We start from the raw sequence: 57,671 nt of genomic DNA on the forward strand, positions 1-57,671 counted from the left end.
CGGGGGGGGGGGAGGGGCGGGGGGGGGGGCGCCCCCCCCCCGCGCCCCCCCCCCCCACTTCGGAGCTTCCGTCAGGTCCCCTCAAGGGCTACCCGACGACCGGGGCCACGCCCCTGCCCGGCGTCAGCTGCAGCCGCTGGTCGAGCCGCAGCCCTCGCAGATGTAGCAGGAGCCGGCGCGCTGCATCTTCGTACCGCAGGAGAAGCACAGCGGGGCGTCGGCCTGGATGCCCAACTGCATCTCCACCAGCTCGGCGCTGGTGTGGGCCTGCTGCGGGACCGCCTTGGCCGCCCCGGCGTCGGCCTTCGGGGTGGCGACGGCCTTCAGCTCCTGGGCGCGCGGCGCCGACTGGGCCAGGCCCTCGACGTCGACCTCGTCCTCGTTGGGCTCGTACGAACCCGTCTCCAGGTGACGCTGACGCTCCTCGGCGGAGTGGATGCCGAGCGCGGAACGCGTCTCGAAGGGCAGGAAGTCCAGCGCCAGGCGACGGAAGATGTAGTCGACGATCGACTGCGCCATCCGCACGTCCGGGTCGTCCGTCATACCGGCCGGCTCGAAGCGCATGTTCGTGAACTTCGAGACGTACGTCTCCAGCGGCACGCCGTACTGCAGGCCGACGGAGACCGCGATGGAGAAGGCGTCCATCATGCCGGCGAGGGTCGAACCCTGCTTGGACATCTTCAGGAAGACCTCGCCGAGACCGTCGTCCGGGTAGGAGTTGGCGGTCATGTAGCCCTCGGCGCCACCGACGGTGAAGGACGTCGTGATGCCGGGACGGCCCTTGGGGAGACGCTTGCGGACCGGGCGGTACTCGACGACCTTCTCGACCGTCTCACGGATGGTGGCCTCGGCCTTCTCCGTGATCTCGGTCTTCTCCTTCTCCTTGGTCTTGGCGGAGAGGGGCTGGCCGACCTTGCAGTTGTCGCGGTAGATGGCGAGCGCCTTGACGCCCAGCTTCCAGGCCTCGAAGTAGATCTCCTCGACCTCCTCGACGGTCGCCGACTCCGGCATGTTGACCGTCTTGGAGAGCGCGCCGGAGATCCAGGGCTGGATCGCGGCCATCATGCGGACGTGGCCCATCGCCGAGATGGAGCGCTCGCCCATGGCGCAGTCGAACACCTCGTAGTGCTCGTGCTTGAGGCCCGGGGCATCGACGACATTGCCGTGCTCGGCGATGTGGGCGACGATCGCCTCGATCTGCTCCTCCTGGTAGCCCAGGCGGCGCAGGGCCTGCGGAACGGTGCCGTTGACGATCTGCATCGAGCCGCCGCCGACCAGCTTCTTGAACTTGACCAGCGCGAGGTCGGGCTCAAGACCGGTGGTGTCGCAGGACATCGCGAGACCGATGGTGCCGGTCGGGGCGATGACAGACGCCTGAGAGTTACGGAAACCGTTCTTCTCACCGAGGCGCAGCACGTCCTGCCAGGCCTCCGTGGCGGCGGCCCACACCGGCGTGTCCAGGTCGTCCATGCGGACGGCCACGGCGTTGGCGTCGGAGTGCTGCTTCATGACGCGCTGGTGCGGCTGGGCGTTGCGGGCGTAACCGTCGTACGGGCCGACGACCGCGGCGAGTTCGGCGGAGCGCTTGTACGACGTGCCGGTCATCAGGGAGGTGATGGCCCCGGCGAGGGCGCGGCCGCCGTCGGAGTCGTAGGCGTGGCCGGTCGCCATCAGCAGGGCGCCGAGGTTGGCGTAGCCGATGCCGAGTTGGCGGAACGCGCGCGTGTTCTCACCGATCTTCTGCGTCGGGAAGTCCGCGAAGCAGATGGAGATGTCCATCGCGGTGATGACGAGCTCGACGACCTTGGCGAAGCGCTCGACCTCGAAGGACTGGTTGCCCTTGCCGTCGTCCTTCAGGAACTTCATCAGGTTCAGCGAGGCGAGGTTGCAGGACGTGTTGTCCAGGTGCATGTACTCGCTGCAGGGGTTCGAGCCGTTGATACGGCCGGACTCCGGGCAGGTGTGCCAGTGGTTGATGGTGTCGTCGTACTGGATGCCGGGGTCGGCGCAGGCCCAGGCGGCCTCGGCCATCTTGCGGAACAGGGCCTTGGCGTCGACCTCTTCGATGACCTCGCCGGTCATCCGCGCGCGGAGGCCGAACTTGCCGCCCGCCTCGACCGCCTTCATGAACTCGTCGTTCACGCGGACCGAGTTGTTGGCGTTCTGGTACTGGACGGACGTGATGTCGTCGCCGCCCAGGTCCATGTCGAAGCCCGCGTCACGCAGGGCGCGGATCTTCTCCTCTTCCTTCACCTTGGTCTCGATGAAGTCCTCGATGTCGGGGTGGTCGACGTCGAGGATGACCATCTTGGCGGCGCGGCGGGTCGCGCCGCCCGACTTGATCGTTCCTGCGGAGGCGTCGGCGCCGCGCATGAAGGAGACCGGACCGGAGGCGTTGCCGCCCGAGGACAGAAGCTCCTTGGAGGAGCGGATGCGGGAGAGGTTCAGGCCGGCGCCGGAGCCGCCCTTGAAGATCATGCCCTCTTCCTTGTACCAGTCGAGGATCGACTCCATGGAGTCGTCGACGGCCAGGATGAAGCAGGCGGAGACCTGCTGGGGCTGGGGCGTACCGACGTTGAACCAGACAGGGCTGTTGAAGCTGAAGACCTGGTGCAGGAGGGCGTACGCCAGCTCGTGCTCGAAGATCTCGGCGTCGGCGGGCGAGGCGAAGTACTTGTGGTCCTCGCCGGCCTTCCGATACGTCTTCACGATGCGGTCGATCAGCTGCTTGAGGCCGGTCTCGCGCTGCGGGGTGCCGACGGCACCACGGAAGTACTTGCTGGTGACGATGTTGACCGCGTTCACCGACCAGAAGTCGGGGAACTCGACGCCACGCTGCTCGAAGTTCACAGAGCCGTCGCGCCAGTTGGTCATGACGACGTCACGGCGCTCCCAGGCCACCTCGTCGTACGGGTGCACGCCGGGGGTGGTGTGGATGCGCTCGATACGCAGTCCCTTGGCCGCCTTGGGGCCCTTGGCGCGGGAACTCCGTGCCGGACCGCTCGCCGTCTCTGTCATGCCGCCTCCCTGTACGGGCTAAAACGCCCTGAAGTGCCCCGATGTTCCCCGTGGCACGGTGTTCTGTCTGGTGCTGCGGGCACCCTCTGATCGCCACCCGCAGCAGGTCTTCTGTAGCCGCCTCACGGCCGGATCCGGAGTACGAGGACCGGATCCGGCCCGCCTCAGTCGGCGGCGCCGGCGGGAACGGGGACTTGTCCAGCCCCTCCGGACCCGCGATCGTCTTCTCGGCCCCCCGTGACAGGTCCTGCGTCGTCTTCGCGGTCGTCGTCGTCCGCGGCGGGGCTCCCCGTCACCACCCTCAGTTCCGCGATCGCGGCCTCGAAGTCCTCAAGCGAGTCGAACGCCCGGTAGACAGAGGCGAATCGCAGATAGGCGACGAGGTCGAGCTCCTGCAACGGGCCGAGTATGGCCAGCCCCACGTCATGGGTGGTCAGCTCGGCACTTCCAGTGGCCCGCACGGCCTCCTCGACCCGCTGGCCGAGCTGGGCGAGAGCATCCTCGGTGACAGGTCGTCCCTGGCATGCCTTGCGCACACCGTTGATGACCTTGGTACGGCTGAACGGCTCGGTGACTCCGGATCGCTTGATCACCATCAGTGAGCACGTCTCCACGGTCGTGAAACGACGGGAGCAGTCCGGACACTGACGGCGCCTGCGGATCGACGTGCCGTCGTCGGTCGTACGACTGTCGACGACACGGCTGTCGGGGTGCCTGCAGAAGGGGCAATGCATAACTCCAACCCTCCTCACAGCAGACTCAATAGCCTCGCTGGGCCTCATGGGCCCCTCGAAGCAGCCCCAAGCATAGGCGATCTCCGAGCGTCCAAAGACCCGGGGGACCACAACTTCTGGGCCGCTGCTGCAATCCAACCACTACATGTGGGGATTGGCTCATACATGCACACCCTGCGCGCGTGTCGCGTACGCACGGTCACGCGCTGTATGGCCACAGGGCCACGACACACACGTGGGCGCACAGCCGTATCGCCGCGACACATACGGAGATAGCGTGAGCGCCACACGGAGGGGACGTGCGACTCCCGCACAGATGGGGGTCACTCCACGGTTGATCCGATGTCGGATGGCAGACTGGGGCAACAACCCACGAGGTCGCACACCGACGGTGAAGAGTACAACAATGAGCCCTTTTTTCCGCCGGGAAGCGCGTTAGCCATACACCCAGACACATGATCGCGTCAGGCGATTCGCGATTTTTCACTCGAACGTGTGTTTGGCGCAACCTTTCGAAAGCAACTACCGTTGTGCAGCAGGGAGACCATCGAGAGGGGCCGACGTGACCACCACCGCAGACAGTGCCACCATCACTGCCCAGGACCGCTCCCAGGGCCGACTCGAGCCGGTGCATGCAATGAACGAAGCCATGAATCCCGAGGGACACAAGCGTTCCCTACCGGGCCGACCTCCTGGCATCCGGGCGGACAGCTCAGGGCTCACGGACCGGCAGCGCCGGGTGATCGAGGTCATCAGGGATTCGGTGCAGCGGCGTGGCTACCCGCCGTCCATGCGGGAGATCGGCCAGGCGGTCGGCCTGTCGAGCACGTCCTCGGTCGCACACCAGCTGATGGCACTGGAGCGCAAGGGCTTCCTCCGTCGCGACCCGCACCGCCCGCGAGCGTACGAGGTGCGCGGCTCCGACCAGGCCGCCTCCGTGCAGCCCACGGACACCGCAGGCAAGCCCGCCGCGTCCTACGTCCCGCTGGTCGGCCGCATCGCCGCCGGCGGACCGATCCTCGCGGAGGAGTCGGTCGAGGACGTCTTCCCCCTGCCCCGGCAGCTGGTCGGCGACGGCGAACTCTTCGTACTGAAGGTCGTCGGTGACTCGATGATCGAGGCCGCGATCTGCGACGGCGACTGGGTCACCGTCCGGCGCCAGCCGGTCGCCGAGAACGGCGACATCGTGGCCGCGATGCTCGACGGCGAGGCCACCGTCAAGCGATTCAAGCGCGAGGACGGCCACGTCTGGCTCCTCCCGCACAACTCGGCGTACGAGCCGATCCCGGGCGACGACGCGACCATCCTGGGCAAGGTGGTGGCGGTGCTGCGCCGCGTGTGACGGCTGCGGCGGGCGATGCCGAGAGGCATCGCTCTCTGACCGGGCCCCGGAACCCCTGCGCCGGTTCCGGGGCCCTGCGCTGTCCTGGGCCCTTTGACTCCGGGGCCCTGTGCTGTCGTGGGCCCTCTTGCCAGGGTGCTGCGTCGCCCTGGTGCAGGGCGACAGCCGACGTCGGCGGATGTCGGATCGAGGGGTGCCGGATCGAGGGTTGGCCTGTCGCGGAGGATGAGGACGGGGAGTTGGCCTGTCTCGGCGTCGTGACAGGCCGCCCCTCATCACTCCGGCTGATCCGCCTCCGCCTCTGCCTGCTTCGCCGCCGCGTCGATCGTGGCCAGCGACTTTCGGACCTGATTACGGTCCGTCGTGTACCAGAAGTCGGGCAGTGACGCCTTCAGGTAGCTCCCGTACCGGGCCGTGGCCAGCCGCTGGTCCAGCACGGCGACCACGCCGCGGTCCCCCGATGCCCGGACGAGGCGGCCGGCGCCCTGGGCCATGAGCAGCGCGGCGTGGGTGGCGGCTACCGCCATGAAGCCGTTGCCGCCGGCGTCCTCCACGGCCTTCTGGCGGGCGCTCATGAGCGGGTCGTCCGGGCGCGGGAACGGGATTTTGTCCATGACGACCAGCTGGCAGCTGGGACCGGGCACGTCGACGCCCTGCCAGAGGGACAGGGTGCCGAAGAGGCAGGTCTTCGAGTCGGCCGAGAAGTTCTTGATCAGCTCGCCGAGCGTCTCCTCGCCCTGGAGGAGGATGGGGAACTCGGGGATACGGGAGCGAAGTTCCTCGGCGGCCAGCTGGGCGGCCCGCATGGAGGAGAACAGGCCGAGCGTGCGGCCGCCCGCCGCCTGGATCAGTTCCGTCAGCTCATCGAGCATGTCGACACGGTCGCCGTCCCGCGCGGGACGGGACAGGTGCTTGGCGACGTACAGGATGCCCTGCTTGCGGTACTCGAAGGGCGAGCCGACATCCACCCCCTTCCACTGCGGGAAGTCGTCGCCTTCCGTCCCCTCGGGGGCCAGCCCCAGGGACGCGCCCACGCCGTTGAAGTCGCCGCCCAGCTTCAGGGTCGCGGAGGTCAGGATGACGGAGCGGTCCTCGAAGAGCTTCTCGCGCAGGAGTCCTGACACCGACATGGGGGCCACGCGCAGGGAGGCGCCGAAACGGTCGTGCCGCTCGTACCAGACGACGTCCCACTCGGAGCCGTTGGTGATCCGCTCCGCCACGTCGTGCACCGTCTCGACCGAGGCCAGCGCCTGCTTGCGGACCGCGTCCTCGTCCTGCACGGACTTGTCGCGGGTCGCGCCGATCGCGGAGATGACGGTGCGGCACGCGTCGCGCAGCGCCATGAGTGCGTAGGCGAGGTCCTCCGGGATCTCCTCCAGGCGGCCCGGCAGGGCCAGCTCCATCAGCCGTTCAAAACCCTCGGCGGCGGTCTGGAGCTGGTCGGCGGCCTTCTCGTTGGCGAGCTTCGCGGCGCGGCGTACCGCGCGGTTGACCTGGCCGGGAGTGAGTTCGCCGGTGGCGACTCCGGTGACCCGGGAGACAAGTTCGTGCGCCTCGTCGACGATCAGGACCTCGTGCTGCGGGAGGACGGGGGCGCCCTCGATGGCGTCGATCGCGAGCAGCGCGTGGTTGGTGACGACGACCTCCGCGAGCTTGGCCCGCTCACGGGCCATCTCGGCGAAGCACTCGGCGCCATAGGCGCACTTCGAGGCGCCTAGGCACTCCCGCGAGGACACCGACACCTGGGCCCAGGCGCGGTCGGACACGCCGGGCGTCAGGTCATCGCGGTCGCCCGTCTCCGTCTCGTCCGACCAGTCGCGCAGCCGCAGCAGGTCCTGGCCCAGCTTGCTGGTGGGTGCGGCTGCCTCGAACTGGTCGAAGAGGCCCTCCTCCTCATCCTGCGGGACGCCCTCGTGCAGGCGGTGCAGGCACAGATAGTTCGACCTGCCCTTGAGCATCGCGAACTCGGGGCGACGGCGCAGCAGGGGGTGGAGTGCATCGACGGTGCGAGGCAGATCCCGCTCCACGAGCTGGCGCTGCAGCGCCAGGGTGGCCGTCGCCACGACGACTCGCTCCCCGTGCGCGAGCGCGGGCACGAGGTAGCCCAGCGACTTTCCGGTACCGGTGCCGGCCTGGACCAGCAGATGGGAGTCGCCGTCGATCGCCTCCGCGACGGATTCGGCCATGGTCACCTGGCCGGGGCGCTCCGTACCGCCGACGGCAGTGACGGCAGCATGCAGGAGTTCGGGGAGTGAGGGCTTTGTCATAGCGCGACCACCCTACGGCCCGGCACTGACAAACGGGTGGTCGCGGTGGGGACGGGGGACGGGATCAAGACCGGGGGTTCCTCGGGTGGGGATCGGATCGGTTCGGGTACGTGTGAGGTCGGTTCGATTGAGGTCAGGGATGGTTCGAGTGCGATCGAAGTTGGTTCGGGTGCCGTCCGGGTCGGTTCGGAGGGGCCCCGGGCTAATCAGGGTCGGGGTGAGGGGGCGGCCGGTACTGGTGCCGGGTTGGGCGCTCCGTGAAGCGATCGGCTTGTCGAGTGGGGCGGCTGTGTCAGTGCAGTGCTGGGTGACTGCAGTGCTGCGTGACTGCAGTGCCGGCTGACTGCAGTGGTGAGTGACTGCACCCGCGGCGTGAATGCGGTGGTAGCTCGGCCATGAGTGGGATCTGTGTCGAGTGCCGGGGTGGAATCTGGGTCAGCTGGTCAGGAGTGGGAACCGGATCGGCGCGAGCGGTGTACCAAAAGTGACGACGCTGCGACATGGCGTCACAGAAGGTGGCGCAGGCTGCGGTCTCTGACCATCAGGGCGGCCCGCTTGGCGGGCAGCTCGACCTCGGCGGAGAAGCGGAAGCCGGCGCTCAGGAAGGCCGCGACGGAAGGGGTGTTGCGAATGTCGGGTTCAGCGACGACGCGAGCGCAGGCAGGCCGCCTGTCGAGTACGAGGTCGGCGACGGCCCGGAGCAGAGTGCCACCGAGTCCTCTCCCACGGTCCCCGACGGCACCGATGAGGAGATGGACTCCGGTGTCATGGGGCCGAGCCGGGTAGTGCCGGGCCAGTGGGTCGAGGTCGGCACGGTAGATCTCCCAGTAGCTCATCGGCGTGCCCTCCAGCATGCCCAGGCACGGAACGCTGCGCCCGTCACCGGTGAGCTGCGACCGCAGATGCTCCTCGGCCGCGTTCTCAGGCCCGCCGAGTTCCCAGAACGCCGCGACGGCAGGGTCGTTCATCCACCGGTCGATGATCGGAAGGTCTCGCTCGACCCATACAGGGACAAGGTGAAGCACTCCCGCTGGTGTGCTGATCGGGCCCCAGTCGGCCACGCGGTCGAGTAGATCTTCGGTGGTCGGAAGAGAAGACGTGGGATCGGCCGTCCCTGCACCAGCCGGGCTCCGGCTCCGGCCCCCGTCCGCATCGGCATTCTCCGCGAAGAGCGCGATGAACTCGTCGGGCAGACGCAGGTCCAGCGTGTCCTCGCAGTCTGCATCGCCTGCGCCCTTGCCGGCGGTCGTGTCGATCGGACTCACACGAGTACCCGGGCTCGTGACGATGCCGATCTCGGTGAAGGGGGCGGTACCGGCGTTGGCACTGGCGTCGGTAGGAGGCACGGCGACACTCCTCTCAGGAGGCTGGGGTGGGTCATGTACCCGAGAGATGAAGGGAGTTGGTGAACAGCAGAGGTGTTGGTCAGGGATACGGGGAACGAGCGGTGTTGGTCGGCCGTGGCCGAGGTGGGTCGACCGCGATGAAGGTGCGGCGTGACGGGGAGCGACGGTGATGGTCAGTGATGCAGGGGGTTGGCGATGGTGACGTAGACGGACTGGGTGTCGACCGGGCCGACGAGTTCATCGAGTCCGTGCAGCCGGGTCAGCAGGTTGGCCTTGCAGCGCAGGACGGGTGAGTCGAGCAGGTGGGCCGGCAGTGAGGTGCGCAGCCGGGTCGGACCGGTGGCCGCATCGCTCAGGAAGCGACGGAAGGCGGCGAGCAGCAACTGTTCGTCGGCGAGACGCTGCGAGCCGAACGCTCCGATGAGACCGAAGGCGTTGTTGATCGCGAGGTAGTACGCGAAGCGCTCGTCGGCGACTTCGTCGGAGACGAAGGTGTCGCTGTGCTCGCCGATGCCGGGCAGCCGGGTGTCGAGGTCCGTGTGCCGGGACTCACGGAAGTAGTAGCCCTGGTTGTCGCGGTATCGGCCGCCCGAAGGCCAGCCGTCGGCGTCCAGCAGGAGCAGCGTGTTCTGCTGGTGTGCCTCCAGGGCGATTCCGGCCTCGGCGTCCAGCCACAGCACCGGCCGGACGGCCTGTTCGAGGTAGCGCAGGAACCACTCGGCGGCAACGGCACTACGGGGGCGGCCTGTCCGGGCGGCGAGGCGCGTAATCACGTCGGCGAGGCGAGACCGCAGGGGCTGCTCGTCCGGCCGGGGGCGGCCCGCGACGTTGCCGGTCTGTGCCTCTGGGCGGGGCGAGACGAGTCCGGCTACGCAGGACACGTCGTCGGAGGGCTTGAAGGGGTTGTGCCGGATCATCACGTCGAGGCCAGCCAGGGGGCCACCGTCCAGCCCGTTGACGGCGAGCCAGGCCGGGTCGCGCACGATGTCGAATCCCGGGTGCGCGGCCTGCCACTGCGTCGAGAGGCCGCTGCGCAGAAGTCGGTGGACCTCGACACCGCGGTGCAACTCCTTGCGGAGGTTCTCACGCCGGGAGTTGGTGATGCGCAGGCCCAACGAGAGCTTGAGCATGGCCGCGGCGTCGGATCTGTGGACGGTTCGGACGGAGGAGGTGGGGTGCCATGGGGCGCCGTTGGCGCCGAGGTCCCGGAGTAGTCCGGCATCGAGGAAGGCCGCGGTCTCGGGACGATGCAGGGTCTCGCGCAGCTGCCAGGGATGCAGGGGCAGAGCTGCGTACCCGTCGGGCAGCGGCAGGCCGGGCCCTGCCACGCGGGCCGTGAGCTGGGCGGCGGGCACGATACGGCCGCGCTCGGTCCAGGCCGAGTCGGTGGCGAGGAGGGAAGGAGCGACTGCCAGCCAGTGAAGGGGGAAGGAGCCGCACAACTCAGGTGAGTACAGCCGTGATTCGGCATCGGAGAGACCCTCGCGGCTCTTCGGGGTCGGGTGGAGTGGGTGTCCGAGCGTGAGTGCCTGCTCGGCGTTGAGAAAGAGGTCGGAGCCTTCGGCGGGCCTGTCCCGGTATTCGCTGATGAATGTGGCGGTGCGTCGGACGGAGTCGGCGACACGGGCGACGAGGTCGGTGGCAGCCGAGGCGGTGTCGGCTCCCCCGTCCGTCTCACGGGTGAGCAGCGCCGCCAAGGTGACGGCGTCGGTCGGTGGGGAGTCGTCGGGTGCGTCGGCGAGGCGTGGGAGGCCGAAGCGGTGCCACCCCGTCGGGGACCAGTAGCGGACCGGGATCAGCAGGACCGTACCGGTAGCTGGCATGGGGATGCGGAGGATCCCGTTGTCGGGAGCCGGGATGTTGGTCTCGCGTACCCAGCAGCGGAGCAGGTTCTCCACGGCGGCGGCCTGAGCCGCGGTGTGCGGGTCGGGATGCTCCAGGAGGTCGGAGACGGCGTCGCGCAGCCGCTCGCTGTGCGGGGTGCCCGCCGGGGCCGGCACCTGGACCGGCACCTGCGCGGCACCTCCCTGCCCCGACACCTGCTCCTGCGGCGCTCCTCTCTCCAGTGCTGGTGCACCTGCCTGTGCGGGGGCAACTGGCTCTGCGGGAGAACCCTGGGTGGGTCCTGGCCCCCGAGTGGATGAAGGTGCCTGTCTGGACGTACCCACCGGTACAGAAGCGCGTCCCTGCCCGCGAGGAGCCGGTGCGGTCGTCGATGCGGGGGTGGTGATCAAGGCTGGTCCTCTTGGGGTGGGTCCGGCTCGTGCGGCGACGGCCGACGTTCTGCGGTGAGTGAGGGGCGGGCGGGCGCTTGAGGGCCGCGTTCCGAAGGTGCGGTTGGAGGGGGTGTGTCAGTTGGGAGCGATGTTCGGTGGGGAAGCGATGTGTCGCTTGGCAGTGAGTCGTAGCCCATGTGCGGACGGGCCGACGGGTACCGGCGCGCGGGCGGCAGGCGGAGTGCGGGTTGTCACGCCCTCATCGGCTGCTGTGCTAGCCGGCCCAATCGGCCCGGTCGTCGTACTGACGACGGCGCGGGTTCGGCTGATGTCCGCGGTCGTGACCTGCGTGGCCGCGGGACACTGCCTCCACCGCATCGGCCAGCCGGTCCAGTACGGCGGCTGCCTGTTCGTCGCTGATGGTCAGGGGCGGAAGCAGCCGTACGACGCTGGAGTGGCGGCCGCCGAGTTCGACGATCAGACCGCGTCGCAGGCACTCCCGTTGAACGGCGGCCGCAAGCTCGGGGGCGGCGGGGCGAGGGCGGGGATCGGGGCCCGGCGTTGTCTCAGCCCCGGCGCCTCGTCCGGTGGGGGCGCGGTCTGCCGAGGGGCCACCCGCGTTTCCGGCAGGGTCGAGCCCTCCCAGTACGCCGCGTCCGCCTCCATGGCGACCGAGATCGGCGGCAACTCCCCCGTCGGCCGGACCGGGGGCGCCCCCGCCCTCTCCAGTAGCAGCCAGATGCGCCGGCCCCGGCCCACCGCCCGCACCCTCGATCCGCGCCAGGGCCGCCGGGCATCCCTCGTCACGCCCGGAGTGGCCCTCCGGCTCCACCACCTCGGCCCCGATCATCAGCCCCCTTCCCCGCACATCGCCGATGCAGGCGAATTCCCCTGCCAGCTGCCGGAGTTGGCTCAGCATCCGCGAGCCGAGGTCGGCCGCGCGCTCGGCGAGACCGTTCTCGCGGACGTAGGCGAGGGTGGCCGTGCCGGCGGCCATGGCGAGTTGGTTGCCGCGGAACGTGCCCGCGTGGGCGCCGGGTTGCCAGGCGTCGAGGTCGTCGCGGTAGACGATGACGGCCAGCGGAAGGCTTCCGCCGATGGCCTTGGAGAGGACCATCACATCGGGAGTGACGCCGCTGTGTTCCACCGCCCAGAAGGAGCCGGTGCGCCCGACCCCCGTCTGGACCTCGTCGGCGATCAGGGGGATGGACCGGTCGGCCGTGATCTGCCGCATGCTTCGCAGCCAGCCGTCGGGCGCGGGGATCACTCCGCCCTCGCCCTGGACGGGTTCGAGGATCATCCCGGCGGGGCGCGGGACGCCCGACTTGGGGTCGTCGAGGACGGATTCGGTCCAGCGGGCGGCGAGTTCGGCGCCGCGTTCCCCGCCGACGCCGAAGGGGCAGCGGTAGTCCTGCGGGTAGGGCAGGCGGGCGACCCGTACGTCGTAGGCGCCCCCGGATGCTTCGAGCGCTCCGGCGGTCATGCCGTGGTAGGCGCCGCTGAAGGCGAGGATTCCGGTGCGTCCGGTCGCGGCTCGGACGAGCTTGAAGGCGGCCTCCACTGCATCGGTGCCGGCCGGTCCGCAGAACTGTACGCGCGCGTGGTCGGCGAGACCGGGCGGCAGGGTCTGGAACAGCTCGGTGATGAAGGCGTCCTTGACGGGGGTCGCCAGGTCGAGGACGTGCAGGGGCGCGCCCGAGTCCAGGACCTTGCGGATGGCCTCCAGGACGACCGGGTGATTGTGTCCGAGCGCCAAGGTCCCGGCGCCCGAGAGGCAGTCCAGGTAGCGGCGGCCGTCCGCGCCCTCGATGGTCATCCCGCGGGCTCGCACCGGCACGATCGGCAGGGCGCGCGCGTAGGTGCGGGCCGCCGACTCGCGCGCCGACTGTCGTCGCAGGATCCCCTCGTGTACGGCGTGCGCCCCCGCCGACTCGGTCGTCCCCCCGTGCAAAGATTCGGTCACGGTCATGGCTCCCTGTCCTCCCGCTGTCCAGGGGCGAGCAGGTCTCACACTTCCTCGCCCGACCCGACATACGAAGCCCCGCGAGCGTCCACTCGAAACTCCGGGGAACTGGGCACTGGGGACCGCACACGGACCCCAGGCCCCCCGCCGCTACCAACCCCGGACCGTTCACCGGGTTACGGGTTGTCTCAAGATCCTTGCCGTACCGAACCGTCGGTACGACGACGGACACCCGGCCGTCGTGCCTCGCTGGACAGGAGCGCGGCCAGCGCCCGGTGCTCCTGCTTCTGGGCCTCAGCGGTGCCCCGTTGGGCCTCGCCGGACTTCTCCACCACGAGCAGCCCGCTCGTCAGGGCGATGACCAGGAGCACGGCGAGCCCTGCGACCAGTTGCCACAATCTGCGGCTGCGTCGGCGCTCGGCCTCCTCGTAGGTCCGGCAGGCGCGCAGGAACTCGCGTTCCACCGGACGCAGCACGGGATGCGCACCGGTCTCTTCGCCCAACCAGTCCGACACCGTGGCCAGCCGGGCCCCGCACAGCAGGAGGGAGGTGTCCCTGCCTTCCACGTGCCAGATGCGGGCCGCCTCCGTGAGCCGCTGGTGGAGCCTGAGCCGGGCCCGGGGGCCGTCGATCCACTCGCGCAGCCGCGGCCACGCCCACTGCAGGGCCTCATGGCCGGTCTCCACATGGTCGGCGTGGGCTGTCAGCAGCCGGGCACCGGTGAAGGCTTCCACGTCGGCCGTCACATCCTGCGCCCGCGTGCTTGGGACGCCGGCCGTGGTCAGCTCGATCAGGTCGTCGCGGGCGGTCCGGTTGCGGGTGTCGTCCCCGGCGTCGCCCACGTGCACCAGGTTCAGCAAGAGCATGCGGGCGATGTCCTGGTGTTCCGGGGGCAGCTGTCCGTGCACGCGCTCGGCCGTCGCGGCCACCGCCTCGTGCACACCGCCGGTCCGTGCGTATCCCGCCACGGTCAGAGTGTCGTCCGGCCGTTGCTGCCAGGTCGCGCGCAGCGCGTGGGACAGCAGGGGCAGGGTCGCGGCTTCGGACGTGCCCGTTCCACCGACGGCACCGAGGTCACGCAGCAGCACCTCGACCAGGCCGGGCTCCAGCGCGAGTCCCTCGGCGGCGGCCGGTTCGGTGATCGCCTGTCGGAGTTCCCCGGGTCCCATCGGGCCGAGGGGCAGCGTGCGTCAGCCCCGGAAGGAGAGCAAGTTCGCGCACGGGGAGTTCACTGTGTGCGGCGGCAGTGCCACGTACTGGATGACGTTTCTGCAGCCGCCGGAACCCGGCAACTGCGGAAACGGATGCGGGCGGGCCGCAGGGGACACGTCCATCCAGTACCACCTGACGCGGGTGGGCGTCCACGATCGCCGCGACACCTACTGGCACTGGTGCACATGTCTGGCTCCCGATGAGCCCTCCGCGTGCTACCGGGGCAACTCGCATGTGAAACCGATGCTGCAGGTCCTCGACGACTCCGGAGCCTTCCGGGGCTGGGTCGGTGTGGAGGCGTCCTTCTCGACGGCCGGCAAACGGGATGACGACATGCTGGGCGTCTTCCGGATGACGGACTGGCCGCTTCCTGTGCGAAGAGGGACACGCGTTCCCGGGGGGGGCGGCACGGCGGCCATGCCGTCGTGCCGCGCATTCATCCATGTCCGGGTCCCGAGGATTCGCCGCGCGGACGCGGCACCGGAGGCTGCCCGGGTCCGCGCCGGTCCGGGGCCGGCGGAGCGAGGCGTTCCTGCAGGCGCAGATGCCGGAAGTGGTAGACGGCGCCCACCTGCCTGAGCACTCCCCGAACGTGTGCGTCGTCGAGGAACGCCATGAGCCGCCAGGGCAGTCGCCCGGTCACGGCGAACCACACCCGGACGGTCAGGAACCTTCCCCAGGCGCTCAGCGCCAGCGCGGCCGGGCCTGTCATCAGCCACAGCTGGCCGGCAATTCCGACGATGTTGCCTCCGGACCGGGGCAACGGGAGCGCCACGGTCAACAGGAGCACGGAGGTGACCGCGCTGAGCAGTGCGCCGCGCACGAGGGCGGCCGATCGGTCCTGGATGAGGCTCCGCTCCGGAGTCAGCACCAGGGGACGGTCGCCCGGGTCGTGCGGGGTGCGCAGGATGAGGCCCGCGATCACCGCGACCGTGCCGGTGAAGCCGCCGACGACGGCTCCCGGCACCACAGACCCCCACAGTGTCAGTCCCGGCAGCTTGAACAGCCCGTCGACGCGCGCCCCGAACCAGAACAGCACGCCCCCCGCCACAGCTCCGGTCGCGGTACCGCTCAGCAGGGCAAGACCCGGCGCGAACGCCCGGCCTCTCCGTGAGGCCAAGCGCGGGAGAACCGCCGGCGGCTGTGTCCGGCGCAGCCCGTAGAAGCCGAACAGGAGCGCCGTGGTGAGCCCGAAAGCCACCTGATAGCCCTCCTGAAGCGCAGTTCCCCGCCAGGCCACTTCACGACCGGCGGGGCTGGCCCGGTCCCAGAACGACTGCCAGTGATCACCGCCCATCCAGGTGGTGAAGCACGCCACGGCGAGCCCGGCCAGCACGGTGATCGTCCGCCGACGTCGTACGAACCGATTCCGCTCCCGTTCGTCTGCGCTCGGACGATGCTCCGTGAGCAGGGCCGTGCCCAGGCTGAAGCCGGCGATCCAGGGCATCTTGACGGCCGGAAACAGCGACGGGCCGCCCGTGTCCCACAACCGGCCATAGGCCCACTGCGGGACGAACGCCTCCAACAGGCAGAGAACGGGCCAGGCGACGAGCACCGCCACGACGGCCGGGCCGAGCACCCGCACCCAGCGCGGCAGTGCCGTTTCCAGACGCCACCAGGCGATGGCGCCGTCGCCCTCCCGCTGCACATGACGAGCCAGGAACGCGAGCCTGCTCCGGGCACGTTCGCCCGCCTCGGTAGCGATTCCGGTTCCGGTGCTTTCCGAGGCCGAGGCATAGACGGCCGGGACATAGGCGTCGAGCAGGTGCTCCTCGATCGCCCCGACCCGTCCGAGCCGCGGATCGAGCAGGCGCATGGGATCCCGGTTCGGGTCCCGGCGGGAGCCGTCGGACACCGCTCGGGCCATGGCCACCATCAACGGCGAGGTGAGTACGGTGCGCAGTGCGGCGGCCGGGGTCCCCTCGGGGTCGGTGCGCACCCGTTCCAGGACCGGGGCCCAGGCGGTGTCCGGGGCGCCGTCCGCCCGCGGCCGGGGTGGCGCGGAGGAGGCCAGGTAGGAGCACACCTCGGCCAGACTGACGGGCAGCAGTTCCAGAACGGTGGCCGTGGTGAGTACGTCCGTGGACTCCACGGTCTCGCTGTACTCGTCCACGCGGCTGGTGAGCAGCAGCGGAGTGTCCGTGTCGAGCGCGGCGTTGAGCCGTCGAAGGGCGAGGGGCCGTACGGCCGGGGGCAGTTCGTCGAAGCCGTCGAGGACCGGCAGGATCCGTTCCCGCGCAAGGAGTTCACGTGCGACGTCCCTGCCGGGGGCGCCGGCTCCCAACGCCTCGTAGTCGGTGGCCAGCCGGTGTACGAGCCAGTCGGTGAGGCCGTCGCGCTGCACATCCCAGCTGGAGAGCGGAAAGATCACCGGAAGCCGGTCGGCCGCCGCGCGCTCCTTGAGAAGGCCCAGGGTGAATCGCACGGCCAGGACGCTCTTTCCCGAGCCGGGAGGGCCGAGAATGACGACCCTGCGGCCCGGGGCGGTGACGAATGCCCGGACCAGTTCCGCGGTGTCTCCGCTGCCTTCGGGCAGGCCGAGTGTGCCGTCCCGGGGGATGTTGCTCCGGTGATCGGTCAGCGTGGGGGCACCGCGCACCCAGCGCACCCGCATCGGCGCGGGGTCCTGCAGCCGCCGTAGCCGCGCCTCCGCCTTCCACTGCTCGCCCACCTCCACGGCAAGGGCCTCCAGTGAGCGCGGCAGCCTGGTCTCCAGGTTGTCCGACGGGGCCCCGAGACATCGGGTGAGCAAGGGCGCGAGGGCGGCGGCGACGCCGGAGACGAACAGACCCAGGGTGGTCACCAGGAGGGTCTTTTCGCCAAGGGGCAAGTGCGACACGAGCACGGCGACGGCCAGCGCCAAACTCGCGGCCAGCGCCACAAGTCCCAGCGTGAGAAGCACTCTGACAGTCCTGTGACCGGTTGGTTGTGGCATGCCCCGCCTCGTCCCGCGCCCATCCATGTGACCTTCCTCTCTCCCAACGCGGGCCGGGCGCAGTCCGGCTCGGTGGAAATGAGGCAGTGGATGCACATACGGCGCATGGACAGCGCACGGCAGTTGCACGGCCGGGGACCTGGCAGTTCGGTGGTTTTCTGGACTATTGCCAGGTCAGACCGCCCGTAGCGAAACCGTTGCCGTTCCGTCGGAACTCCCCCACAGCAACCGCATAGTGTGTGATGCCGTCCCGACGCGCCGTGACATCACCCGGAACCAGCGAGTGATCAGCGGGAGTTCACGGCCACGGCGCCCAGCACTGTCACCCCAGGGGGAGTTCAGATCATGCGATCGATACGGCCGTCGTTCACCGCTCGCCGAGGGAGGAGCGCGCGCCGCGGAACCTCCCCCCTGCCCGTGGTCGCGCTCGCCGCGGCACTCGCCCTCACCGCCACGGCCTGCGAGTCGGGCGATGCCGATGCGGGCGGCGAGGCCACCGCGTCCGCGGCGGCCGGGGGTGAAGGCAAGATCACGATCCCGCAGGACATCAAGGACAAGCTCAAGGAACACGGGATCGATCTGGACAAGTGGAAGGACGGCGCCTGGAAGCAGTGGGACAAGGACGACTGGCTGCGCGAGGCCAAGGACTACATCAACCCGATCATCGAGGGACTGTGGGACCCGGACCGTATGCGCGAGGCCGAGGACCCGGACCGCGGCGTCGACGAAAGCGACCTCTCCGGTGACCAGGGTGTGACCGACCCGACGCCTCAGCCGGTGGACGCGCAGGCCGTGTCGCCCAGGTACCACGCCAACGCCCCCGAGGCGGGCAAGGTGTTCTTCGACTCCCCCGAAGGCACAATGGTCTGCTCGGCGACGGTCGTGCAGGACCCGGCCAACCCCGGCAAGTCCAACATGGTGTGGACCGCGGGCCACTGTGTGCACGCGGGCAAGAGCGGCGGCTGGTACCGCAACATCGCGTTCGTGCCCTCGTACAACGATGCGGGCAAGAACGCCGCGCAGATGAAGGACGTCACCAAGGAGGAGGCCGCTCCGTACGGCGTCTGGTGGGCCGACTGGGCGCAGACCTCGGAGCAGTGGATCGCGCAGGGCGGTCCGACGGGCGGGAACGGCGCCTCGTACGACTTCGCCGTGCTGCATGTGAAGCCGGAGGCGGGCGGCAACGGCAAGTCCCTTGAGGAGACCGTGGGTTCGGCCCTTCCGGTGAACTTCAACGCCCCGGCCGTGCCCGACGTGGACAGCATCAAGGCGATGGGCTACCCGGCCGCGCCGCCGTTCGACGGGCAGAAGCTGTACCAGTGCCAGGACAAGCCGGGCCGGCTGTCGCTCGCCGCTTCGGACCCGACGATGTACCGCATCGGCTGCACCATGACCGGCGGTTCCTCCGGTGGCGGCTGGGTCGCGACCGGCTCGGACGGCAAGCCCGCGCTGGTGTCCAACACCTCGATCGGGCCGGTGGATTCGGGCTGGCTCGCGGGCCCGCGGCTGGGCAAGGAGGCCAAGGGCATCTTCGACTCGGTGAGTGACAAGTTCGCCGGGCAGTGACGTTCGCGCGATGCCGGTCAGTGACATCGCAGGATGCCGGTCAGTGACGCCGCCAGGTGGTCAGTGACGGCTCGTAGGCGTCGGCGGCGGGGCGGTGGGGAAACCTTCACCGCCTCACCGCCGTTAGCCCTCAACTCCACGGGCATAGTGGGGTGTCGTGTCCGAGGGGCCGCACCGCAGCGTGCACGCCCTTCGGGTGCCAAGCACACGTTCCAACGGGGGGTACCGCATCATGCGTTCCACACCTACGCCCACGGCGCCACGTCGCAGGCGCCGCTCCGTCCTCACCGTCACCGGCCTCGCCGCCGCCCTCGCCCTGACCGCGACCGCCTGTGAAGGCTCGGCGCAGGACAAGGCGAGCGACAAGGCCGACGCGGCCGCGTCCCAGGCCGCCGAACTCGGCGACGGCAAGATCAAGATCCCGACCGACATCGCGGACCAGCTCAAGGAGCACGGCATCGATGTCGACAAGTGGATCGACGGCGGCTGGCAGGACTGGGACAAGGACAAGTGGCTCAGCGAGGCCAAGGACTTCGTCAACCCGGTGATCGAGGGCCTCTGGAAACCCGATCGGATGCAGTCGGCCAAGGAGGCCAACAAGACGATCACCATCCAGGACGCCGCCGCCGACCAGGGCGTCAGCGACCCTGAGCCGGCACCCGTCGAGGCGACGGCCGAGAAGACGCCGTACCACGACAACGCCGCACCGGTCGGCAAGGTCTTCTTCGACTCCCCCGACGGCCCGGCCGTCTGCTCCGGCACGGTCGTCAAGGACGTCAACCACCCCGGCAAGTCCAACCTCGTCTGGACGGCCGGCCACTGTGTGCACGCCGGTGCCAACGGCGGCTGGTACCGCAACATCGTCTTCGTGCCGTCCTACAACGACCTCGGCAAGTCCGAGGCACAGCTGGGCAACGCCACGACCTCGGAGGTCGCCCCCTACGGCAACTGGTGGGCCGACTGGGTCTCGACCTCGAACGAGTGGATCCAGGGCGGTTCGGAGACGGGCGGCGCGGGTGCCGCGTACGACTACTCCGTGCTGCATGTGAAGCCGGAGCAGGGCGCCAAGTCCCTGGAGGAGACGGTCGGCGCCGCTCTCGACGTGGACTTCTCGGCGCCGTCGGCGACCGACGTCGCCACGATGGGCGCCTGGGGCTACCCGGCGGCACCGCCGTACAACGGCCTGCAGATGTTCAAGTGCCTCGACCGGCCCGGCCGCTTCTCGCTCAGCGCGACCCTGCCGACGATGTACCGCATCGGCTGCACCATGACCGGCGGCTCGTCGGGCGGCGGCTGGTTCCGCGTGGAGAACGGCGAGACCAAGCTGGTGTCGAACACATCGATCGGCCCGGAGAACAACACCTGGCTCGCGGGACCGCAGTTGGGAACGGGCGCCGAGGCGGTGTACCAGAACATGAGCAGGACGTACGGCGGTCGGTGACCGCCGCGCCCTGGCACGCGGAAGGCCCGCCCCCTGCGACAGAGGGCGGGCCTTCCGCGATTTCACGACAGTCCGGGCAGGCCGGCCGGCGACGGCTCAGGCGGTCGGCGCCGGAACGTACGGCGCGAGATCCGCCGCCAGTTCCTCGTGCACCCGCGCCTTGAGCAGCGTGCCCTCCGGGGTGTGCTCCTCGGAGATCACCTCGCCCTCGGTGTGGGCGCGGGCGACCAGCTTGCCGTGGGTGTACGGCACGAGCGCCTCGATCTCGACGGACGGCCTCGGCAGCTCGTTGTCGATGAGCGCGAGCAGCTCCTGGATGCCCTGGCCGGTGCGGGCCGAGACGGCGATGGAACGCTTCTCGATCCGCATGAGCCGCTGAAGGGTCAGCGGGTCGGCCGCGTCCGCCTTGTTGATCACGACGATCTCCGGTACGTCGACGGCGTCGACGTCCCTGATCACCTCGCGCACCGCGGCCAGCTGCTCCTCCGGGTTCGGGTGCGACCCGTCCACCACGTGCAGGATCAGGTCGGACTCGCCGACCTCCTCCATGGTGGAGCGGAACGCCTCGACCAGGTGGTGCGGCAGGTGCCGTACGAAACCGACCGTGTCGGCCAGGGTGTACAGCCGTCCGCTCGGGGTCTCGGCCCGGCGCACGGTCGGGTCCAGGGTCGCGAACAGGGCGTTCTCCACCAGCACGCCCGCGCCTGTGAGGCGGTTGAGCAGGGAGGACTTGCCGGCGTTGGTGTAGCCGGCGATGGCCACCGACGGCACCCTGTGGCGCTTGCGCTCCTTGCGCTTGATCTCGCGGCCGGTCTTCATCTCCGCGATCTCCCGGCGCATCTTCGCCATCTTCTCGCGGATCCGTCGCCGGTCCGTCTCGATCTTGGTCTCACCGGGACCACGGGTGGCGAGGCCGCCGCCCTTGCCGCCGCCCATCTGCCGGGACAGCGACTGACCCCAGCCGCGGAGCCTCGGCAGCATGTACTGCATCTGCGCGAGCGCGACCTGCGCCTTGCCCTCTCGGGACTTGGCGTGCTGGGCGAAGATGTCGAGGATCAGGGCCGTACGGTCGATGACCTTGACCTTGACGACGTCCTCAAGGTGGATGAGCTGCCCCGGGCTGAGTTCACCGTCGCAGATGACGGTGTCGGCGCCGCTCTCCAGGACGATGTCCCGCAGCTCGTCGGCCTTGCCGGAGCCGATGTAGGTGGCCGCGTCGGGCTTGTCGCGACGCTGGATCACGCCGTCGAGCACGAGCGCGCCCGCGGTCTCCGCCAGGGCGGCGAGCTCCGCCAGCGAGTTGTCCGCGTCCTGCGCGGTCCCCGAGGTCCAGACACCGACGAGCACGACCCGCTCCAGACGGAGCTGGCGGTACTCGACCTCGGTGACGTCCTCAAGCTCGGTGGAGAGGCCGACGACGCGGCGCAGAGCCGCGCGGTCGGAGCGGTCGAACTGGTCGCCGTCCCGCTCTCCGTCGATCTCGTGGCTCCAGGCGACGTCCTCTTCCATCAGGGCATCGGCCCGAAGACCTTCGGGATTGCTGTGCGCGAAGCGCTGAGTGTCCTGGGAAAAGGAAGAAGAGGAGGTCATTGGATCCTTACGTCGATGGGCAATCCGTTGGCGCCGACGGCGGCAGTGACACACGCGCCTCGGAACGGGTCCGTAGCGCCCGGAATCCGGTCCGTCACTGTTCACAACGTACGAGTGCCCCGGGAGATTCCCGTGCCCCGTGCCGCGCCGACCCGAAGATGGTCGCACGGCACGGGGCGTCTCGTCACCGCCTTATTCCGCGGTCTTCCCGGTCTTGTCGCTCTTGTCGGTCTTCCCGCTCTTCACGGGCTTCCCCGCGGTCCCGGCCTTGGCGGGCTTCGCCGTCGTCGCCGGCTTCTTGTCGGGGTCCGCGGCCTTCCACTCCGGCTGGCCCGGCATCGGCGGGGTCTTCTCGCCGTACAGCCAGGAATGCATGAATCCGTCCAGGTGGCGTCCGGAGACCTCCTCCGCGAGCGCGACGAAGTCCGAGGTCGAGGCGGTCCGGTCCTGGTAGCGGCTCACCCACTCGCGTTGCAGTCGCTCGAAGGCCGGGGCGCCGATCTCCTGGCGGAGGGCGTACAGGACCAGGGCCGCTCCGTCGTAGACGTTCGGCCTGAAGATGCCGTTCTTCTTGCCGGGCTCGGGCGCCTTGGGGGACGCGGGCGGTCCGCCGGCCGCGCGCCAGCGGTCGGAGGCGGCGTAGGCGGCCTTCATCCGGGCCTCCAGCGGCCGGCCCGCCTTCTCCGCCGCGTACAGGGCCTCGTACCAGGTGGCGTGCCCCTCACTGAGCCACAGGTCGGACCAGGTGCGCGGGCTGACGCTGTCGCCGAACCACTGGTGGGCCAGCTCATGCACCATGATCGACTCGACGTACCACTTCGGGAAGGCGGGCTCGGTGAAGAGCCCTCGCTCGAAGAGGGAGAGCGTCTGGGTCTCCAGCTCGAAGCCGGTGGAGGCGTCGGCCACGAGCAGGCCGTACGTCTCGAAGGGGTACTCCCCGATCTTGCTCTCCATCCAGGAGATCTGTTCGGGGGTCTTCTTCAGCCACGGTTCGAGCTTCTCGCGCTGCTCGGCGGGCACGACGTCCCGGACGGGCAGTCCGTGCGGCCCGGTGCGGTTCAGCACCTTGGAACGGCCGATGGACACCTGGGCGAGCTCGGTGGCCATGGGATGTGAGGTGCGATACGTCCATGTCGTCGCCTTGCCCGCGCGTTTCACGTCGGCCCGCTGACCGTTGGCGACAACCGTGTAGGCGTTGGGCGCGGTGACCCGGAAGGTGAACATCGCCTTGTCGGAAGGGTGGTCGTTGCACGGGAACACGACGTGGGCGGCGTCGGCCTGGTTGGCCATGGCGAGTCCGTCGGCGGTCCGCACCCAGCCGCCCTCCCGCTGCTCCCCGTACTCGGGATCACTGGTGTGCCGCACGGTGATCCGCGTCCAGTTGCCTTCGGACAACGGCGTCTCGGGCGTGATCACGAGGTCCTCACCGGCGGTGCTGAACTTCGCGGGCTCACCGTCGACCAGGACGGACTCGACCTTGCCGTGGGCGAAGTCGAGGTTAATGCGGTCGAGATCCTCGGTCGTCCAGGCGTCGATCCTGGTGACGGCCTGAAGATGCTTGGTGTTGGTGCCCGGATAGGTCAAGGAGAGGTCGTACGCCGCCACGTCGTAGCCGGGATTGCCCAGGTACGGGTAGAGGCGGTCGCCGACACCCAGGGGTGTCGCGGGAGCGCTCGCGGCGAGGAGACAGGTGGAGACGGCCACTGCGAGCAGCGCGGGCACCCTGCGGCGCCAGGGGGATCGGGGGCGAGGGCGAGGGGCGCCAGGGACTGGTCGCAAGGCCTCGATGCGGGGGGTGAGCAGCATGCACCACCGCTATCAGCGCGCGCGTGCGAGGCGGTGACGACGCGCGACCAGCACACTCGAAGGGGTGTTTCGGGTGGGTGCAGTGTTTGTCGAGTGGGCGGTGTTCGTCAGGTGGGGGTGGCGTTCGCCGGGTGGGTGCGGTGTTCAGGGAACGGCGCGTGGCGCACCGCCGACACGGGTGGTGTGGGCTGCACCGTAGGGCGCTCCCGCCCACGCACGCGCCCGGCGTGAACCGCGCGCCCTCACACCCCGTGCGTCTGCGTCTGTGTCTGCGCCCGGCTCACGTCGTACACGCCCCCCACGTTCCGCATGGCCCGCATCAGCCCCGGGAGCTGCGCCGCGTCGGGGAGCTGGACCGTATACGTGTGGCGTACGCGCTGCTGGGTCGGCGGCTCGACCGTCGCCGAGACGATTTCCGCGCCCTCCAGGGCCATCGCTTCCGTGAGGTCCGCCAGCAGGTGCGGGCGAACGAACGATTCGGCGACCAGGGTGACCCGGCACTCGGTGGTGTCACCCCAGCGCACGTCGACCTCCGGGCGGCCCACGCTCTTCATCCGCGCCACCGCCGCGCACTCGACCCGGTGGACGGTCACCACTCCCCCGCGCACGGTGAACCCGGTGACCTCGTCGGGCGGTACGGGGGTGCAGCAGCCGGCGAGGCGTACGGACGCGCCGGGACGGTCGACGAGGATGTTGTCGGTAGTGGAGCGGCCGGCCGACCCGGTGGCCGGTCCCTCGGCGGCCGGACGGGCGGCCGGTTCCTCGAAGGCGACTTCCCGGGCGGCCGAAGCGTCCGCCTCAGCCCGGAAGAGCTCCGCCCCGGGCTCCTCGCCACCGGCGGTGTCGCCCTGCGGGGGATGGGTGGCCAGCCACCGCTGGATGGCGATGCGGGCGGCGGGCGTGTGGGCGTGCTCCAGCCACTCCCTGGACGGCTCCGAGGCCGGGTCCTGGCCCATGAGGAGCTGGACGGTGTCGCCGTCCCGCAGCACGGTGCTGAGGGTCGCCAGGCGGCCGTTGACGCGGGCGCCGATGCACGCGTGAGCGTCCTCGCCGTACTGCGCGTATGCGGCGTCCACACAGGTCGCGCCCTCGGGCAGGCCCAGCGTCCCGCCGTCGGGCCGGAAGACGGCGATCTCGCGGTCCTGGGCAAGGTCCTCGCGCAGGGTGGACCAGAAGGTGTCCGGGTCGGGTGCGCCCTCCTGCCAGTCGAGGAGGCGGGAGAGCCAGCCGGGGCGGGTGGGGTCCACCCGCTCGCCGTCGCTCGTGGCGGCCTGCTCCTCCGCGGGAGCGGCGTAGGGATTGCCGAGCGCGACGACGCCGGCCTCGGCGACCTTGTGCATCTGGTGGGTACGGATGAGGACTTCGGTGACCTGACCGTCCTCGCGGGCCACGGCGGTGTGCAGCGACTGGTACAGGTTGAACTTGGGGACGGCGATGAAGTCCTTGAACTCCGAGACCACGGGCGTCATACAGGTGTGCAGTTCGCCCAGGACGGCGTAACAGTCCGCGTCCTCGTTCACCAGCACCAGCAGCCGTCCGAAGTCGGCGCCGCGCAACCGCCCCCGTTTGCGGGCCACTCGGTGCACGGAGACGAAGTGGCGTGGCCGGATGAGGACTTCGGCCTGGATGTCGGCCTCGCGCAGGACCGAGCGCATCGCGTCGGCCATCTCGGCGAGCGGGTCGTCCGCGCGGGAGGCGTTGTCGACGATCAACTCCCGTGTGTGCTCGTACTCCTCGGGGTGCAGGATCGCGAAGACCAGGTCCTCCAGTTCGGTCTTGAGTGCCTGGACGCCGAGTCGTTCGGCGAGCGGGATGAGGACGTCGCGGGTCACCTTGGCGATGCGGGCCTGTTTCTCGGGGCGCATCACGCCCAGGGTGCGCATGTTGTGCAGCCGGTCGGCGAGTTTGATCGACATCACCCGGACGTCGTTGCCGGTGGCGACGAGCATCTTGCGGAAGGTCTCGGGCTCGGCGGCGGCGCCGTAGTCGACCTTCTCCAGCTTCGTCACGCCGTCGACGAGGAAGCGGACCTCCGCGCCGAACTGCTCGCCGACCTGATCGAGCGTCACATCGGTGTCCTCGACGGTGTCGTGGAGCAGGGAGGACGTCAAGGTCGTGGTCTCCGCGCCGAGTTCGGCGAGGATCAGGGTCACGGCGAGCGGGTGGGTGATGTACGGCTCGCCGCTCTTGCGCATCTGGCCGCGGTGCGAGGACTCGGCCAGCACGTAGGCGCGGCGCAGCGGTTCGAGGTCGGCGTCCGGGTGGTGGGCGCGGTGGGCGTCGACGACATGGCTGATCGCGTCGGGCAGCCGGTCGCGCGAGGCGGGGCCGAGCAACGCCGCCCGGCCGAGGCGACGCAGATCGAGCCGGGCGCGGGCCTTCCTGCGGGGCTCGGCAGGCGTCGCAGGGCCTGCTACCGGGCCTGGCGTCGCGGGGTTCGTTGCCTCCGCACTCATGGGCACCTCCGGCTGCGTGGACCGGCGGACGGGGTGCCCCATGGCGGACACGGCACAGGGGGTGGCGACTTCTCCCCCGTCCGGGCCGGTGCTTGATGCTACCGAGCCCATCACGTGCGGCTGACCGCCTCTCGCCGAGCGTGAAACGGATCACCCATTCGAGCGAGGGTTCGCAGGATTGTTGTTTCGCGCCATGCCACGAACCGGAGTTCATGCTTCCGGAGCGTGCCCGGGGTGCAAGCGCCCCAACTCTCAGGCCGTGAGCAGCCCCGGGCTCTGATCCCAAGCCGGCGAACCGCTCAGCGACCGAGCGTTTCCAGCCACTCCGCGTCGATCTCTCCCTCGGCCACGATCACCGCGGGACCGGTCATCTCGATCTCGCCGTCGGGCCGCTCGGTGATCACCAGGGTGCCGCCGGGCACATCGACGGTGTACGTCGCGGGGGCTCCGGTGACCGCCGGGTCGGCCCCGTCCCGCCGCGCGGCGGCCACGGCGACGGCGCACGCGCCCGTGCCGCACGACCGCGTCTCGCCGGAACCGCGCTCATGCACGCGCAGGGCGACGTGCCGGGGACCCCGGTCAACCACGAACTCGACGTTGACCCCGTCCGGATAGGCGGAGGCCGGGCTGAACGGCGGCGGTGAGTACAGGTTCCCGGCGTGTGAGAGGTCGTCCACGAAGGCGACGGCGTGCGGGTTGCCCATGTTCACGTTGCGCGCGGGCCAGCTGCGCTCGCCGACGCTGACCGTGACGTCCCCTTCGGGGAGCAGTGCCTTGCCCATGCCGACGGTGACATCCCCCACGGCGGAGCCGCCCTGGGACGCGGTCTTGGCGATGTGCACGGTCTTCACGCCCCCGCGCGTGGCCACCGCGAGGTCGCCCTCGGCCACGTGTCCGGCGCGCTGGAGGTAGCGCGCGAAGACGCGCACGCCGTTGCCGCACATCTCCGCGATCGAACCGTCGCCGTTGCGGTAGTCCATGAACCACTCGGCCTCGGCCGCCATGTGCCTGGCCTCGGGGTGCGCCGCGGACCGGACCACGTGCAGCAGCCCGTCACCGCCGATGCCCGCGCGACGGTCGCACAGGGCGGCGACGGCGGCCTGCGGCAGGTCGATGACGTTCTCGGGGTCCGGGACGATCACGAAGTCGTTCTCGGTGCCGTGACCCTTGAGGAAGGCGATCCGCGTGCTCATTCCTCGATCGTAAGGGGTCGGTACGACACCGCAGGCTTGCGCGGGTTCCTACGACCACCCACGCGCGCGTGGGGTGCGACGACGACGCACGCGCGTGCGTGAAGGTCAGCGCAGCCGGGCCACTCGCCACACGGCGAGCACGACCACGGCGGCGACGACCAGGACGTAAGCCAGCACGACCCGCCAGTCCGCTCTGCGGCCGGATCCCCGCTGCGGCAGCCCGGGCCACGTGTAACCGACGCGGCGCGCGGCCATCATGCCCCAGCCGGCCGCACAGGAGCAGATCAGCAGCCCCAGCATGGCGATCACGGCACCGCTGTCGCCGAAGTCGAAGGCCAGCGGGAACGCGAACATCAGGGAGCCGACCGCGGCCAGGGACACGATGGGCGCGAGCTGCCAGATGCGCAGTCGGCGCTGCGGGCGCAGCTCGACCTCGACCTCCGGGCCGCCGGCGTACATCTCCTCGGGCTCGGGGCCGTCGTCCGTGACGCCGCCCTCGGTCTCGGTCTCGTCGAGCCCGTCGGGGATCGGACGGTCGCCGTCCTGTTCACGTTCACCCTGGTCAGTGGTGACGTTCTCGGTGCCTTGTGCGGTGTCGCGAGGGCCGGCCTCCATCGCCACGCGCCCTCCCAACTCGGACTCCACTTGGTCGATCGAAGCTCGATGATGGCATGGCGCCGGAGGCCGGGATGGCGGCCGGAGCGTCCCGATGCCATCACGTGATCAGGCTGTAACCGGTCGTTCGACCAACGCCAGCGCGAGATGCGGAAGTTCTGTGAGATCTGCCGCAGCCCCACTCAGCCAGTGCACCCGCGGATCCCGCCTGAACCACGAATCCTGGCGGCGCGCGAAGCGCTTGGTGGCCCGTACGGTCTCGGCCCGCGCCTCTTCGAGGGTGCACTCCCCGGCGAGCGCCGCGAGCACCTGCTGGTAGCCGAGCGCGCGCGAGGCCGTACGCCCCTCACGCAACCCCTGCGCCTCCAGCGCGCGCACCTCGTCCACGAGCCCGGCGTCCCACATCCGGTCGACGCGCCGGGCGATGCGCTCGTCCAGTTCGGGGCGGGCCACGTCGACGCCTATCTGGACGGTGTCGTAGACCGAGTCATGGCCGGGGAGGTTGGCGGTGAAGGGCTGGCCGGTGATCTCGATCACTTCGAGGGCGCGGACGATCCGGCGGCCGTTGCTGGGCAGGATCGCCTTCGCGGCATCGGGGTCGGCGGCGGCCAGGCGGGCGTGCAGCGCCCCGGAGCCGCGCAGCGCGAGCTCCTCCTCCAGCCGGGCCCTGACCTCGGGGTCGGTGCCGGGGAACTCCAGGTTGTCGACGGCGCCGCGGACGTACAGCCCCGAGCCGCCCACGAGGATCGGCCAGCGCCCCTCGGCGAGCAGTGCGTCGATCCGCTCCCGGGCGAGCCGCTGGTACTCGGCGACCGACGCGGTGACCGTCACGTCCCAGATGTCCAGCAGGTGGTGCGGTACACCGGCGCGCTCCTCGGGCGTCAGCTTGGCGGTGCCGATGTCCATCCCTCGGTAGAGCTGCATGGAGTCGGCGTTGACGACCTCGCCGCCGAGCCGCTGGGCCAGAAAGACGCCCAGATCGGACTTTCCGGCTGCGGTGGGTCCGACGACGGCGATGACGCGGGGGGTGGGGGATGCACTACTCACCGGCCCAGTCTCGCAAACCTCACGGGGTGGACTCGAACGAGTTACGTGACGGCACAGGCGTGGGGTCGTTGCCAGTTGCGAGGTTTTCGCCGCTGGTTTCCAGGGGGCGGCAACCGGGCGGCGCAATCGGGCGCACCGGACGACGCGGGATTTCGCCCGCACGAGTAACGTATGGAGTGGATATGGGCGTTTTTGCACGACTTCTCCGGAGGTCGAAGGCCACGGAGGAGGCGTCAACCGCCGAGGCGCAGGCCGACACCCCAACGGCCGAAGCCGTGGCGGATGAGGCGGCAGAGGCGAAGGGGGCGGCGGGGACCAAGGCCGAGGACACCGCCGAGTCGACGACGGTGGAGTCCGCCGAGAGCGACGCCAAGGAAGGCGCCGAGGACGGCGTCGAGATCCCCAAGCAGCAGTCCGCCGACGAGGCGGCCGACAGCGAGGCCGGTGAGGGCGCCCGCACATAGGTGCCCCGCGCGGGAAGGTGAAGCATGGGTCTGATGCACAGTTTGAAAGCCAAACTCGGCCCGGCCAAGGACAAGGTCCACGACTTCGCACAGCGGCACGAGGAGCAGGTCCAGCACGGCCTCGACAAGGCCGCGAAGGTCGTCGACAAGAAGACCAAGGGCAAGTACAGCGACAAGATCCATTCGGGCACGGACAAGGCCAAGGGCGCCATGGACCGACTCGCGCACAAGGGCGACGACACGGGGGCCGGCAGCAGCACACCGCCGCCGGGCTCACCCCCGCCGACGACCTGAACGGCACACCGACGGACGGCCGCGGAGCTTGAGGGCTCCCGGCCGTCCGCCGTTTGTCCGATGTGCCCTGCCTGGTGCGCGCTGCCGACCTGCGTCGGGCGTGCTCTACGACCAGGTCGCGACCAGGTACCCGACCCCGTACGGGGCGTCGTCGTACAGCAGGGTGCCCGAGAGGCCCGACTGCTCGGCGGCGCCCGCGAGGATCTGCCACGGCGCCCGGCCGGATGCCTTCAGGTCGTGCGCGAGCTGGATGTCCAGCGTCTTGAGCGCCGCCACGTCCGCCTTGCCCAGCGCACGCGCGACGGACGCGTCGAACGGCTCCGCGCGCTCGTCGAGGTAGCCGGGGGCCTTGAGCGTGCGGCAGGCGCTGGCGTCGCCCATCACCAGCAGCGCCACCCGCTCGGCCCGGGTGGCGATGTCCCTCCCGGTTTGAATACACCGCTCGGCCGTCAGAGGTTCCACCGCGAGACCCTCGATCGGGGCGTCCGCCCATCCGGTCCGCTCCAGCAGCCACGCTGCGACGGCGAGCGACGTCGGAAGCGGTCCTCGCGACGGTTCCGGCAGTACTGCCTGGTCCGCAGCGGCGCGCCCCAGCCGTACGTCGACGTCCACGCCGAACCCGCGGAAGGAACCCGCCGTCCCTTGCGCGTACGCCCCGTGCCCTCTCTCGTCGCCGGGCCCGACGACCACCAGCCGGTCCGGTCGGGCGGCCGCGAGTACGCCGAGCGCGTCCGTGCAGGCGGCACGCGCGGTGTCCAGCTCGGGGGCGGCGCCCGCCGCGAGCTCGGGCACGAGGAGCGGCGGGCAGGGGCAGACTGCTGCGGCGACAAGCATGATCGGGAGCCTACTGCGAGGGGGGCGCCTCGGGGTCGGTGCTCCACACCCGCCGGGCCAGCTGGAAGATGACGCGGTGGGATGTCATCCGGCCCTCTATGCGCGCGTAGTACGTGTCCCCGTCACCGACCCTGAACACCTCACGGCTCCGCTGGCGCAGCCCGCTGCGGGGCTTGTGGGTGCAGGCGACCTCGTAGAGGAGGGCGCGGGCCTGTTCCAGGGTGCCCTCGAAGCGGGCCGCCTCCTCGCAGCGGTACTGCTCCCCGGAACCGGACTGCACGAGCACGACCCACTGCGCCATGTCCGCCCCCGTCTCTCCCGCTCGGTCCGCCCCCCGCACGCGCGCGTGGGGTCAGTGCGCCGCGCAGCCGCCCGTCGCCGCCGGCAGTGGCTCGGGGACGCCGATCTTCGGCAGGCCGAGCAGGACGCCGGCCGGCTTGGCGGCCTCGTCGGTGTTGCGCTTCTCCCAGGCGTCGCCGGCGCGCGTGCGGCGCACGTCGAGGACCGGCCCCTCGGCGAGGAGGTGGTGCGGGGCGGCGTACGTGATCTCGACGGTGACCACGTCGCCGGGGCGTACTTCCTGGTCCGGCTTGGTGAAGTGGACCAGTCGGTTGTCGGGGGCGCGGCCGGAGAGGCGGTGGGTGGCGTCGTCCTTGCGGCCCTCGCCCTCGGCGACCATCAGCTCCAGCGTGCGGCCGACCTGCTTCTTGTTCTCCTCCCAGGAGATCTCCTCCTGGAGGGCGACGAGACGCTCGTAGCGCGCCTGGACGACCTTCTTGGGGATCTGGTTCTCCATGGTCGCGGCCGGGGTTCCGGGGCGCTTGGAGTACTGGAAGGTGAAGGCCTGCGCGAACCGTGCCTCGCGCACCACGTGCATCGTCTCCTCGAAGTCCTCCTCGGTCTCGCCGGGGAAGCCCACGATGATGTCGGTGGTGATCGCGGCGTGCGGGATGGCGGCGCGGACCTTCTCGATGATCCCGAGGTAGCGCTCCTGCCGGTAGGAGCGGCGCATCGCCTTCAGGACGGTGTCCGAGCCGGACTGGAGCGGCATGTGCAGCTGCGGCATCACGTTCGGCGTCTCGGCCATCGCCGCGATCACGTCGTCGGTGAAGTCGCGCGGGTGCGGGGAGGTGAAGCGGACGCGCTCCAGACCCTCGATCTTTCCGCAGGCCCGCAGCAGCTTGCTGAACGCCTCGCGGTCGCCGATGTCGGAGCCGTACGCGTTGACGTTCTGGCCGAGCAGTGTGATCTCGGAGACGCCCTCGCCGACCAGGGCCTCGATCTCGGCGAGGATGTCACCGGTGCGGCGGTCCTTCTCCTTGCCGCGCAGGGCCGGGACGATGCAGAAGGTGCAGGTGTTGTTGCAGCCGACGGAGATCGACACCCAGGCCGCGTAGGCGCTCTCGCGCCGGGTCGGCAGCGTCGACGGGAACGCCTCCAGCGATTCGGCGATCTCGACCTGCGCCTCCTCCTGCACGCGCGCGCGTTCCAGCAGGACGGGCAGCTTGCCGATGTTGTGCGTGCCGAAGACGACGTCAACCCAGGGCGCCCGCTTCACGATGGTGTCGCGGTCCTTCTGCGCCAGACAGCCGCCGACCGCGATCTGCATGCCGGGGCGCTTGCTCTTCATCGGCGCGAGGTGGCCGAGGTTGCCGTACAGCTTGTTGTCGGCGTTCTCGCGGACCGCGCAGGTGTTGAAGACGACGACGTCCGCGTCGCCGTTCGCGTCCTCGGGCGCGCGTACGTAACCGGCGTCTTCGAGCAGCCCCGACAATCGCTCGGAATCGTGGACGTTCATCTGGCACCCGTAGGTGCGCACTTCGTACGTCTTGGTTCGAACGTCCACTGCCGTGCTCCGGTCGCTGCTGCTCATGGGACAAGGGTATGCGGTCGTGAGAACCGCCCGCCCCGGGCCGAGGCGGCGGCAGCAGAGCGGGAAACACAAGCGCCGGTCACCGGCCCGGGGGCTGGACAGAGGCCGGGCCGCGGCGCTACGCCTCGCCGGCCGCCCACCCCTGGCGGCGCAGCACTCCCGACACGTCCGGTGCCTCGTAGTGCTCCCCCTTGAGCACCTTGCCGTCGGCCCGGCGGGCGACCTGGCCGTCGGGGCCCAGCTTGGTCATGTTGGAGCGGTGGATCTCGGCGAGTACGGCGTCGAGGTCGATCCCGTGGACGAGTGCCGTGCCGTACGCGACGTAGACGACGTCCGCCAGCTCGTGCGCGAGTCTGTCGAGCGGGCCGGTGACGCAGACCTCGGCGACCTCAGCGGCCTCCTCGGCGAGCAGCTCGCCACGGTGCCCGGCCAGTTCCGGGGAGACCTCGGTGGGCGTACTGCGGGCGTCGAGCCCGAAGGCAAGGTGGAACTCACGGACCAGGTCGGCAGGCGAGGAACTCATGCGGCCGACTGTAGCGGCCGGGTACGACAGTCCCTGTCGGCCGGAGGCTTCCGGCTCCGGCGGCCACCCCGTGCCCTCCCTTCCTGTGACCCCTGCCCTGGTCAGCACCGCGTACCGGCTGGCAGGATCTCGCCCATGTCCGAGATCCTCACCCGAAACCGCAGGCGCCGGACCCTGCAGGGCGCGGCCGCCGGGTTCGTCGCCCTGGGGCTCCTGCTGTGGTGGCTGCTGCCCCTGGGCGAGGAGCCGCCGAGCGGGACGATCACGTTCAGCACGGGCACGCGCGCGGGGGTGTATCAGGAGTACGGCGCCCTGCTGCGCAAGGAGCTCGCCAAGGACATGCCGCAGCTGAAGGTGAAGCTGCTGACCAGCGACGGCTCGCAGGAGAACGTCGAGCGCGTGGCGACCGGGAAGGCCGACTTCACGATCGCGGCCGCCGACGCCGTGGACACGTACGAGGTCGGCGACAAGCCCGTCATCAACCGGCTGCGCGGGGTCGCCCGGCTGTACGACGACTATGTCCAGCTGGTCGTGCCGCCGAACTCCGACATCCGCTCCGTCGCGGACCTGAAGGGCAAGCGGGTGGCGATAGGGCTGCCCGACTCCGGTGTCCGGCTGATCGCCACCCGGGTGCTGGAGGCCGCCGGCATCGACCCGGAGAAGGACATCACGCCCCGGTCGGACGGCATCGACACCGGGCCCGAGCGGCTGGGGCGGGAGCTCGACGCGTTCTTCTGGTCGAGCGGGGTGCCGACGGACGGGCTGGAGAAGATCGCCGAGACGTCCTCGTTCCGGTTCGTGCCGATCGACGCCCGCCTCGTCGCCAAGGTGCACGCCCAGGGCGACGCGGCCCACTTCTACCGCGCGACCAACATGCCGGAGTCGGCGTATCCCACCATCCAGAACGGCGACACGGTGCCGACGATCGCCGTCTCCAACCTGCTGATCACCCGTAAGGACATGGACCCCCGGCTCACCGAATGGCTGACCCGCACGGTGATCAAGAGCCGCGACGGCATCGGCGCCCACGTCCACTCCGCGCAACTGGTCGATCTGCGCACGGCGATCTACACCGACCCGCTGTCGTTGCACGAGGGCGCCCAGCGCTATTACCGCTCGGTCAAGCCGTAGGAAACCTGAGCCGCAGTGGTAGCCACCTGTCGGCGTCGGTCCGTCTGCCGTGCCTGCCCGGCTACGACCCTGCGTAGCCCGGCTACGACCCTGCGTGGATACGACCGGGCCGGGCTGCGGCTGTGCCGGGCCAGGACCGGGCTGCGGCTGGACCGTCCGGCTGCGGCCGCCTGCGGTGGGCCGCCCGGCTACAGCTCTGCCGGGCTACGGCTGTGCTGTAGCCCGGCAGAGCCGTAGGCAACGGGCTGGGCCCGCCGGCTACTGCGTCGGCGCCGTCCGGGGCACCGTCACCGTCACCCGGAGCCCGGTCGGTTCGTTGCGGGCGTACGAGATGGAGCCCCCGCCCGCCGCGAGCAGCACCCGCGAGATCGACAGGCCCAGGCCCGAGCCCTTGATGTTCTGGTGCCGGCCGCTGCGCCAGAAGCGGTCGCCGATGCGGGCGAGTTCCTCGTCGGTGAGGCCGGGGCCGTGGTCGGCGACCACGATCGTCGACGCACTGCCGTTGAAGGTCACGGTCACCTCGACCCGCTCGCCCTCCGGCGTGAACTTGACCGCGTTGTCGATCACCGCGTCCAGCGCGCTGGACAGCGCCACCGGGTCGGCCCAGGCGGTCGTGGCCGGGCAGTCCCCCACCAGCCGTACTCCCTTGGCCTCGGCGGTCGGCGCCCAGGCCGCGACGCGCTCGTCGGTCAGCGCGCCGATGTCGGTGAGCCGCAGGTCGGCTTCGGTGTGCTCGGCCAGCGCGAGGTCGAGCAGGTCGTCCAGAACCTGGGCCAGGCGCTTGCCCTCGCCCTGGACCGAGGCGATCTCCGCATTGCCCTCCGGTAGTTCGAAAGCGAGCAGTTCGATGCGCAGCAGCAGCGCCGCGAGCGGGTTGCGCAGCTGGTGCGAGGCGTCCGCGACGAAGGCGCGCTGCTGCTCCAGCACGTCCTCGACGTTGTCCGCCATCTCGTTGAACGACCGGGCCAGCCGCCGGAGTTCCGGCGGACCACTGGCAACCGCGACCCGTGTCTTCAGGCGCCCGCTCGCGATCGCGTGCGTGGTGGTGTCCAGCACCCGAACCGGCCTGAGCACCCAGCCGGTCAGCCGGAGCGCGGCCCCGACGGCCACCAGCATCGCGGCCGTCAGACCCGCGCCGATGATCAGCCAGCCGTCCACGATCCGCGAACGCATCTGCCCGGTGGGCGAATCGGTGACGACGACCGCGACGACGTCGCCGTCCCGGATGACCGGCGAGGCAACGACGAGATGGCCCTGCTGCCAGGGCCACACCTGCTGCGGGTCATGGCTGCGCCGGCTGAGCAGCGACTCCTCGAAGGCCTCGCGCACCTCGCCGGTCCCGGGCAGGAACCAGGTCGTCGGCCCGTTGGCCAGGGGCGTGTCATTGGGCAGGAAGACGCCGGCCCGGATGCCGTAGACCTCGTAGTAGTTCTCCAGCTCACGGCTGAGGATGCGCAGCTCGTCGCGGGATCCGGAGGTCGTATCCGCGGCGGGCCTTGCGATGGCCGCGAAATACGCCGTGTCGTCGATCCGGTCGACGACCACCTTCTGCTGCTGGGCCGACGCCAGGCTGACGGCGAGCGGGACGCCGAGCGCGAGCAGCACGGCCGCCATCAGGACGATGAGCAGCGGGAGGAGACGAGTGCGCACCCTTACCCGCTACGCGGCCGGGGCGACGAGCCGGTAGCCGACGCCGCGTACGGTCTCGATCAGCGCAGGCATGCGCAGCTTGGCGCGCAGGGACGCCACATGCACCTCAAGAGTGCGCCCGGTCCCCTCCCAACTCGTGCGCCACACCTCGCTGATGATCTGCTCCCGACGGAAGACGACCCCGGGGCGCTGGGCGAGCAGAGCGAGGAGATCGAACTCCTTGCGCGTCAGTTGGACAACTGAACCGTCCACGCTGACCTGGCGAGTGGGCAGCTCGATATGTACGGCGCCCAGGCGCAGCACGCTGTCGCCGCCCGTCCCGGCGTCCTCCTGGACGTTGCGCCGGCTGACGGCGTGGATCCGGGCGAGCAGTTCTCCGGTGTCGTACGGCTTCACCACATAGTCGTCGGCCCCGAGGTTGAGGCCGTGGATGCGGGAACGGACGTCGGAGCGCGCGGTGACCATGATCACCGGGGTGCTGGTGCGCTTGCGGATCTTGCCGCAGACCTCGTATCCGTCCTGGTCGGGCAGGCCGAGGTCGAGGAGGACGACACCGAAGCCGTTGCCCTCGGGGACGAGCGCCTGAAGGGCCTCCTCGCCGCTACGCGCGTGCGTGACGTCGAAACCGTGCCGCGCCAGGACCGCGGACAGCGCGGCTGCGACATGGTTGTCGTCCTCGACGAGGAGGAGTCTCATCCCGGCCTCCCTCAGTTCATCGGCCGTACGATTCGTCTGGTTACACAGTGCGTGCGCACGCGCGCGTGCACCATGGAAGTCACGCTGATGGACGACGACGCCGTCAAGTAGGTTCCGGTTGCGGGCGGCTTCCGTTATCCAGCCGGTACGCGCACAGGCCACAAGTGCTACGACACGTGTCCGATTGCTATCGGATCGTGATGCTCAGATTCCCCTCAGAACTAATGACGCAGGTCGGATACGGTTATTACTGTCCTCCGAAACCGAGGAGGACGGAGCCTGAGAGCGATGACCGAAGTATCGGTGGCCAAGGAAGACGTGGCCGCGACCGACGAACTGGTCGTCCTGAAAGACGTCAACAAGCACTTCGGCGCGTTGCACGTACTCCAGGACATCGATCTGACGATCGCCCGCGGTGAGGTCGTCGTGGTCATCGGACCCTCCGGGTCCGGGAAGTCCACCCTGTGCCGCACCATCAACCGCCTGGAGACGATCGACTCCGGCACGATCGCCATCGACGGTAAGCCTCTGCCCGCGGAGGGCAAGGCGCTGGCCAAGCTGCGTGCCGACGTCGGAATGGTCTTCCAGTCCTTCAACCTGTTCGCGCACAAGACCGTGCTCGAAAACGTGATGCTGGGCCAGATCAAGGTCCGCAAGGCCGACAAGAAGAAGGCCGAGGAGAAGGCCCGCGCCCTGTTGGACCGTGTGGGTGTGGGTACTCAGGCGGACAAGTACCCTGCACAGCTCTCCGGCGGTCAGCAGCAGCGTGTGGCCATCGCCCGGGCACTCGCCATGGACCCCAAGGTCATGCTCTTCGACGAGCCCACGTCGGCGCTCGACCCGGAGATGATCAATGAGGTCCTGGAGGTCATGCAACAGCTCGCCCGAGACGGTATGACCATGATCGTCGTCACCCATGAGATGGGCTTCGCCCGTTCGGCCGCCAACCGGGTGGTGTTCATGGCGGACGGCAAGATCGTCGAAGAAGCTGTGCCGGACCAGTTCTTCAGCAACCCTCGCAGCGACCGTGCGAAGGACTTCCTGTCCAAGATCCTGCACCACTGACGGACTGCTTCACGCACCCGACGACCTGCGTCATCCAGCCCTCGGAGGGACACCCCTCCGACGGGACGCATCTCTTCATCACGCAAAGGATGTTCACCATGAAGCTCCGCAAGGTCTCCGCCGCGGCCGCCGCTGCACTCGTTCTCTCCATCACCGCCACCGCGTGTGGTGGCGGTGACGGTGACAACGAGGGTGGGTCGGGCTCGGACGGCGGCAAGAAGATCACCGTCGGCATCAAGTTCGACCAGCCCGGCGTCGGCCAGAAGACTCCGCAGGGCTACTCAGGCTTCGACGTCGACGTCGCCACCTACGTCGCCAAGAAGCTCGGGTACTCCGAGGACCAGATCGTGTGGAAGGAAGCGAAGAGCGCCGACCGCGAGACCATGCTTCAGCGCGGTGACGTCGACTTCATCGCCGCCTCCTACTCGATCACCCCCGAGCGCCAGGAGAAGGTCGACTTCGCCGGCCCGTACCTGCTGGCCCACCAGGACGTCCTGGTCCGCGCCGACGACAGCTCGATCAAGTCGCCGAAGGACCTGAACAGCAAGAAGCTGTGCTCGGTAACGGGGTCGACCTCGGCGCAGAACGTGAAGGAGAAGCTGGCACCCGATGCGGATCTCCTGAAGTACCCGACGTACTCGGCCTGTCTGACGGGTCTGCAGAACAAGGCCATCGACGCGCTGACCACGGACGACTCGATCCTGGCCGGTTACGCCTCCCAGGATCAGTTCAAGGGCAAGTTCAAGCTGGGCGGCTTCAAGATGACCAACGAGAACTACGGCATCGGCGTCAAGAAGGGCAGCGACCTCAAGGCCAAGATCGACAAGGCCCTGGAGGACATGGTCGCCGACAAGTCCTGGGACGCGGCCGTGAAGGCGAACTTCGGTCCCGCGCAATACCAGAACGAGCCCGCGCCGAAGATCGGCGACATCAAGAGCTGAAGCAGCCTGATGGGTGCGCCGTCCGCGGGGGCGGCGCACCGAGCCCCATCCACACGCGGAAGCGCGGGAGATCGTGTTCGACTTTCTTGAAGGTTATGACCTGCTGGGAGCCTTCTGGGTGACGGTGCAGCTCACCCTGCTCTCCGCTGTTGGCTCCCTGGTTTGGGGAACCCTGTTGGCCGCCATGCGCGTCGGCCCGGTACCTCTGATGCGGGGCTTCGGCACGGCGTACGTCAACGTGGTGCGCAACATCCCGCTGACGGTGATCATTCTGTTCACCTCGCTGGGCCTCAATCAGACCCTGGGCATCACCCTGGGCACGGACAGTTTCGACTCCATCAACTTCCGGCTCGCCGTGCTCGGTCTGATCGCCTACACCTCTGCGTTCGTCTGCGAGGCGCTCCGCTCCGGCATCAACACCGTTCCGGTCGGCCAGGCGGAGGCGGCCCGAGCCATCGGCTTGAGCTTCACCCAGGTCCTGATGCTGATCGTGCTGCCGCAGGCGTTCCGTTCGGTCGTCGGTCCACTCACCAACGTTCTGATCGCGCTCACCAAGAACACTACGGTCGCCGCCGCGATCGGTGTGACCGAAGCCGCCCTGCTGATGAAGGAAATGATCGAGAACGAGGCACAACTCCTGCTGATCTCCGCTGTCTTCGCGTTCGGATTCGTGTGCCTGACTCTGCCGACCGGGCTGATCCTCGGCTGGGTGGGCAAGAAGGTGGCGGTGAAGCGATGAGCGCCCTCCTGTACGACGCCCAAGGGCCGCGGGCCAAGCGGCGCAACCTCCTCTTCACCGGGCTGTTCCTGATTGCACTGTTCGGGGTCTTGTGGTGGGTCTACAAGGGCCTCGACGACAAGGGCCAGTTGGACTGGGAGAAGTGGAAGCCGTTCTTCTCCGGCAGCGAGGCATGGACCACGTACATCCTGCCCGGCCTGAAGAACACGGTGATCGCAGCAGCCCTCTCCATGATCATCGCGCTGCCGCTGGGCGCCGTATTCGGCATCGCACGTATGTCGGACCATGCTTGGATCCGGATTCCCGCCGGAGTCGTCGTCGAGTTCTTCCGTGCCATCCCGGTACTGATCCTGATGATCTTCGGCCTGGCTCTGTACTCCGAGTACACGAACGTCAGCTCCGACGACCGCCCGCTGTACGCGGTTGTCACCGGCCTGGTGCTCTACAACGCCTCGGTGCTCGCGGAGATCGTTCGCGCCGGCATCCTGGCCCTCCCCAAGGGCCAGACGGAGGCCGCGCATGCGATCGGTCTGCGCAAGACCCAGACTATGACGTCAATCCTGCTCCCTCAGGCGGTCACCGCGATGCTGCCGGCGATCGTCAGCCAGCTCGTAGTGATCGTGAAGGACACTGCCCTGGGCGGCGCGGTCCTCACGTTCCCCGACCTGATCGCCGCCGTGAGCCCGATGAGCTCGTACTACGGCGCGAACACCATCGCCAGCTTTACTGTCGTGGCCGTGATCTTCGTCGTGATCAACTTTGCCCTCACGAGCTTCGCCAGTTGGCTGGAGCGCAGGCTCAGGCGCAGCAAGAAGAGCACGGGCGCGGTTCTCAGCGCCGAGGACACGGAGGAACTCAACCCTGCTGCGGTAGGTGGCAGCTTCGGGACCGGTGCCCAGAGCTAGTCAGACGGTAAGGAACAAATGGAGGGCAGCGGCATGATCGCCACTGCCCTCCGAACTTTCTACCGGTGTACCGCGCCAGTCGGTCAGACGGGCTTGACCGAGACACTATGAGTGTCTCCACTCACGGAAAGAGTGATGCCGAGGGTGACGTTGGCATTCAGCTTGCCGATGGTGCTCACCACAGCGGTCTTGTTGCACCCCGCCACGGTGGTCTCATCCTCGGTATATCCGCCCTGGGGATGAGCCACGGCGATACGCACCCTCCATTCCTGGCACCCCTTGTAGGTCACACGAAAGTAGTGGTTCCGTGTGTTCCTCATCATCAGGCTGCGGTACTGCTTGTCCGAGTACTCCCACTTCAGATGACCACCCATACTGACGGTACCCTTGCGCGTGCCGAGGTAAATGGCATCGGCATCGTCGGCCACAGCGGGCGCCACCGCGAAAGCGCTGGTCATGACCGCCAGGGAAGTACCGAGGACAACCAGTCTCGTGCGCGCCTTAGTGTGCGCTCGGGGCATCTGAAGCTCCTTGGTCATGTTAGGGACTGCGTCACATGAAGCAGCGACCGAACGCCATCTGGTCATGCCGGGTAGTCACCATACTTCCATGTCCACATGTCCTCGAAGTCTTCACCGACGTAATAATTGACCACGCCCTTGGCGACGAACTTCTTACACTTGCTCTTGGGTGGCAGAGTTTTCATTTCCGTTTCAATGGGCGCTCGCCCCTTGGCACGTTTGTCGTACACCTTCCCCACGTCGCAAAAGATCTGGCCTCGCAGGTTGAGCACTCTCGCTGTGCAGCCCGAGTTGGTCTCAAACCACGCCTTCAGGTACGACCCATACTGATCCGAGTCGTACCAGATCTTGAGCTTCGGCGAAGTGCATCCAGCAGCCGCCGCAGAGGGTGCGGCGGTCAACACGACCGACGAAGCAAGCACGGCGCCGGCCATTACGATTGAAGTGCGCCGCCCCAAGGAGCGCAGCGGTCGACTTTCTGAGACTGGCAAATTCGTCCCCGTTCACGATTCCTGGTCCATTTTCCGCGTTCAGGCATGCGGATCATCTCCGATGTCGAACCGGGCAGTCATTACAGCAGAGCAGCCCACTGTCCCGTATCCCCCACTAGGGGGATACGCGCCGCCCTCTCCCCAGGCGAATCACGGAACTTCGCAGGCCAGAGATCGGGAATCCCCAACCGCCACCCAAAAATGATCACACCTAGCATTCACGACATACAGGACTCTGCACCCGCCAGAAATCGCCGACACACCTCAAGCAGCCCTCAAATATCCCAAAACCGAGAGCCGGAATCTTGACGCCATAGCCCAAAAAGGGGAGGATGGGCAATTGACTGCCTGACCAGCAGCCGCTCAGCAATTCTCGCAAATTGCAAAATTCAACGGGGTGCGATGTGCGAATCGAATTGAGATGCGACGATCCTTCACTCCTAAAGGATCTCAATACAATTCTCAAATCCCAGCCATTTCCAACTATCGTCACAAAAACTAGACCTCAGATCCTCATCATCAGCCACGCTCGCCAGCTCGACTCCGTCAACAGCCTGCGTCGCGCAAGAAAGTCAGCCCCGACAATCCCAACGCTGGTCATCGCCGGAGAAATACAGGACTACGAAATCCGGCAAATACTCGCGATGGGCGCCGCCGGAATTCTACTGAGGAAAACATTTGCCCAGCACATTTCATGGGCAATTCCGGCGATCTCGAACGGCTGCCATGCCTTGTCGCCCGATATCTCCGAATCAATGATCGGAGAATATTTGGCAGCCACACCGTCACCATCACAACAGGCCGCCAAAGAGAGGGTTAAGAATTTGAGCAGCAGGGAGCGCGAGGTTCTACAGCTTCTCAGCCGCGGCATGTCCAACCGTGAAATCGCTTCACTTCTCTTCATCAGTCCCGAGACGGTCAAGGATCACATAAGGGCAATACGATCCAAGCTGGGCGTCGCCAACCGAGTTCGCGCCGCTCAGGTTGCGTGGCTGGCGCGAGGCTCGACAGCCCGGAACGCCGTCCAGGAACAGGACTTCACTCTGCAACCGAGGTAGCGCCCACGCGGCGGTCTCGTCCACAGCACCGGATAGCCCGTCACAGGCCCGAGTGATCCTCGCCGCCTACAGCTACGACGATGCAAGGGCAGGGTGCTCAATCGTGGAAGAGTGAGCTCTCCAAACAGTCAGCGGCTCCAACCCGGACTGTTCGGCCTCCCCCAGGAGCATTGGATCAACCGCTTGACTGTCGGCGTCGCCGTCACTTGACGCAAGCACCGGCAATAGGTTGCATACGTTCTGTGATCGTGCACCCTGCTCCAACTTTCTGTTCACTTGCGTCTTTCGGGACACCGCTGCGGGCAGGGGGCGCCGCGCCGTGGACCCGGTGATCATCGTCGGAGCGGGGCCCGTCGGGCTCACGCTCGCCCTGGCGCTGGCCCGCCAGGAGGTGCCGTCCGTCGTTCTCGACGAGGGGCCCGGCAAGGACGAGCCCCGCCTCGCACGCACCGTCGTCCTGCGCGAGGACACCGCCGCCCTGATGGAGCGCCTGACGGGCGTGCCGCTCGCCCAGGCCGGGGCCCGTTGGGCCGGATGGCGGGCTATGCGGCGCAAGCAGGTGATGCGCGAGGTCACTTTCGACGACGCCGCAGAAGGGGGCGAGGGCGGCACGAACCCCGCTCCCTTGCACATCGCCCAGCACGTCCTGACCAACGCCCTGCGCGCGGCCCTCGCCGACGAACCGCTGGTCAAGGTCGCCGTGGACAGCCGTCTGGACGCCGTAGAGCAGGAGCCCTCGGGCGTCACCGCCCACACCCGCGGTCCCAAGGGCACCTGGTGGCGCGGCAGCTATCTGGTCGGCTGCGACGGCCCCCGCTCGACGGTCCGCAAGCTCCAGGACATCCGTTTCCCCGGCCGTACGGCGGTGGAGCGACACGCCGTGGCCGCGCTGCGGGCGGAACTTCCGTGGGGTGGTCGGGCGTTGCTCCATCGGATGCCGCCCTGGCGGACGGCCGGACCTTCGGGCGGGGAGGTCACCGGACGGCCGCTTCCGGACGGGGTGTGGCGTCTGGACTGGCTGCTGCCGCCGAGCAAGGACCTGGTCACACCCGAGATGCTGGTGACCCACGTCCGGGAGACCCTCGCCGGGTGGACCGGCGGGCCGACCCCGTCGTACGAACTCCTCGACACCGGGGTGCACACGGTCCACCACCGTCTGGCCCGTCGTTGGCGGGTGGGTCGCGTCTTTCTCGCCGGGGACGCGGCGCACTGTCTCGGCACGCTCGGCACACACGGCCTCGACGAGGGGCTGCGGGACGCCGACAACCTCGCCTGGAAGCTGGCGCCGGCCTGGCACCACGGGCCGCACGAGGCGCTGCTCGACAGCTACCAGGCGGAGCGGCGCGCCGTCGTCGCCGCCCGGCTGCGCGCCGCCGACCAGGCGCTGCCGCTGCTGCGCGGCGGCGGAGGGCTGCGCGCGGTCGTCCCCGGCTCCGGCCGGGGCCATGACGCGCTGCTGATGGACGGCCACCTGGGGCACGGCGCGATCGGTGCGCCGGGCACGTACGCCAACTCGCCCCTCTCGCCCCAGCGCCTGGAGGGCGAGGTCCCCGTGGACACGCCGCGCGGTGCGCAGGTCATGGACGTGCGAGTCACCGCGGAGGACGGCTCCTTCGTACGGCTGCGGGACCGCCTCGGGCGCGGCGCGCTGCTGGTCCTGCTGATCGCGCCGGGCACGGGCGTGTGGGACCGCAAGCACTGGGCGACCGCCGGGATCATGCCCCGGCTGGCGGCGGCCGTGACGGCGTTGCCCTATCGGGCCGAGTTGCTGGTCGCGGAGAGCTACCCGGGGGCGGCCGCCCACACGGTTCTGCTGGTGCGGCCCGACGGGCACCTGGTGACGGCATTGAGCGGCGTCCGGCCGGCCGATCTGTACACGGCGGCCGAGGCGACACTGGGCGGACCGGGCAAGGCACAGGCCGGGGCCACGGCCAGGGCGGCGGAGGCCGGCGCGGCAGCCGGGTCGCGCTGACGCCGCCGTACGGAAGCCGTACTCACCTGGAAACGGAAGCCGCAGCAACTGCCCGAAGTGGCATTCGCCATGGCACTCACCGTCACTGTGCGGTCCGCATAGTGACGGTGAGTTGACCGGTTCGCACCGGCATGGTCTACTCCGGATCGTGACCGACACCTGTGTGCGCCTGTGGCGGAGGGTCCATATGGACCTTGTCCGCTATGCGGGCTGCGTGTGTCGCCCGTCCTGCTGAATTCGCATCCCCATTTCTTCCCGCGTTCTTCCCGCGCGTGCCACTCGTGTCGCCTGTGGCCCCGCGGGCCCTTTGCGAACTCTCTCCAGGACGGTGCCCGTGTCTGTCCCTTCTGCCGCCGTTGCCGCTTCTCAGCAGGTGTCCACCCCGGCCTCGACGCCGGTGTCCACGCCGTCGCAGGCGGACCTTCTCGACTTCGTACGGCGTACTGCCGCCGACCCCGACTTGATCGCCTCGCTTCCGCTCGACCCCGAGGGCCGTACCTGGGTACGGCTCGAAGGCCCCGGCGGGAGCGAGGCCTGGCTCATCGGGTGGCCGCCCGGAACCGGCACCGGCTGGCACGACCACGCCGAATCCGTCGGGGCCTTCGTCACGGCGGCCGGTGAGCTCAGGGAGCACTCCCTGGCCGTCCGGCTGCCCGCCGACGGCTGGAAGACGCTGGAACTGACTGACGACGTGGACCGCTCGCGCCACCTACCGGCCGGCAAGGGCCGCTCCTTCGGCCGTCACCATGTACACGAGGTCCTCAACGAATCCGCCGACCGGCACGCGATCTCCGTCCACGCCTACTACCCGCCTCTCCCACAGATCCGCCGCTTCAGTCGCAGCGGACCGATCCTGCGGTTGGAGCAGGTGGAGCAGCCGGAGGACTGGCAGTGAGCGGTGTGAATGGGGAGGACGGCGTGAGCGGTCTGAATGGTGTGAGCGGTGTGGGTGAAGTGGCGGTCGGCCGGGGCGAGCTGAGGACGGGCGCGCACGACGTCAGCGAGCCCGCGATCCGCGGCAGCGAAGCGAACAGGGCACCGTCGACGGGTAGGGCCGACGTGGCTGAACAGCCGGTCGGTATCGACGAGTTGCTGGAGCGCGTGCGAGCCGGCTACGTGCGGATCGAGCCGCGGGAGGCCTACGAGGCTGCTCAGCACGGTGAGGCTCTGCTGGTCGACATCCGGTATGCGGCCCTGCGCGAGCGGGACGGCCTGATCCCCGGTGCCCTCGTCATCGAGCGCAACGAACTGGAGTGGCGGCTCGATCCACAGGGCAGCCATCGCGCCCCCGAGGCCACGAGCCACGACCTGCGAGTCGTGGTGATCTGCAACGAGGGCTACGCGTCCAGCCTGGCGGTCGAGTCGCTACAACGACTGGGGCTGCACCGGGCCACCGATCTCGTCGGGGGCTTCCAGGGGTGGCGCGCGGAAGGGTTCCCGGTGACTTCTGGGGCGGGGTCTGTTGCCGGGGCGGAGGTCGAGGCGGAGGGCTAGCGGCTGGACTGAGTTCATCTCTGACGGGGGGCCGTAGTCATCTCCGTCGTTGCCGTCATCTCCGTCGTTTGCCTTCGTCTCCGTCCTCACCGCCCGCGACGGCGGTCAGACTCGCGGCTGGCGATGACGCTGCCACCGCCGCTGACCGCGGTCGCGGCCACGTAGCGCGGCACGCGCGGGCTCGCCGAGCCTCACCCCCGCGTCTCCTACGACCGCCCCCTCACCCCGAACCGACCCCGCCCCGGCCCCGAACGCGATGAGCGCCCCCGCGCGTCCACCGTGTCCAGGGCCGGAATCCTGCGTTCGCGAACCTTCGCCCGCTTCCAGGCCCTCGGCTACCAAACCCTCTGCCTCCAAGCCCGGCCCGTCACAGGGGTCAGAACCCCTCGTCCCCGAGGAACTCCGTGTCTTCGCCCTCTTCCTCCAGTGCCTGCCGGACCACCCGCAGTGCCATCCCCTCGGGGTAGCCTTTGCGGGCGAGCATGCCCGCGAGGCGGCGCAGGCGTTTGTCGCGGTCGAGGCCGCGGGTGGAGCGGAGCTTGCGGGCGACGAGTTCGCGTGCGGTCGTCTCTTCCTGCTCGGAGTCGAGCTGTGCTACGGCCGCGTCGATCAGTGTGGACTCGACGCCCTTCGTCCGCAGTTCCTGGGCGAGCGCACGTCGGGCCAGCCCTCGGCCGTGGTGCCGGGACTCCACCCAGGCGTCCGCGAACGCACTGTCGTTGATGAGGCCGACCTCCTCGAACCGCGACAGCACCTCCTCGGCGGCGTCGTCCGGGATCTCCCGCTTGCGCAGGGCGTCCGCGAGTTGCTTCCGCGTGCGCGGGGTCCCGGTGAGCAGACGCAGACAGATCGCCCGCGCCTGCTCCACCGGGTCCGCCGGGGGCGCCACCGTCCCGGCCCTCGACGAGGCAGGGGCGCCTCCATCCTCACCGGACGGCTCCGTGCGGCCGCGCCGACGACGCCCGCGTGAGCCGCCCGAGCCATCCGATCCCCGAGCCTCACCACGGCCACGGCCACGGCCACGACCGCGACGCGAGCCACCAACGGGCGCACCGGCACCGAGCACCGAGCCGCCCTCCGACCCCGCCTCGCCGTCCTCCACCGCGCCATGGCGCTGCTCGTCGCCATACGCCAAGCCCGCACCGTCGCCGTACGCCAGGCCCGACCCGTCGTCATACGCTGGGCCCGGCTCATCGCCGTACCCGTCGTACGCCCCACTCGTGCCGTACGGCGCCGTGCCGTCGTTCCCCCCGTCCATGCCATGGGCCGCGTCGGTCGCGTCCCCTCCGTAGGCGTAGCCGCCCGGTCCGGAGGAGCCCGTGTCGCCGCCTCTCCCCCGCTTACGCGGAGGGTCCGGGTAGGCGGCGTACTCGGCCCAGTCCGTTCGCCGTGTCACCGATCAGCTCTTGGCGGCAGCGGCCTTGGTCTTGGCGGTCTTGGCCGCTACCGGAGCGGGCACCGCCTTCGCGGCGTCGTCCGGGGTGGCGGAGACCGCGGCGTCCGCGCCCGGCTCGGCGGCCGGCTCCTCCGGGCGCACTCCGACGCCCAGCTTCTCCTTGATCTTCTTCTCGATCTCGTTGGCCAGGTCGGGGTTGTCCTTCAGGAAGTTGCGCGCGTTCTCCTTGCCCTGGCCGAGCTGGTCGCCCTCGTACGTGTACCAGGCGCCGGCCTTGCGGACGAAGCCGTGCTCCACGCCCATGTCGATCAGACCGCCCTCGCGGCTGATGCCCTGGCCGTAGAGGATGTCGAACTCGGCCTGCTTGAAGGGCGGTGCGACCTTGTTCTTGACGACCTTGCAGCGGGTGCGGTTGCCGACCGCGTCCGTGCCGTCCTTCAGGGTCTCGATGCGACGGATGTCGATACGCACCGAGGCGTAGAACTTCAGCGCCCGGCCACCGGTCGTGGTCTCCGGCGAACCGAACATCACGCCGATCTTCTCGCGGAGCTGGTTGATGAAGATCGCGGTGGTCTTGGACTGGTTGAGCGCGCTGGTGATCTTCCGCAGGGCCTGGCTCATCAGTCGGGCCTGCAGACCGACGTGGCTGTCGCCCATCTCGCCCTCGATCTCCGCGCGCGGGACGAGCGCGGCGACGGAGTCGATGACGATGAGGTCGAGGGCACCGGAGCGGACCAGCATGTCCACGATCTCCAGCGCCTGCTCGCCGTTGTCGGGCTGAGAGAGGATCAGGTTGTCGATGTCGACGCCGAGCTTCTTCGCGTACTCGGGGTCGAGGGCGTGCTCCGCGTCCACAAAGGCGACCTGACCGCCGGCCTTCTGCGCGTTGGCCACCGCATGCAGGGTCAGCGTGGTCTTACCGGAGGACTCCGGTCCGTACACCTCCACCACGCGGCCGCGCGGCAGGCCACCGACGCCGAGGGCGACGTCGAGCGCGGTCGACCCGGTGGGGATGACCTCGATGGGCTCGTTCGGCCGCTCGCCCAGGCGCATGACCGCGCCCTTGCCGAATTGCCGTTCAATCTGTGCGAGCGCGGCGTCGAGCGCCTTCTCGCGGTCGGTTCCTGCCATGGGTTCCACCCGGTTTGCTTGAGTCGATCGCTTCACGTCAAAGACGCTAACGCCTGCCACTGACAATGCGCCCCGACGCCCGTCCGGCCTGTGGATAACTCGGGCATTTCTCTGTCGAAACCGTGGCGAAGTGCCCGCCGAGCGTCTCGCCGGAGACTTCATGAGAATGGATGTTCGATTTTTGTGTCAAGCGCACCACCCGGCACTTCCGAGACTACGTTCGCGGTCCGAACCGCCTCAGGCGGAGGAGCTCTCCCCGGAGCTGCCCGTATCCGTCGAGCCCGCCTTCCCCGGCCGTCGCCCCCACAGCGCACGCGCGCGTGCGAACAGGCTGCGCCCCGCTCCCCCTCCCCGGTGCCCGTGGACACGGGGATCGTCCGTGACGTCGTACCGCTTCACATACGCCCCCAGGAACGCCTGCAGCGTGGCGACCGCAGGGATGGCGATCAGCGCGCCCACCGCGCCGAGGAGGGCGGTGCCGGCGATGACCGAACCGAAGGCGACAGCGGGGTGGATGTCGACGGTCTTCGAGGTCAGCTTGGGCTGGAGCACATAGTTCTCGAACTGCTGGTAGACCACGACGAAGATCAGCACCCACAGCGCGTACCAGGGATCGACCGTGAAGGCGATCAGCATGGGCAGGGCGCCCGCGAGATAGGTGCCGATGGTGGGGATGAACTGCGAGACCAGACCGACCCAGACGGCCAGCACGGGCGCGTACGGCACATCCAGGCTTTCCAGCAGGATGTAGTGGGCTATGCCGGAGATCAGCGCCATCAGGCCGCGCGAGTACAGGTAGCCGCCGGTCTTGTTGACGGCGATCTCCCACGCGCGCAGCACCTCGGCCTGCTTGGCGGGCGGCAGTACGGAGCACAGGGCGCGGCGCAGTCGGGGGCCGTCCGCGGCGAAGTAGAACGAGAACAGGGTGATCGTCAGCAGTTGGAAGAGGCCGCCGAGAACCTGCGCGGACACGTCCAGCACGCCGGTGGCGCTGTTCTGCACGTAATTGCGCAGCCAGTCGGAACGGAGCAGGCCCTCCTGGACGTCCACGCGGCGCAGTTCGGTGTGGAAGTGCGTGTTGATCCAGTTGATGAGGGAGTCGAGGTAGTTCGGGAAGTCCTCGACGATCTTGATGATCTGGCCCGCGAGCATGGAGCCCAGCAGCGTCACGAACCCGGCGGACACGATGATCACGGCGAGGAAGACAACGGCCGTGGCCAGCCCTCGGCGCATGCCGCGCGAGGCCATCCAGCTCACCGCGGGCTCGATTGCCAGCGCCAGGAAGAACGCGATGAGGATGTTGATCAGCAGCCCGGTGAGCTGGTGAAAGGCCCAGCTGCCCAGCTGGAACGCGCCGAAGAGCGCCAGCGCGAGCACCATGGCGCGCGGCAGCCAGCGCGGCATGCGGGCACCCGGCCCTGCGCCGCCCTCGCCGGGCGGCGGGTTGGGCGGCGTCGTGCCGAACGGGGATCCGTGCCGGGCGGGCTGCCCGGTCTCGTCAGTGCGTGCCACGAGGCAAGTCTCGCCCACTGCACCGACAACCGGCTGCCGTCCTGCGATCTTCGTGACCGGTCAGCGCCTTTCCCCCGGAATGTTCATGACGGCACACACCACGCGCCACACGTCCTTCGCCTCCCAGCCGGCGTCCAGCGCCTCGTGCACCGTGCGCCCGCCCAGCTCCGCCATCACGTGATCGCGCGCGAAAGTGTCGGCGTACCCGGAACCGAAGTGGTCCGCCATCCGCTGCCAGAAGACCGTCAACCGCATGCGTCCAGTATCCCGCCCCTGAGAGTGGGCCTGAGCCGGGTCCGCTTGTCGAGACCGCTTTCCGCCCTACGGTCTGACGCATGCCCGAAACAGGAGCTTCTGCACTGAGTCCGACGCCCTCGTCGCACCCCCCGCTGTTCCGCGCCGAGCAGTTCGTCTGGCTCACCGCGCGCGTGCTCGAACAGCGCCTCTTCGCGTACCACTTCCTGAACGGCGCCGCCGACCCGGTGGAGACCGCATTGGACGCCTACCGCAACGAGGACGGCGGGTACGGCCACGCCCTGGAGCCCGATCTGCGCGGCCCGGTCAGTCAGCCGCTGCACACCGGTCACGCCCTGCACGTCCTGGACGCCGTCGAGCGCTGCGGCGGACAGCGCGTGGACCGCGTGTGCCGCTACCTCACCTCGGTCTCCACCCCGGAGGGCGCCCTCCCGACGATCCACCCCAGCCAGCGCGGCTACCCCGTGGCCCCGTTCATCCCGATCGTGGACGACCCGCCCAGCGCGCTCCTGGCCACCGGACCGGTGGTCGGCCTGCTGCACCGCAACGACGTGTGGCACGCCTGGCTGTTCCGGGCCACGGACTTCTGCTGGCAGGCGGTCGAGTCCCTGGAGAAGTCCCATCCCTACGAGATCGAGGCCGCCGTGGCCTTCCTGGACTCCGCTCCCGACCGCACGCGCGCGCAGGCGGCTGCCGACCGCCTGGGCCGTCTGGTACGCGAGCAGCGCCTGGCGGTATTGGAGCCGGAAAAACTCGACGTGTACCCGGTCTCCCCCGGCTACGCCCCCGCCGAGCACCACTTCCCGCACGACTACGCGAGGACACCGCGCTCCCTCGCGCGCGCGTGGTTCACGGACGACGAGATGAGCCGTTCCCTGGACCATCTGGCCGGCGAGCAGCAGGAGGACGGCGGCTGGCCGGTCCGCTGGCGCCAGTGGGCGCCGGGCACCGCCCTGGAGGCACGCCCCATGGTGACGATCGAGGCGCTGCGCACGCTCAGGGCGTACGGCCGCCACATCGGCTGACGAGCCTCACCCGCCCATGGCCCGCACCCCCGCCGTCACCACCACGGCCACCGTGACGACGAGCAGGAACGGGGCCCGCAGGACGAGGGCGACAGCAGCCGCGGCGACCCCGGCCACCCTCGCGTCCAGCACCAGCGCATGCCCGTCACCGAACGTCTGCTGAGCCGTGAGCGCGGCGAGGAGCGCGACGGGCAGCAGCGCGGCAAGACGCCGCACGACGGGCCTCTCAAGAGCACCGGCGGGCACGAGCAGCCCGACCAGCTTGACGGCGTAGCAGCCGAGAGCGGTGGCGCCGATCGCGATCCAGGTGCTCACCGTTCTTCCTTCCGCACGTCTGCCCTGCGACGCCCGTGGGCGCACAGCACGGCCGGCGCCGCGAGGGCGGCCACCAGAACAGGCACCCCGGCAGGCAGCACGGGCAACAACCCGAGCCCCAGCACCACGGCGAGGCCGGCGACGGCACGCTCGGTCGTGGACGTCAGCATCGGCGCGAGCAACGCCAGGAACACGGCGGGCCCTGCCGCATCGAGCCCCCAGGCATCGGTGTCACCGATGGCCTCGGCGCCCAGACCGCCGAGCAGTGTCGTGAGATTCCACAGCACATACAGGCTGAGCCCGGTCACCAGGAACCCGATCCGCGCACTGCGCCGCGTCGGCTGCGCCAGTGCGACAGCCGCCGTCTCGTCGATCACCCACTGCGCGGCGAACGGCCGCACCGCGCGCGTGAGGCGCAGCAATTGCGACAGCCGCAGCCCGTAGAACGCGTTGCGCACTCCGAGAAAGAAGGCCCCGGCGGCCGCGGTCAACGGGCTGCCACCGGCCGCGAGCGCCCCGACCAGCGCGAACTGCGACGCCCCGGTGAACACCAGCAGGCTGAGCGCACAGGTCTGCGCGAGCGTGAGCCCACTGCCCGCCGACGTCACCCCGAAGGCGAACCCGGACAGCCCGACGGCGACTCCTACGCCCAGGCCGTCCCGTACGACAGCCCCGTCGGGCTTGCCTCCTCCGTCGGTCCGGCGATCTGTGAGAGTTCTCTGTTCTGACACGCCTGCGACGCTAGGACAGCCCCTGTCACGCGTCTTGTACGTTCTTGCGCTCGCGCTGATAAGCCCCCGGCGGCACACCGACGATCCGTGTGAAGTGCCGGTTCAGATGCGGCTGATCAGTGAATCCCACGGCAACGGCCGCTTCCGCGGGCGAACGCCCCGCGTCCAACAGCAGCCGAGCCCGGCGTACCCGCGCATCGGTCAGCCAGGCATGCGGCGGTATCCCGTACAGGTCCCGAAACGCCCGCAGCAGAGCGAACGGGCCGGTTCCGAGATCGGAAGCCAGCTTCTCCAGACTCGGCGGCTCGGTCATCCGTCCCTCCAGCACCTCACGCGCGCGTGCCGCGATCCGCTCACCCGCCGTGCGCACCTCCCGCTGCGGCAGGGCCCCGCCGTTCAACCGCAGCAACCGAGTCACGGCGACCCGCAGCAGTGTGTCGGCGGCCAGCGCATTGCCTTCGTCCGCAGCCCGCAGCCCGCAGCACCTGATGCACCAGCCCCATGGTGTACGGGTCATCCGCGACCGGCCTGACAAACCCCGGCGTCCCCCGAATCGCGGTGGTCTCGGCCGCGATCCCGGCCACCACCTCCGGCGACGGATACACGGCCCCGTACCGCCACCCCTCGGGCACCCCCGCCCGCCCGGTGTGCGCCGTGTCCGGATTGACCAGCGCGAGCGCACCGGCCCCCGCGTACTGATCGGCCCCCCGACAGTGAAAGACCTCCACCCCGTCCTCGATGGCAGCGATCACAAAGCTCTCATGGGTATGCCGCACGAACCTCTTCCGGACGTACCGGGCCCGCAGCAGATCCACACCCGGCAACTCGGCATACCGCCAATGCCGCGCCCGTTCACCCGAACCTGCCATACCCCCCATTCTCAGCGACGGCGGCAGGCCGGCGACCTGTGCGTCCACGGCGCCTGGCACAACCCCGGAAAAGGGCGTTTTACCAGCTCAGTCCCGTTGTCAGTCCTCGGGTGCAGGATGGACGCATGGTCAGCAATCCGCACCGAGCCCTAGCCGGCTTCTCTCCCGCGACCCGCGGCTGGTTCACGGGCGCCTTCTCCGCGCCCACCGCAGCCCAGGCAGGAGCGTGGCAGGCCATCAACGAGGGCTCGGACGTGCTGGTCGTAGCCCCCACCGGCTCCGGCAAGACCCTGGCCGCCTTCCTCGCCGCCCTGGACCAGCTGGCCTCCACACCCCCACCGGCCGATCCCAAGAAACGCTGCCGAGTCCTCTACGTCTCCCCCCTCAAGGCCCTCGCCGTAGACGTCGAGCGCAACCTTCGCAGCCCCCTGACCGGCATCCGCCAGGAATCCGTACGTCTGGGCCTCCCCGAACCAGAGGTGAAGGTCGGCATCCGCTCGGGCGACACCCCCGCCGCAGAGCGCCGAGCCCTGTCGACCCGCCCCCCGGACATCCTGATCACCACCCCCGAGTCCCTGTTCCTGATGCTGACGTCGGCCACCCGCGACGCCCTGACCGGCATCGAGACGGTGATCCTGGACGAGGTCCACGCGGTGGCGGGCACCAAGCGCGGCGCCCATCTCGCGCTCACCCTGGAGCGCCTGGACGAGCTCCTGCCGAAGCCGGCCCGCCGCATCGGCCTCTCCGCGACCGTCCGCCCGGTCGACGAGATCGCCCGCTACCTCTCACCCCGCCGCAGGGTGGAGATCGTCCAGCCGAAGTCGGGCAAGGAGTTCGACCTCTCGGTCGTGGTCCCGGTAGAAGACCTCGGTGAGCTCGGCGGCTCCCCGGTGGCAGACGGCTCCGAAGGCAAGGAACGCCCCTCGATCTGGCCCCACGTCGAGGAACGCATCACTGACCTGGTCCAGTCCCACCGCTCCACTATCGTCTTCGCCAACTCCCGCCGCCTCGCGGAACGCCTCTGCAACCGCCTCAACGAGATCGCCTACGAGCGCGCCACCGGCGAAACCCTGGACGAGCACCACGCCCCGGCCGAACTCATGGGCGGCTCCGGCGCGGCCCAGGGCGCGCCCCCGGTGATCGCCCGAGCCCACCACGGCTCGGTCTCCAAGGAACAGCGCGCCCTGGTCGAGGAGGACCTCAAGGCGGGCCGCCTCCCCGCGGTCGTAGCCACCTCCAGCCTCGAACTGGGCATCGACATGGGCGCCGTCGACCTCGTCGTCCAGGTCGAATCACCGCCCTCCGTGGCCTCCGGTCTCCAACGCGTCGGCCGCGCGGGACACCAGGTCGGCGCAGTCTCCACCGGCGTGGTCTTCCCGAAGTACCGCGGCGACCTGGTCCAGTCGGCGGTCGTCACCGAACGCATGCGCACCGGCGCCATCGAGTCCCTCAGGGTCCCCGCCAACCCCCTGGACGTCCTCGCCCAGCAGGTCGTCGCCATGACGGCGATGGACACCTGGCAGTTCGACGACCTCCTCGCCACCGTCCGCCGGGCCGCCCCCTTCGCGTCCCTCCCCGAGTCCGCATTCACCGCGGTCCTCGACATGCTCGCCGGCCGCTACCCGTCCGACGCCTTCGCCGAACTCCGCCCGCGCGTGGTGTGGGACCGCATCGCCGGCACGATCACCAGCCGCCCCGGCGCCCAGCGCCTCGCCGTCACCTCCGGTGGGACGATCCCCGACCGCGGCCTCTTCGGAGTCTTCCTCGCCGGCTCAGACCCCAAGAAGGGCGGCGGCCGGGTCGGCGAACTGGACGAGGAGATGGTCTACGAGTCCCGCGTCGGCGACGTCTTCACGCTCGGCACTAGCTCCTGGCGCATCGAGGACATCACGCGCGACCGCGTCCTGGTCTCCCCCGCCCCCGGCGTACCGGGCCGCCTGCCCTTCTGGAAGGGCGACCAGCTGGGCCGCCCGCTCGAACTGGGCCGCGCGGTGGGCGCGTTCCTGCGCGAGGTCGGCTCGCTGCCCAAGGAGGACGCCCGTCTGCGCCTGCTCGCCGCGGGCCTGGACGCATGGGCGGTGGACAACGTCCTCTCCTATCTCGACGAGCAGCGCGAGGCCTGCGGCCACGTCCCGGACGACCGCACGATCGTCGTCGAGCGTTTCCGCGACGAGCTCGGCGACTGGCGCGTCGTCGTGCACTCCCCCTTCGGCGCCCAGGTCCACGCCCCCTGGGCCCTCGCCCTCGGCGCGAAGCTCTCCGAGCGGTACGGCATGGACGCGCAGGTCATGCACGCCGACGACGGCATCGTGCTGCGCCTGCCCGACGCCGACCTCATGGGCCTGGACCTCCTGGATCAGGAACCGCGAAAAGCCGGCACGGAGTACGACGCCGACCAGGCGCCCGTCGGCGCGGCGGACGTCGTCTTCGACAAGGGCGACGTCGACCAGCTCGTCACCGACCAGGTCGGCGGCTCGGCCCTGTTCGCGTCCCGCTTCCGCGAGTGCGCCGCCCGCGCACTGCTGCTCCCGCGCCGCAACCCCGGCAAGCGCACCCCGCTGTGGCAGCAGCGCCAGCGCGCCGCCCAACTGCTCCAGGTGGCCAGCGAGTTCGGCTCGTTCCCGATCGTCCTGGAAGCGGTCCGCGAGTGCCTCCAGGACGTCTTCGACGTCCCCGGACTCGTCGAGCTGATGGGCGACCTCGAATCCCGCAAGGTGCGCCTGGTCGAGGTCACCACCCCCGAGCCGTCCCCCTTCGCGCGCTCCCTCCTCTTCGGGTACGTCGCCCAGTTCCTGTACGAGGGAGACTCCCCGCTCGCCGAGCGCCGCGCCGCCGCCCTGTCGCTGGACTCACGGCTGCTGGCCGAGCTGCTCGGCCAGGCGGAGCTGCGCGAGCTGCTCGACGCCGAGGTGCTGACCGAGCTGGAGCGGGAGCTCCAGCGGCTCACCGAGGACCGCCGCGTCAAGGACGCCGAGGGCGTCGCGGACATCCTGCGCCTACTCGGCCCGCTCACCGACGCCGAGCTGGCCGAGCGCGGAGCCGAACCGCACTGGGCGCAGGAGCTGGCCGCCGCCCGCCGCGTCATCAAGGTCCGCATCGCCGGCACCGACCACTGGGCGGCCATCGAGGACGCGGGCCGTCTGCGCGACGCGCTCGGCACAGCCCTGCCGGTCGGCGTCCCCGAAGCCTTCACCGAGCCCGTGAAGGACCCCCTCGGCGACCTCCTCGCGCGCCATGCCCGCACCCACGGCCCGTTCACCTCCGCCACGGCAGCAGCCCGCTTCGGCCTGGGCGTGGCCATCACGGACGGCGCCCTCCAGCGGCTGGCGGCGAGCGGGCGGGTCGTCCAGGGCGAGTTCCACCCGGCCGGCATCGGCCAGGAGTGGTGCGACGCGGGGGTCCTGCGTCGCCTGCGCCGCCGCTCCCTGGCCGCCCTGCGGCACGAACTGGAGCCGGTGCCACCGACCGCGCTCGCGCAGTTCCTGCCGCAGTGGCAGCACATCGGCAAGGGCCACGGGCTGCGCGGCATCGACGGACTGGTGCGCGCCATCGAGCAGTTGCAGGGCGCGTCCGTGCCCGCGTCCGCCCTGGAGAAGCTCGTCCTGCCGTCCCGCGTCGCCGGCTACACCCCCGCGATGCTCGACGAGCTCACGGCAGCCGGCGAGGTCGTCTGGGCCGGCGCGGGCTCACTCCCCGGCAAGGACGGCTGGGTCTCCCTCTACATGGCGGACGCGGCCCCCCTGCTTCTGCCGCAACCCCACCCTCTGGAGCTCACGGCGCTGCACCAGTCCGTCCTGGACACCCTCTCCGGCGGCTACGGCCTGTTCTTCCGCCAGATCGCCGACCAGATCCGCGCCACCACCCACCCCGACGCCACCGACCCCCAACTCGCCGACGCCCTCTGGGAACTGGCCTGGTCGGGCCGCCTCACCAACGACACACTCGCCCCCATGCGCTCCCTGCTGGGCTCGGGCCGCACCGCCGGCTCCACGGCCCACCGCGCCAAGCGCACCATCCCCCGAGGACGCTACGGCTCCCTCACCTCCGCCGCCCGCCCCGCCTCCCGCACCGGCCCCCCGACGGTCGCCGGCCGCTGGTCCCTGCTGCCGGCACACGAACCCGACCCCACCGTCCGCGCCCACGCCCTCGCCCGCACCCTCCTCGACCGGCACGGCGTCGTGACCCGGGGAGCGGTCACCGCCGAGGGCGTCGAGGGCGGCTTCTCGGCGACGTACCGCATCCTGTCCGCCTTCGAGGAGAGCGGCCAGGCACGACGCGGCTACGTGGTCGAAGGTCTCGGCGCCGCCCAGTTCGCCATGGACGGCGCGGTGGACCGCCTCCGCGCGGTGTCCAACGCCCGCGACCGAGGCGAGGACCTGCCCGGCCCGGTCACCCCCGACACCTTCGCCCCACCCGGCGGCCCCGCAGCCCTCGGCACCTACGGCCCTGGCACCACCGGCACAGCCGACGATCACGGCACAGCCGATGACTTCGGCACTTCTGAAGCCCCCCGCTCCCACGACAACCCCGACCACGACAACCCCGACGGCACCCCCACCTACGACATCCCCGACCTCGACCACGACTTCCTGGACGCCCACCTCGGCCCGAGCGAGTGGGTCTCCCCTCGCGATCTCGCCCCCCAGGACGACCAGCGCACCGGACATGCCCCCGTGTGGCACAACGGCGGCACCCCGTACGGTTCCAGCCCCGGATCCGGCCCCGGTTTCGCCTCCCGCCGCAACCGCCCCGGCCCCGGCCCCGACACCCGAGCCGTCGTCCTCGCCGCCGCCGACCCCGCGAACGCATACGGCGCAGCCCTCGCCTGGCCCGAGCCTCCCACCGGCGCCGGCCACAAACCGGGCCGCAAGGCAGGCTCCCTGGTCGTGCTCGTCGACGGCGAACTCACCCTCTACATGGAACGCGGCGGCAAAACCCTGCTGGCCTGGCCCTCGGCCCCGGACATCGACCCCACCGACGACCCCCGCCTGCACACGGCAGCCGAGGCCCTCGCCACAGCCGCCCGAGCGGGCTCCCTC

At 69.7% G+C, this 57,671-nt stretch carries 45 protein-coding genes and 1 pseudogene (1 of these 46 running past the window's edge); 17 read left to right on the forward strand and 29 right to left on the reverse strand.

Going from position 1 to position 57,671, the window contains the following annotated elements:
• Positions 1 to 123: 123 nt before the first annotated feature.
• Positions 124 to 3,018: a vitamin B12-dependent ribonucleotide reductase gene (locus POF73_RS36110; protein WP_272123391.1), complete on the reverse strand. Its 2,895-nt coding sequence runs from the start codon at positions 3,016 to 3,018 to the stop codon at positions 124 to 126.
• A 164-nt stretch (positions 3,019 to 3,182) separates the two neighbouring features.
• Positions 3,183 to 3,752, reverse strand: coding sequence for a transcriptional regulator NrdR (gene nrdR, locus POF73_RS36115; protein ID WP_272123392.1), 570 nt, complete (start codon positions 3,750 to 3,752; stop codon positions 3,183 to 3,185).
• A gap of 562 nt (positions 3,753 to 4,314) precedes the next feature.
• Here nrdR and lexA point away from each other — a divergent pair.
• Complete coding sequence (gene lexA, locus POF73_RS36120; RefSeq protein WP_093911680.1) at positions 4,315 to 5,094, forward strand: transcriptional repressor LexA; 780 nt, start codon at positions 4,315 to 4,317, stop codon at positions 5,092 to 5,094.
• Positions 5,095 to 5,369: 275 nt separating this feature from the next.
• Here lexA and POF73_RS36125 read toward each other — a convergent pair whose 3' ends face one another.
• From POF73_RS36125 to POF73_RS36150, 6 genes are all read right to left on the reverse strand, one after another.
• Positions 5,370 to 7,361: an ATP-dependent DNA helicase gene (locus tag POF73_RS36125; RefSeq protein ID WP_272123394.1), complete on the reverse strand. Its 1,992-nt coding sequence runs from the start codon at positions 7,359 to 7,361 to the stop codon at positions 5,370 to 5,372.
• Positions 7,362 to 7,867: 506 nt separating this feature from the next.
• A complete protein-coding gene (locus tag POF73_RS36130; RefSeq protein WP_272123396.1) occupies positions 7,868 to 8,707 on the reverse strand; it encodes a GNAT family N-acetyltransferase in 840 nt (279 codons plus the stop codon).
• A gap of 173 nt (positions 8,708 to 8,880) precedes the next feature.
• Positions 8,881 to 10,746 (reverse strand): IucA/IucC family protein, encoded by a 1,866-nt coding sequence (locus tag POF73_RS36135; protein ID WP_443049694.1) that lies wholly within the window; start codon positions 10,744 to 10,746, stop codon positions 8,881 to 8,883.
• Between the two features lie 451 nt (positions 10,747 to 11,197).
• Complete coding sequence (locus POF73_RS36140) at positions 11,198 to 12,892, reverse strand: diaminobutyrate--2-oxoglutarate transaminase family protein (protein WP_272123398.1); 1,695 nt, start codon at positions 12,890 to 12,892, stop codon at positions 11,198 to 11,200.
• Between the two features lie 182 nt (positions 12,893 to 13,074).
• Positions 13,075 to 14,070: an nSTAND1 domain-containing NTPase gene (locus tag POF73_RS36145; protein WP_334313645.1), complete on the reverse strand. Its 996-nt coding sequence runs from the start codon at positions 14,068 to 14,070 to the stop codon at positions 13,075 to 13,077.
• A 464-nt stretch (positions 14,071 to 14,534) separates the two neighbouring features.
• The gene (locus POF73_RS36150) at positions 14,535 to 17,000 is read right to left on the reverse strand and encodes an NACHT domain-containing protein (RefSeq protein WP_272123402.1); all 2,466 of its coding nucleotides are present in this window, start codon (positions 16,998 to 17,000) and stop codon (positions 14,535 to 14,537) included.
• A gap of 378 nt (positions 17,001 to 17,378) precedes the next feature.
• On the opposite strand from POF73_RS36150, the gene POF73_RS36155 reads away from it, so the two are divergent.
• Together POF73_RS36155 and POF73_RS36160 are read left to right on the forward strand one after the other, a co-directional pair.
• The gene (locus POF73_RS36155) at positions 17,379 to 18,599 is read left to right on the forward strand and encodes a trypsin-like serine peptidase (RefSeq protein ID WP_272123404.1); all 1,221 of its coding nucleotides are present in this window, start codon (positions 17,379 to 17,381) and stop codon (positions 18,597 to 18,599) included.
• A 232-nt stretch (positions 18,600 to 18,831) separates the two neighbouring features.
• Positions 18,832 to 20,040, forward strand: a complete 1,209-nt coding sequence (locus POF73_RS36160) for a trypsin-like serine peptidase (RefSeq protein WP_272123406.1) — start codon at positions 18,832 to 18,834, stop codon at positions 20,038 to 20,040.
• 96 nt (positions 20,041 to 20,136) lie between these two features.
• Here the strand turns inward: POF73_RS36160 and hflX are convergent, their stop codons facing one another.
• From hflX to miaA, 6 genes are all read right to left on the reverse strand, one after another.
• Positions 20,137 to 21,630 (reverse strand): GTPase HflX, encoded by a 1,494-nt coding sequence (gene hflX, locus POF73_RS36165; RefSeq protein WP_272123409.1) that lies wholly within the window; start codon positions 21,628 to 21,630, stop codon positions 20,137 to 20,139.
• Positions 21,631 to 21,822: 192 nt separating this feature from the next.
• Entirely contained in the window at positions 21,823 to 23,436 is a 1,614-nt protein-coding gene (locus POF73_RS36170; RefSeq protein ID WP_272123411.1) for a M1 family metallopeptidase, read from the reverse strand.
• 242 nt (positions 23,437 to 23,678) lie between these two features.
• On the reverse strand, positions 23,679 to 25,892 hold the full coding sequence (locus tag POF73_RS36175) for a RelA/SpoT family protein (protein ID WP_272123413.1): 2,214 nt from the start codon (positions 25,890 to 25,892) through the stop codon (positions 23,679 to 23,681).
• 299 nt (positions 25,893 to 26,191) lie between these two features.
• Positions 26,192 to 27,085, reverse strand: a complete 894-nt coding sequence (dapF, locus tag POF73_RS36180; protein ID WP_272123415.1) for a diaminopimelate epimerase — start codon at positions 27,083 to 27,085, stop codon at positions 26,192 to 26,194.
• A gap of 105 nt (positions 27,086 to 27,190) precedes the next feature.
• The gene (locus POF73_RS36185) at positions 27,191 to 27,700 is read right to left on the reverse strand and encodes a hypothetical protein (RefSeq protein WP_272123490.1); all 510 of its coding nucleotides are present in this window, start codon (positions 27,698 to 27,700) and stop codon (positions 27,191 to 27,193) included.
• Positions 27,701 to 27,808: 108 nt separating this feature from the next.
• On the reverse strand, positions 27,809 to 28,747 hold the full coding sequence (miaA, locus tag POF73_RS36190; RefSeq protein WP_272123416.1) for a tRNA (adenosine(37)-N6)-dimethylallyltransferase MiaA: 939 nt from the start codon (positions 28,745 to 28,747) through the stop codon (positions 27,809 to 27,811).
• A gap of 182 nt (positions 28,748 to 28,929) precedes the next feature.
• Between miaA and POF73_RS36195 the strand changes: the two genes are divergently transcribed.
• The gene (locus tag POF73_RS36195; protein WP_272123418.1) at positions 28,930 to 29,211 is read left to right on the forward strand and encodes a hypothetical protein; all 282 of its coding nucleotides are present in this window, start codon (positions 28,930 to 28,932) and stop codon (positions 29,209 to 29,211) included.
• Positions 29,212 to 29,235: 24 nt separating this feature from the next.
• Positions 29,236 to 29,505, forward strand: coding sequence for an antitoxin (locus tag POF73_RS36200; protein WP_272123420.1), 270 nt, complete (start codon positions 29,236 to 29,238; stop codon positions 29,503 to 29,505).
• A 105-nt stretch (positions 29,506 to 29,610) separates the two neighbouring features.
• On the opposite strand, the gene POF73_RS36205 is transcribed toward POF73_RS36200, so the two are convergent.
• The 4 genes from POF73_RS36205 to POF73_RS36220 all read right to left on the reverse strand — a co-directional run bounded on the left by POF73_RS36205 (position 29,611) and on the right by POF73_RS36220 (position 32,735).
• Positions 29,611 to 30,339 (reverse strand): class III extradiol dioxygenase subunit B-like domain-containing protein, encoded by a 729-nt coding sequence (locus tag POF73_RS36205; protein ID WP_272123422.1) that lies wholly within the window; start codon positions 30,337 to 30,339, stop codon positions 29,611 to 29,613.
• Between the two features lie 10 nt (positions 30,340 to 30,349).
• Positions 30,350 to 30,640: a hypothetical protein gene (locus POF73_RS36210; protein ID WP_272123424.1), complete on the reverse strand. Its 291-nt coding sequence runs from the start codon at positions 30,638 to 30,640 to the stop codon at positions 30,350 to 30,352.
• 51 nt (positions 30,641 to 30,691) lie between these two features.
• Positions 30,692 to 32,212, reverse strand: coding sequence for a tRNA (N6-isopentenyl adenosine(37)-C2)-methylthiotransferase MiaB (miaB, locus tag POF73_RS36215; RefSeq protein ID WP_272123426.1), 1,521 nt, complete (start codon positions 32,210 to 32,212; stop codon positions 30,692 to 30,694).
• Positions 32,213 to 32,330: 118 nt separating this feature from the next.
• A complete protein-coding gene (locus POF73_RS36220; RefSeq protein WP_272123429.1) occupies positions 32,331 to 32,735 on the reverse strand; it encodes a MazG nucleotide pyrophosphohydrolase domain-containing protein in 405 nt (134 codons plus the stop codon).
• 135 nt (positions 32,736 to 32,870) lie between these two features.
• On the opposite strand from POF73_RS36220, the gene POF73_RS36225 reads away from it, so the two are divergent.
• Entirely contained in the window at positions 32,871 to 33,866 is a 996-nt protein-coding gene (locus POF73_RS36225; protein WP_272123432.1) for a TAXI family TRAP transporter solute-binding subunit, read from the forward strand.
• Between the two features lie 258 nt (positions 33,867 to 34,124).
• Here POF73_RS36225 and POF73_RS36230 read toward each other — a convergent pair whose 3' ends face one another.
• Together POF73_RS36230 and POF73_RS36235 are read right to left on the reverse strand one after the other, a co-directional pair.
• Positions 34,125 to 35,516, reverse strand: coding sequence for a sensor histidine kinase (locus POF73_RS36230; RefSeq protein WP_272123435.1), 1,392 nt, complete (start codon positions 35,514 to 35,516; stop codon positions 34,125 to 34,127).
• 9 nt (positions 35,517 to 35,525) lie between these two features.
• Entirely contained in the window at positions 35,526 to 36,212 is a 687-nt protein-coding gene (locus POF73_RS36235; protein WP_272123438.1) for a response regulator transcription factor, read from the reverse strand.
• A 288-nt stretch (positions 36,213 to 36,500) separates the two neighbouring features.
• On the opposite strand from POF73_RS36235, the gene POF73_RS36240 reads away from it, so the two are divergent.
• The 4 genes from POF73_RS36240 (at position 36,501) to POF73_RS36255 (ending at position 39,862) form a co-directional block, all read left to right on the forward strand.
• Positions 36,501 to 37,277, forward strand: a complete 777-nt coding sequence (locus POF73_RS36240; RefSeq protein ID WP_272123441.1) for an amino acid ABC transporter ATP-binding protein — start codon at positions 36,501 to 36,503, stop codon at positions 37,275 to 37,277.
• 98 nt (positions 37,278 to 37,375) lie between these two features.
• Positions 37,376 to 38,218 (forward strand): glutamate ABC transporter substrate-binding protein, encoded by an 843-nt coding sequence (locus tag POF73_RS36245; RefSeq protein WP_272123444.1) that lies wholly within the window; start codon positions 37,376 to 37,378, stop codon positions 38,216 to 38,218.
• Positions 38,219 to 38,291: 73 nt separating this feature from the next.
• Complete coding sequence (locus POF73_RS36250) at positions 38,292 to 38,957, forward strand: amino acid ABC transporter permease (RefSeq protein WP_272123447.1); 666 nt, start codon at positions 38,292 to 38,294, stop codon at positions 38,955 to 38,957.
• The gene (locus POF73_RS36255; protein WP_272123449.1) at positions 38,954 to 39,862 is read left to right on the forward strand and encodes an amino acid ABC transporter permease; all 909 of its coding nucleotides are present in this window, start codon (positions 38,954 to 38,956) and stop codon (positions 39,860 to 39,862) included. Before POF73_RS36250 ends, POF73_RS36255 begins: the two co-directional genes overlap by 4 nt.
• Before the next feature lie 83 nt (positions 39,863 to 39,945).
• Here the strand turns inward: POF73_RS36255 and POF73_RS36260 are convergent, their stop codons facing one another.
• Both POF73_RS36260 and POF73_RS36265 read right to left on the reverse strand, forming a co-directional pair.
• Positions 39,946 to 40,320, reverse strand: a complete 375-nt coding sequence (locus POF73_RS36260) for a hypothetical protein (protein WP_272123452.1) — start codon at positions 40,318 to 40,320, stop codon at positions 39,946 to 39,948.
• A gap of 125 nt (positions 40,321 to 40,445) precedes the next feature.
• Positions 40,446 to 40,817: a hypothetical protein gene (locus POF73_RS36265; protein WP_272123454.1), complete on the reverse strand. Its 372-nt coding sequence runs from the start codon at positions 40,815 to 40,817 to the stop codon at positions 40,446 to 40,448.
• A gap of 461 nt (positions 40,818 to 41,278) precedes the next feature.
• On the opposite strand from POF73_RS36265, the gene POF73_RS36270 reads away from it, so the two are divergent.
• The 5 genes from POF73_RS36270 to POF73_RS36285 all read left to right on the forward strand — a co-directional run bounded on the left by POF73_RS36270 (position 41,279) and on the right by POF73_RS36285 (position 45,398).
• Positions 41,279 to 41,932, forward strand: a complete 654-nt coding sequence (locus POF73_RS36270) for a response regulator transcription factor (protein WP_272123457.1) — start codon at positions 41,279 to 41,281, stop codon at positions 41,930 to 41,932.
• Positions 41,933 to 42,251: 319 nt separating this feature from the next.
• Positions 42,252 to 43,904, forward strand: coding sequence for an FAD-dependent monooxygenase (locus POF73_RS36275; protein ID WP_272123459.1), 1,653 nt, complete (start codon positions 42,252 to 42,254; stop codon positions 43,902 to 43,904).
• A gap of 163 nt (positions 43,905 to 44,067) precedes the next feature.
• On the forward strand, positions 44,068 to 44,139 hold the full coding sequence (locus tag POF73_RS46085; protein WP_309544753.1) for a putative leader peptide: 72 nt from the start codon (positions 44,068 to 44,070) through the stop codon (positions 44,137 to 44,139).
• A gap of 138 nt (positions 44,140 to 44,277) precedes the next feature.
• Positions 44,278 to 44,799: a cysteine dioxygenase gene (locus tag POF73_RS36280; protein ID WP_272123491.1), complete on the forward strand. Its 522-nt coding sequence runs from the start codon at positions 44,278 to 44,280 to the stop codon at positions 44,797 to 44,799.
• Between the two features lie 116 nt (positions 44,800 to 44,915).
• Positions 44,916 to 45,398 carry a rhodanese-like domain-containing protein gene (locus POF73_RS36285; protein ID WP_443049696.1) on the forward strand — a complete coding sequence of 161 codons (483 nt, stop codon included), beginning with the start codon at positions 44,916 to 44,918 and terminating at the stop codon, positions 45,396 to 45,398.
• Between the two features lie 376 nt (positions 45,399 to 45,774).
• Here POF73_RS36285 and recX read toward each other — a convergent pair whose 3' ends face one another.
• From recX to POF73_RS36305, 4 genes are all read right to left on the reverse strand, one after another.
• A complete protein-coding gene (gene recX / locus POF73_RS36290; RefSeq protein WP_272123461.1) occupies positions 45,775 to 46,794 on the reverse strand; it encodes a recombination regulator RecX in 1,020 nt (339 codons plus the stop codon).
• 3 nt (positions 46,795 to 46,797) lie between these two features.
• The gene (gene recA, locus POF73_RS36295) at positions 46,798 to 47,925 is read right to left on the reverse strand and encodes a recombinase RecA (protein WP_334313644.1); all 1,128 of its coding nucleotides are present in this window, start codon (positions 47,923 to 47,925) and stop codon (positions 46,798 to 46,800) included.
• A gap of 237 nt (positions 47,926 to 48,162) precedes the next feature.
• Positions 48,163 to 49,437, reverse strand: coding sequence for an AI-2E family transporter (locus POF73_RS36300; RefSeq protein ID WP_272123462.1), 1,275 nt, complete (start codon positions 49,435 to 49,437; stop codon positions 48,163 to 48,165).
• A 60-nt stretch (positions 49,438 to 49,497) separates the two neighbouring features.
• A complete protein-coding gene (locus tag POF73_RS36305) occupies positions 49,498 to 49,692 on the reverse strand; it encodes a DUF3046 domain-containing protein (protein ID WP_272123463.1) in 195 nt (64 codons plus the stop codon).
• Between the two features lie 80 nt (positions 49,693 to 49,772).
• On the opposite strand from POF73_RS36305, the gene POF73_RS36310 reads away from it, so the two are divergent.
• The gene (locus tag POF73_RS36310) at positions 49,773 to 50,717 is read left to right on the forward strand and encodes a hypothetical protein (RefSeq protein WP_272123464.1); all 945 of its coding nucleotides are present in this window, start codon (positions 49,773 to 49,775) and stop codon (positions 50,715 to 50,717) included.
• Between the two features lie 6 nt (positions 50,718 to 50,723).
• Here the strand turns inward: POF73_RS36310 and POF73_RS36315 are convergent, their stop codons facing one another.
• From POF73_RS36315 to POF73_RS36325, 3 genes and pseudogenes are all read right to left on the reverse strand, one after another.
• Positions 50,724 to 51,032, reverse strand: coding sequence for an AzlD domain-containing protein (locus POF73_RS36315; protein ID WP_272123465.1), 309 nt, complete (start codon positions 51,030 to 51,032; stop codon positions 50,724 to 50,726).
• A complete protein-coding gene (locus tag POF73_RS36320) occupies positions 51,029 to 51,763 on the reverse strand; it encodes an AzlC family ABC transporter permease (RefSeq protein ID WP_272123467.1) in 735 nt (244 codons plus the stop codon). The genes POF73_RS36315 and POF73_RS36320 overlap by 4 nt, the downstream gene beginning before the upstream one ends.
• A pseudogene (locus POF73_RS36325) lies at positions 51,676 to 52,632 on the reverse strand (AraC family transcriptional regulator). The gene POF73_RS36320 and the pseudogene POF73_RS36325 overlap by 88 nt, the downstream one beginning before the upstream one ends.
• A 125-nt stretch (positions 52,633 to 52,757) precedes the next feature.
• On the opposite strand from POF73_RS36325, the gene POF73_RS36330 reads away from it, so the two are divergent.
• Positions 52,758 to 57,671: the 5' portion of an ATP-dependent helicase gene (locus POF73_RS36330; RefSeq protein ID WP_272123468.1), read on the forward strand. Its footprint extends 117 nt past the window's final position; the window shows 4,914 of its 5,031 coding nt (coding positions 1–4,914); it begins with the start codon at positions 52,758 to 52,760; its stop codon lies off the right edge, out of view.

This window comes from Streptomyces sp. HD (genome assembly GCF_028369295.1).
Taxonomy (GTDB): Bacteria; Actinomycetota; Actinomycetes; order Streptomycetales; family Streptomycetaceae; genus Streptomyces.

Excerpts from the sequence above, each read along its gene's own strand:
- POF73_RS36110 (WP_272123391.1), bottom strand. The coding sequence starts at position 3,018 with ATGACAGAGACGGCGAGCGGTCCGGCACGGAGTTCCCGCGCCAAGGGC.
- nrdR (WP_272123392.1), bottom strand. The coding sequence starts at position 3,752 with ATGCATTGCCCCTTCTGCAGGCACCCCGACAGCCGTGTCGTCGACAGT.
- POF73_RS36125 (WP_272123394.1), bottom strand. The coding sequence starts at position 7,361 with ATGACAAAGCCCTCACTCCCCGAACTCCTGCATGCTGCCGTCACTGCC.
- POF73_RS36140 (WP_272123398.1), bottom strand. The coding sequence starts at position 12,892 with ATGACCGTGACCGAATCTTTGCACGGGGGGACGACCGAGTCGGCGGGG.
- POF73_RS36155 (WP_272123404.1), top strand. The coding sequence starts at position 17,379 with ATGCGATCGATACGGCCGTCGTTCACCGCTCGCCGAGGGAGGAGCGCG.
- POF73_RS36160 (WP_272123406.1), top strand. The coding sequence starts at position 18,832 with ATGCGTTCCACACCTACGCCCACGGCGCCACGTCGCAGGCGCCGCTCC.
- hflX (WP_272123409.1), bottom strand. The coding sequence starts at position 21,630 with ATGACCTCCTCTTCTTCCTTTTCCCAGGACACTCAGCGCTTCGCGCAC.
- POF73_RS36170 (WP_272123411.1), bottom strand. The coding sequence starts at position 23,436 with ATGCTGCTCACCCCCCGCATCGAGGCCTTGCGACCAGTCCCTGGCGCC.
- POF73_RS36175 (WP_272123413.1), bottom strand. The coding sequence starts at position 25,892 with ATGAGTGCGGAGGCAACGAACCCCGCGACGCCAGGCCCGGTAGCAGGC.
- dapF (WP_272123415.1), bottom strand. The coding sequence starts at position 27,085 with ATGAGCACGCGGATCGCCTTCCTCAAGGGTCACGGCACCGAGAACGAC.
- POF73_RS36185 (WP_272123490.1), bottom strand. The coding sequence starts at position 27,700 with ATGGAGGCCGGCCCTCGCGACACCGCACAAGGCACCGAGAACGTCACC.
- POF73_RS36195 (WP_272123418.1), top strand. The coding sequence starts at position 28,930 with ATGGGCGTTTTTGCACGACTTCTCCGGAGGTCGAAGGCCACGGAGGAG.
- POF73_RS36200 (WP_272123420.1), top strand. The coding sequence starts at position 29,236 with ATGGGTCTGATGCACAGTTTGAAAGCCAAACTCGGCCCGGCCAAGGAC.
- POF73_RS36205 (WP_272123422.1), bottom strand. The coding sequence starts at position 30,339 with ATGCTTGTCGCCGCAGCAGTCTGCCCCTGCCCGCCGCTCCTCGTGCCC.
- POF73_RS36210 (WP_272123424.1), bottom strand. The coding sequence starts at position 30,640 with ATGGCGCAGTGGGTCGTGCTCGTGCAGTCCGGTTCCGGGGAGCAGTAC.
- miaB (WP_272123426.1), bottom strand. The coding sequence starts at position 32,212 with ATGAGCAGCAGCGACCGGAGCACGGCAGTGGACGTTCGAACCAAGACG.
- POF73_RS36220 (WP_272123429.1), bottom strand. The coding sequence starts at position 32,735 with ATGAGTTCCTCGCCTGCCGACCTGGTCCGTGAGTTCCACCTTGCCTTC.
- POF73_RS36225 (WP_272123432.1), top strand. The coding sequence starts at position 32,871 with ATGTCCGAGATCCTCACCCGAAACCGCAGGCGCCGGACCCTGCAGGGC.
- POF73_RS36235 (WP_272123438.1), bottom strand. The coding sequence starts at position 36,212 with ATGAGACTCCTCCTCGTCGAGGACGACAACCATGTCGCAGCCGCGCTG.
- POF73_RS36240 (WP_272123441.1), top strand. The coding sequence starts at position 36,501 with ATGACCGAAGTATCGGTGGCCAAGGAAGACGTGGCCGCGACCGACGAA.
- POF73_RS36245 (WP_272123444.1), top strand. The coding sequence starts at position 37,376 with ATGAAGCTCCGCAAGGTCTCCGCCGCGGCCGCCGCTGCACTCGTTCTC.
- POF73_RS36255 (WP_272123449.1), top strand. The coding sequence starts at position 38,954 with ATGAGCGCCCTCCTGTACGACGCCCAAGGGCCGCGGGCCAAGCGGCGC.
- POF73_RS36260 (WP_272123452.1), bottom strand. The coding sequence starts at position 40,320 with ATGACCAGCGCTTTCGCGGTGGCGCCCGCTGTGGCCGACGATGCCGAT.
- POF73_RS36265 (WP_272123454.1), bottom strand. The coding sequence starts at position 40,817 with ATGGCCGGCGCCGTGCTTGCTTCGTCGGTCGTGTTGACCGCCGCACCC.
- recA (WP_334313644.1), bottom strand. The coding sequence starts at position 47,925 with ATGGCAGGAACCGACCGCGAGAAGGCGCTCGACGCCGCGCTCGCACAG.
- POF73_RS36305 (WP_272123463.1), bottom strand. The coding sequence starts at position 49,692 with ATGCGGTTGACGGTCTTCTGGCAGCGGATGGCGGACCACTTCGGTTCC.
- POF73_RS36310 (WP_272123464.1), top strand. The coding sequence starts at position 49,773 with ATGCCCGAAACAGGAGCTTCTGCACTGAGTCCGACGCCCTCGTCGCAC.